The organism is Euzebya rosea, assembly GCF_003073135.1.
Taxonomy (GTDB): Bacteria; Actinomycetota; Nitriliruptoria; order Euzebyales; family Euzebyaceae; genus Euzebya; species Euzebya rosea.
In genome coordinates, this window is the sequence record NZ_PGDQ01000012.1 from 57672 (window position 1) to 115342 (window position 57671).

Below are 57671 nucleotides of genomic sequence, written 5' to 3' on the forward strand. Positions count from 1 at the left end.
CGGTGGACGGGTCGACGCCCCGTCGCTGTGCCTCGAGCGCGACGTCGTGGCTGGTGGCATAGCGGTCCGGCCCCGCCAGTCGGATGACCCGGGACGTGCCCTGCGCGGCCTCGGCGGCGATCGTCTCCGACACCGCGGCCTCGCCCCCGACCAGCAGCACCTCCTCCACGTCCAGCAGGCGTTCGGCGGTCGGGACGGGCATCACGTCGGTCGTGGTCAGCAGCACCGGCACGCCCAGCCCGGCGGCGAGGCCGGCCCCGGTGACGGCGTCGGGCCAGCCGCGGGCCGGGTCGTTGTTGGCCCCCTCCGCCAGCACGACGACGTCGCCGATGCCGATGGTGTCGGCGACCAGCGCGGCCGTCTCGAACCGGCTGTCCCCCGCCAGCCGCTCGACGGCCAGGCCCATCGCGACCAGGTCCTGCTCGACGGTGGCGGGCACGGCCGACGTCCCGCCGAGCACGATGGCCCGCTCGGCACCCAGCCGGGTGATCTCCGCTGCGACGGTCGCTTCCAGCCCGGTCGCGGTGGTCAGCAGCAGCGGGGCGTCGAGGGTCGCGGCCAGCGGTGATCCGGTGAGCGCGTCGGGGTAGGCCGACCCGGTGGCGAGGACCACGGTGTCGGCGCTGGCCCGCCGTTCGGACAGGGCCACGGCGGTCGCGACACGGTCGGCGCCGCCCACACGGCCGAGGGTCGGGGCGGGACGGTCGTCGGGCTGGGCCTCCGCCGATGGGCTGCCGAGCACGTCCCCGCCGGGGTCGGTCGGGAACGGCCCGAGACCCGCCTCGAACGGGTCGAGCCGACGGCCGCAGGTCGCCTGCGCAACCGGGTCGCACTGCTCGAACCGCGTGATGCCGCCGAAGTTGCCGGTCCACACCGACCCGTCGGGGCCGACCTGGGTGGCGGCGTAGAAGGAGTTGTTGGACGGGAAACCGGTGGTCGGGACGGTCAGGACGGCCTCGCCGGTCTCGAAGTCGATGCCCTCGAGGGTCCACACGCCGTCGCGCGACCCGATGCCGTAGATCAGCCCGGTCGCAGCCGACATGCTCGGGATGCCGTTGGGGATGGAGATGTCGGGGTTGCCCCACACCTCCTCGCACGTCCGGGTGGTGGGGTTCCAGTCGATGCGTTGCAGGCCGGTCGGCTGGTTGCCGGGCAGGCCGGACAGCAGCTGGCTGTACGGCGCGAACTGCGGCGGGAACTGCCCGAGCACCGGGTCGAGCTGCTGGTAGTTGTCGACCACGACCACGCTGTTGCCGCGGATCAGCAGCGACTGCTCCGACAGCGACGACTCGGCGTCGGGGTCACCGAAGGTGACGGGGAACTCGCACGCGATCCGCGGGTCGTAGCCCTCGGCGATCGGCTGCCAGCCGTCGGGGATCTCGTCGCGCCACAGCAGGATGACGTGCATCAGGTCGCGGCCGTCGGTGATGGCGACGAAGCGGTCATCGGCGGGGTCGGTACCCATCAGCGACGGGGTCGAGCCGGATCCCACGCCCAGCCGGCCGCCGCCACCGATGCCGGTGCCACCAGCGGCATCGTCGGTCGGGTAGGTCGCCCGCCAGGTGAGGGTGGGGGCCGCACCGTTCGGCGCGTCGACGCGGTACTGGGCGGCGGAGGTGACGACGTAGATGCCGCCCTGCTCGTCGGCGGCGATGGAGTTGGAGACGCTCTCCAGCTGGTCGTCCTCGACGGCCTCGTCGGCGCAGGCGTCACCGTTGAGGGACAGGACCTGCAGCGCCTCGGCGGTCATGCGTGCCGGCTGGCGGGGGACGACGCCGACCACCCCGAGCTCGGTGGCGAAGGCGATGCGACCGTCGGCGGCCATGGTGATGCCGACGAGCTTGTCGGTGTCGCGGCACAGGGCCTCGGGGGGCAGCTCGAAGCGGTGCAGCTGGGCGACTGGGGACATGCGGTCGCCGGGGATGGCGTCGCCGTAGACCTCCAGGGCGGTCTCGCGGCCGACGATCAGGTGGTCGTCGGCATCGATCAGGTTGTAGGCGCCGCTGATCGAGCCGGGGCCGGGCGCCTCGCCGCCTTCCGCGGTCGGGCTGTAGCGGTCGATGAAGCTGTTGGTCTCCGGGTCGAACTTGAAGATCGATCCGTCGAACCCGACCGTCGACCCCCAGGCGACCCGCCGCCCGTCGGCGTACGGGGTGGAGAACTGGATCTGGATGGGGGCGTCGAACAGGAAGTCGTGGAAGACGTCGACCTCCTCGGCGGGCGCGACGGGGCCGGGAAGCGGGGATGACGCCTGGGCGTAGGGGCCCCGATGGGACGCCGACCAGATCGGCTGGGCCAGATGCGGGTTGCAGGGCGGCTCGTTGCCGTCCGGCGCCTCGATGGTCACGCAGTCCCGCGCACTGCCCTGCGCGTCGGCAGGTGGCGCCCCACCGAGCAGTGGCGCGGCCAGGAGCACGGACAGCAACAGGACGACAGGGCGGCTCATGTCGGTCAGGGTGCCGCCGGTCGAACCGGAACATCAAGCGCCAAGTGAGGGATGCGCCACGCACCGTCACGCACGAGGCAGAACCGTCAACGGGTGCACGGCACTGCGGCGACGTCCGTTCGACGTCGCCGCAGTCCCCCTCCTGCCGTGGCGCGCGGGCTACTCGCCGATCACGAGCGTGCCGGTCATCGACTCGTGGCCGGGGACCGCGCAGTAGTAGGGGTAGGTGCCGGCGGGAAGGTCCAGCGGCACCTCGACCGTGCGGCTGGCGGGGACCTCCATGTCCACGCCGGTGTCGGCGATCGTGAAGGTGTGGCGGAACGGGTCGGCGTTGTCGACGACCAGCCGCTGGCCGGATGCGACCGCCAGGTCGTCGCCGTCGACGAACACCGCGGCCTCGGCGGTCAGGACCGCGTCGCCGGGTTCGGCCACGACGGAGGTCCCGACCACGACCGAGGAGACCACCGCGACGACGGCCAGCCCGCCGAGGGTGCCGAGGGCGATCCGTCGGGTGGGTCGGGCACCGGTCCCGGCACCGCGCAGGGCGGCGACGGCGGCGACGATCACCACGATCCGCAGGGGGAGGGAGGTCGCGCCGTGCACGAAGTCGATCGGCGACTCGGGGTGTGCCAGGCCAGCCAGCGCGAACGGGGCACCACCGACGGTCGCGAGGATGCTGATGACGAGGAGGGTGATGCGGCCGGGCTTCGGGCGACGCTGCAGCAGCGCCGTGCCGGCCAGGCCGAGCACACCGAAGGCGAGCAGCGGTGGGATGACGCCGGCGACCAGCTGGATGGCGAGGTCGGCGACGGCGACGACGATCGCCAGGGTGGCGAGGGTCCGGTCCCAGCCGGTGGTCGGGTCGGACGCGGGCGGGTCGAGGTCGATCGTCCGGCCGGTGGTCGGGGTGGTCAGGTCTGCGGTCATGACAGGTCCTCTCGGGGGGGTGCGGGGTCAGGCGGCGACGGTCAGCTCGGCCGCCATGCCCTGGGTGAAGTGGGGTGGGCCGTCCTGGGGCAGGTCGGCGGCGGTTCCGCCGCTCTCGGCGAGCTCGGCGAACGCCTCGGGCGTGGTGCCGACGGGGATGAAGCAGACGAGCAGGTAGCGGCCCGGTTCGTCGAGCACGACCGGTCCTTCGGGGGCGAAGCCGGGCGCGCCGCCGGGTGGGGCGATGAGGACCCCCGCGAACTCGCCCGGGGGTGGGCCGTCGGGGCCGCCCTCGGACAGGATCTCCTGGGCCGAGCGGGTCTCGTCCTCGGCCAGGCGGAAGACGACCGCTTCGTGGGGTTCGGCGTCGGGGGCACCGACGAGCGCCAGCTCGGTGCCGGCGGCGACCTCGGCGGGGACGCCCTCGTAGACGTAGTCGACGGCGGTCAGCGTCAGCACGTCGGCGTCACCGGCGTCACCGGCGTCCGGGGCAGCAGCTGCCTCCTCCGTGGGGGTGGTCGTTGCCGCCGGTGCGGCGTCGGCCGGGTCGGACGCCGTGGCGTCGGATGCCGCGTCGTCGGTTCCGCATCCTGCGAGGAGGAACAGCAGGGTGATCGCGAGGACGAGGGTCGGGGTGTGCGGGTGTCGGGTGGTGTGTGCCATGTCGTCACCCTCGTTCGCCGCGACGGCGGGGCCATCCGCAGCACTACGTAATTCGGGGCTCCGGCGCTACGTACGGTCCGTCGCGGGTCGCCCGACGGTGCCGGTGACCAGCGACGCGGCGCTGGGGAGACCGAGGCGACGCAGCTGGGTCAGGCCGGCCCGCGCGAACCACCCGGCAAGCCGCGAATAGGGCCAGATGCCGCCCTGCGGATGCCGCAGGTGCAGGCCGATCTCGTAGGCGGTGATGGCCTCGTCGACCTGCCCGTCCTCCCGCAGCAGCGGCTCGACCACGGCCACGGTGCCCCCGTCGACGGTGGCGCGGACCGCCCTGCGGAGGATGCGCAGCACGTCGTCGTCGCCGAACAGGTGCAGCACGCCGCTGAGCAGGACCACGTCGACGTCCTCGGGAAGGGGATCGACGAGCAGGTCGCCGGCGAGCAACGTGAACCGGGTGGTGTGGCGGTCGTCGAGTCGCTCGGCCAGCACCTGCAGGACCTCGGGGTGGTCGACCACCGTCACCCGTGCGTCGGGATGCTGCGAGACCAGCAGCTGGCCGACGGGGGACATGCCCCCGCCGATGTCGAGGAGGTGGCACCCGGGCCCACCAACCGAGCGGGCGACCACCCGGTGGGACGGCAACATCCGGTCGGCGAGGACCGGGGTGAGCATGGGGTACAGGTGCGCGGTCGGGGCGGGCGGGCCGCCGTCGACGACTCGGGGCAGCGTGTGCCACCGATGAAGGGTGTAGCGCAGGCCCTGTTCGTCGACGGTCGCGGCGACCCGGCCGTCGGGGAGCCGTGTGACGGCACCGGCGAGCTGCAGCTGGCGGACCAGCACCTCGCAGGGCTTGATGTCCAGGCCTGCGGCGGCGGCCAGGGCGACCACGTCCATGGGGGCTGCTGCCAGCAGGCGGAGCAGTCCCCGGTCCAGCGCGACCCCTGCGGCGGCGACCAGGCCCGCGGCCTCGTCGAGCCGTCGAAGCGTCATCATGGCGCTGCCCTCGCGATGGGTGGCCACCGCCGGGTTGTCGTCGGAACCGGTGCCCTCGAGCGTCCGGTCGTGGGCAGGCTCAGCCATCGAGGACGGTGACGGTGCCGGCTTCACCGTCGATGCGAAGCCGGGCGCCGTCGGCGATCTCGGTGAGGGCGTCGGGGACCCCGCAGACCGCCGGGATGCCCAGCTCGCGGGCGACGATGGCGGCGTGCGACAGCGGACCGCCGTGGGCGGTGACGACGCCGCCGCACCGCTGCAGGACCGCGGTCCACACCGGCCGGGTGTAGGGGCAGACGAGGATCTCGCCCTCCTCGAGCACGACCACGTCCTGGTGATCGGCCACGACCCGGGCGGTCCCCTCGACCACGCCGACGGAGGCCGGTACCCCGTGATGCACCCGGCCCTCGCTGGTCTTGTCGGCGGCGCGCGTTCCCGTGCCGAACATCGCCTCGACGATCCAGGCGATCCGCTCGTTGACGACGCGGAGGGCCCGCGGGGCGAACCGCAGGTCGGGTGGACCGCCCTCGGGTGGGCTGGGCGCACCGATGACCGCCGGCGGGGTCAGGTGGCGGAGGCGCGCGAGGGTCGCTGCCCGGTGACGCGCGGCCTCGGCGACCGGTGCCGGGACGGTCGGCGTGCCCCCGGCGGGACCTGCGGCGGCCACCAGCTCGTCGATCGACAGGCACAGCGCCTGCTCGGCGGCGTCGAGCTGTCCGGTCCCGGCAAGCGCCTCGCCCACGTGCAGCGCAGCGACGCGCAGCGCGCCGATGCCGGCGCAGAGGGTCATGCCCTGCCGGTCGCGTTCGTGGTGCTGTGCCCAGGCGGCGCGGATCCCCTCGTGGGCCCACGCGGGCACGTCGGCGAGCAGCCGGTCCGGTTCGCCGGTCCGGGGATCGGCGTCGGGAACGGGCGTGTCGCCGTCGAGCAGTCCCACCAGCGCCCGGACCAGGACGGCGGGGTGTTCGCCGAGGGTGGGGGCGTCCACGTCGATGCCGACCGACTGGACCCTGGCGACGTGCAGCAGGTCGGTGACCGCCTGCCCGAGGTCGTCCCCGCGGTCGGCCAGCCGGCCGAGCACGTCGGCAGCGCGGTCGTCGGCCTGCGGGTCCTCGCCCACGGCCCGCAGGGCCTCGACGGCAGCCGGGTCGGTCGCGATCCGCCGGGCCAGGTCGCGCACCAGCCTGGCCTGGCGGCCGGTGTCGTTGCCGGCGCGTTGGGGCCCCGAGACGATGCGCTGGGCCTGCGTGCGGGTGAAGCCGCAGCTCTCCAGCGCCCGGCCGGCGGCGCCGACCCGATGGGCATGGACCCGCAGGACCCAGCGGTAGTGCAGCTCGAAGAGCTCGTCGAGCAGCTCGACGATCCGGGTGATGCTCGCGGCGGTGTCATCGGCCAGCCGCGAGGGACCGGCGAGGTCGGCCAGCTCCGTCCCGGCGGCTTCCCAGTCGAACGCCACGATCTCGCGTTCGTGTCGGGTGGGCCCGTCGTCCCTCAGGAACTCGTGGGCGGCGCGGGCGCGGGCACGCAGCTCGGGGTGCACCCGGGTCAGGGCGCCCATGACGATCGCGGGGGGCGGCCCCCCGGTCGCGTCCTCGGGTGCGCCCGCGAAGGTCATGCGGCTGTAGGCGTGGCCCCCGATGCTGCGGTGCTCGAAGGCCGTCATCAGGGCACCGACCTCCGCCAGCCCCTCACCGAACAGCCGGGTGCGGAGCGCCTGCACGCGTGGGGCGAGCAGCGGAGGGGCGGGACTGGAGGAGTACGCGCCCTCGTGGACCCACACGCCCGGCGGGGCCTCCCACACCGGGAAGGAGGTGAGGGGTCGGGCCTGCAGCAGGACCACGTCGTCGTCGCCGTCCGGCACGTGTCGCACGCCGAACTCGACGTCGACCCCGGTGTCGAGCAGGTCCGCGCAACGTCGGGTCAGCGACGCCACCCGGACGGCCCGGGCGTCGGTCAGCACCGGGTCGCCGTCCACGCGGACCGTCCCGTCCGGGGACACCCGGTGGGCGATGCCCGGGTCGAGCCCGTCGGTGACGGCGGCGTGGTGGCCGCTGACGGCGCGGATCACGACGTCCGGCCCGCCGTGCAGCGGGTCGGTGGAGAAGGCCACGCCGCCGGCGGTGAGCTCGACGAAGGGCATGACGACCACCGGGATGGGTCCCGCACCGTGGGCGCCGCGGACCGTCGTGACCGCTCGGCCCAGGTCGTCGGGCACGACCCGCAGGAGGCTCTCGTACCGTCCGGCGGCGGACGTGCCGCCGCCGTCCTCGTCGGGTGAGGAGGACCGGACGGCGTAGCGGTCGGCTGCCAGCGCGGCATGGGCATGGGCGGCCGCAGCGTCGGGCTCGGGATGGTCGGCCGGCACGGCGATCGCCCTCGGGACGGGCAGTCCGGCGGCGGCGAGGTGGGCCAGGTGCAAGGCCTTGCCGCCGAGCCGCTCGCGGTCGTCGGGGGCGGGGATGTGGTCGGTCAGGTCGATGACGTCAGCCATGTCCCGATCGTGCGGCGGCGTGGTCATCGGCGCGTACGCAGTCCTACGTAACCTCGCCGGCCGGGTGGCCGATCCGGTCCGGGTCGAGGCCCCCGTCGCGCACGAGGACCGCCAGGGCGTGGCGCGAGGAGATGCCCAGCCGCTGGTAGACGTGGTCGAGGTGGGTGGTCACGGTCCGCACGCTGATGAACAGCCGCTCGGCGATGTCGGCGTTGGTCAGCCCGTCGGCGACGAGTCCGGCGATCTCCGCCTGGCGGGCGGTCAGCGGGCCGCCGGCGCGACGATGGTTGGACCGACGCACGCCGGCGGCGCGCAGCACGGCGGTGGCGGCGTCGACGTCGAGCCGGTCGTCGAGGGCCGTGGCGATGTCGATGGCGCGGTGGGCGAGCGGGACGGCTGCCGTCGGGTCCAGCGTGGCCAGCAGCTGCGCGGCGGCGCGGGCCACCCATGCCTCGAGCCGTCGCAGGCCGAGGCGAGCAGCCCGGTCGGCCATGTCGAGGCCGCGTGTGGCCAGCGCCGACGGCTCCTTGCCAGCGGCGTTGTCTGCACCGTGGACGTCGAGGTGCAGCGCGGCGAGGTCGGCGAGGATGCCGGGCACGGTGTCGGGTCCGCCCATCCCGCGCAGCCGCGCGACCTCCTCCTCCGCCCGTGTCACCTCCCCCCGACGGATGGCGACGAGGGCCCGGGCCGCCCGGTTGAGCGGGGGCATCACCGAGTGCCCGTGTGCCGGCAGGCCGAGGTCGACGGTGGGGTCGTCGTCGCCACGCCGAGCCGCACAGATGGCCACGAGGTCGTTGAGGCAGGTGTCCCCCGCCTCCCACGGCCGGTTCCATCCCTCGCCGAACGCGGCCTCCACGGCGGCGGCGTCGCCGGTCCAGGCCGCGGGGATGGCGGTGGTGGCTCGGAACCCGCGCATCGTGTCCGCCCGCGACCGGCCGTAGGTGCCGAGGGTGCGCAGGTGCCCCTCGACGGCGTCATCGTCGCCGGCGAGGTGGGTGAGCAGCAGCTGGGCGAGCTCGGCACGCCACCGGACCGCCGGGGCCTGGGCCATCTCCGTGTAGGTGTCGAGCGCCGGCAGGTGACGGTGGATCGCATCCCACGACCCCCGGAACGCCACGACCTGCATCAGGACGGCAGCCGCCCGCACCGGCAGGATCAGCAGGCCCTGGATCAGCTCGTGGTGCTCGCCGTCGCCCACCAGCGTGCTGGCCAGCTCGACGGCCTCGTCGAAGTCGCCACGGTCCTGCGTCGCCATCGCCCGGATCAGGTCCGCAACGCGGGGATCGGTGCCGACGGGGATGTCCGCTGCCACTCCCTGGAGGACGGCCCCCATGCCGAAGCTGAAGGCGAGGTGGGCCTTGCGCCAGGGCACCCCGGCGGCCGCGGCCCTCGACGCGTCGATCGTCGTGGCCCGGTCGAGGCAGTCCATCGACTCCTGGGCCCGTTCCAGGTAGTACAGCACCGTCGCCCGGTGGGCCAGCAGCTCGACGGCGAGGTCCGGGTCCCGGTCGGCGTCCACCATGTCGATGGCGCTGCGGAGTACCGCGTCGGCGGTCTCGTCCTCGTTCAGCCAGCGCCAGACGACGCCGAGCTGGCCGAGGAGGGGCGGCAGGGGGCGGGCGGCCGTGCGGCGAGCGATGTCGACAGCGGCCTGCGCATGCAGGAGGGCTTCGCGGGGTGCGTAGCGACGGAGCGCCACGGTCGTGGCGGCGCCGAGCACGTCGATCGCCCGGCCGGGGTCGCTGCGCCTGCCGGCCAGACGATGATGACGGGCAAGGCGTCCGAGCTCGTGTCCGCCGGTGGCGACGTCCAGGGCCTCGCCCGACCGCTCGAGGACATCCACGAACGCCGCGTGCATGCGAGCCCGCCGACGCTCACCGAGCGCCTCGTAGGCGGCCTCGCCGATCAGCGGGTGGGCGGCCACGACGGTGCCGTTGCGGCCGTCGTCGTCGGCCAGTCCCGCCGCGACGAGCTCGTCGACGGCGTCCTCGACGACGTCGTGTCCGTGGCCGGTGACCTCCGCGAGGAGATCGAGGGTGGTGGGTGCGTCGGCGGCGCCGACCGCGCCGAGCACGTCGCCGGCGGGTTCGGACAGACGGGCCCTGCGGGCGGCCAGCATGTCCGCGATCTCCGCCGGCACTCCCGGTTCGGCTCCCGGGACGAGCGCCAGCCGGCCGTCGAGACCACGCTGCACCAGTCCCTCGTCGCGGAGGTGCCTGGCGAGGGAGGTGATGGCGAGGGTGTTGCCGGCGGCACGGTCCCGGACCAGCGAGGTGAGGGAGGGGGCGGGCGGGGCGTCGAGGTGGCCGGCCAGGATCGCGGCGACCTCGTCCTCGTCGACCGGGCCGAGGCCGAGGTCGACCACCCGGGCCGCGCGGCGCAGGGTCGTCAGGGTGGTCCTGAGCAGCGGGCCGGCGTCGGCGTCGCGGAAGGTGAGGGCGATGGTCAGGGGACCGTCGCCGAGCGACCTCGAGAGGTGGGCCAGCGCGCCGAGGGTGCCGTCGTCGGCCCAGTGGGCGTCGTCGATGACCAACCGGACCGGTGTGCCGTCGAGCCGGCTGACCAGGCGACGCAGCGCGTCCAGGCGGCGGGTCCGCCGGATCCGGTCCCTGCGGTCGTCCGCATCGACGGGTGGTGGCGGCAGGCCGTAGCCGGGGAGCAGCTCGCCGAGGTCGTCCAACCCCTCCAGCAGCTCGTGCTGGTCGGCCGGTGTGCAGCCATCCAGGTGGTGGGTGATGGCGTCCACGATCGGGGCGAACGCCAGCTCGGCGTCCAGCTGGTTGGCACGGCCGTGGAGGGTCAGGCCGTCGTCGTCGAGCCCGTCGAGCGCCTCGTGGAGCAGCCGTGTCTTGCCGATGCCCCCGGGACCGTGGACCAGCACGACACGGCCGGCGTGGCGCAGCCCCTCCCTGGCCAGCTCGAGCTCGCGTTCCCGCCCGACGAACCTCGGCATGATCACGGCAGCCTACCGCCGTGCGGGTCCGCGCCTCTCGGTCGTCACCGATCAGGTGGGGTGTCGCCGTTCGGGTCAGGTGTCGCTGGCCCGTCGACGGCGCTTGTCCTCGTACATCGCCCGGTCGGCTCTTGCGACGGCGCCGGCGAACCCACCGGCGATGGTGTAGGGCGCGTGACCGATGGAGGCGGCGACGTCGACGTCGTGGAACACGGTGCGGATCCGCTCGACGATGGCGTCGGCGTCGGCCATGTTGGTGTCGGTGGCAAGGACCGCGAACTCGTCCCCACCGAGTCGGGCGACGTAGTCGTAGGGCCGCATCAACGACTCGATCACCTGCGCCGCGCTCTGGATGAGGACGTCACCAGCCGCGTGGCCGATCGTGTCGTTGGTCTCCTTCAGGTGGTCGAGGTCGACCAGGATGACCACGGCCGGGTCGCCGAAGCGACGGTACCGACCCTCCTCGGCGTGCAGCGCCCGCTCCCAGCCACGCCGGTTGAGCAGGCCGGTCAGGATGTCGGTGTCGGCGGCCATCTCGGCCCGTTCGCGGCGTCGTTCCTCCTCGGTCCTCGCGAGGTCGCTGGCGAGGATCATGGACAGGAGGTTGGTCAGCAGCTCCAGTAGCGGCCGCTGCTCGACGAGCGCCTGGGGCTGGGCGTCGGGGTCCAGCCCGCAGAGGGTGCCGAACAGCGTGCCGTCGCCGTAGGTGATGGGGATGCCGACGTACGCGCCGATGTCGAGCTGGTCGGCCACCGGGACGCCGTCGTAGGCCGGTTCGGCCGAGACGTCGGCGGCGATGCGTGGTGCGTCACCGGCCACCATCCGCACGCAGAACGATCCGCCCCACGGATGGGATTCGCCGGCTTCGAGGCCGTAGACGTCGTCACGCACCTCCAGGTAGAGCTGGCGTTCGCCGTCGAAGCGGGTGACCGCCCAGTAGCCCAGCGGGACGTGCGCCTTGAGGAAGTCGACCACGATCCGCGATGCCTCGTCGAAGTTCATCAACGTGCTGATGGTCGGAAGCTCTGGGGCCATCACGGGGGAAACGCTCCTGACGATGGGCATGGACCCCCCACGGGTCTTCATCGGCGGTCTGGACGTCGAGCTGAGCGGGCTGGAAACGGATCACGGTGGCGGCGGTTACCGTCCTGTGATGGTAGGTGGGTCGGTGGCCCGAGGGAGCCGCCCCGAACGCTGCGCGACCATCTCGGCGTCCGGTGGCCGGACCGACCGGCTCACGGGCGCAGGGACCACCTCGGGACTGCAGGACGACTGACCGATCCTGCGCCGGTTGTTGCCGTCAGGCAGGAATCGGGTGGGTCGGTGGCCAATAGAGCGGGCAACCCCGCCCTCCGCCGTCAGATTCCCGGGACGTCGGCTTCGCGCGGGCCCACTTCCACGAGGTCACCCACCACGATGTTCACCACCCACTGGCCGCGCAGCAGCCGGATGCTTGCCTTCGCGTTGCTGCTCGTCACGATGCTGACTGCCGGTCGCGCCGTCGCCCAGGACTCCCAGGACTACGGACCGTACTTCGGTGACGGCAACGTCCCGACGCCCTGCGCGGACGACATGACGCCGAAGCTGGCCGACGGCAGCCCCAACCCGCAGTACTGGGAGGCCACGAACTCCACGGCGATCTGCCACCACATGCGGACCGACATGAACGGGCTGGACTCGCCCGAGGTCGACGTGCTGATCATGGTGCCGGCCTCGCCCGCGGCCGAGCGCGACATGCGGATCATGCGGCAGTCCATCGAGATGTGGGAGGCCGGCATCGACTACCTGGCCAACCAGCTGGCGCTGGACTGGCTGGCCCAGGGCATGAACTTCCACGTCACCGTCGACGTCATCGACGTGACGGGCGACGAGGGCGGCGAGTTCACCACCTACCCGGTGGTCGACCCCGAGATCGTCGTCATCGCCTCCAACCCGGTGGGCGGCATCGGCATCGGCATCGACCCGATCGACTTCAACAACGACGTCTTCGGCTTCCCGAACAACGGTGAGGGCCCCTGCCACGGCATCGCCAACCCGTTCGACCACGAGGCGTGGGAGGCCCTTCCCGGCTTCAACAGCCACCACGAGTCGCGCTCCGGCACCTACGTGGAGGACTGCGGCGGCTCGGGCGGCAACATCTGCTTCGCCGTCAACGGTGCGATCGACCCCCAGCCGGGCGGCGTCATGGGCGACTTCTTCTCCCTGTTCGACCTGGTCAGCCACGAGGTCGGCCACTGCCTGACCATCGGCCACGTCGGCGACGGCGCCGAGGGCGACTGGGGAGGGCTGCCGAGCAACGACATCATGGCCTACGACACCGACCCGGTCGGGATGAACAAGTGCGTGTCCACCCTGGACGTCGAGGGCATCGCCACGGTCATGAGCCGGTACCTGGACGTCAACGGCGACGGCGAGGTCACCGAGGCCGACGAGCTGCTGGCCAACGACCAGGTCGGCGACGGCCGTGACCCGTTCCAGGTCCAGCGGCCCGACGAGCACCTGTACGCCTCGGCGTCCGGGGCGCCGACCGACTGCCCCCAGCCCGACCTGGGCCTGATCGCCGGCGAACGGACGGACTGGACGCCCGAGGACTGGCCGGTCGACCCCGAGACCGGTCGCCACGTGGCGCCGGTGTCGCAGTCCGACCAGGGCTGACGCCGGACGTTCGACGCGATGGATCCCCGTGCCGGGTGGCGCGGGGATCCGTTCGATTCGGGGCCTGCCTGAGGGGTCTCGTCAGCGGAGGGCGGCCCTGCGGCGTTGCTTGTCCTCGTACATCGCCCGGTCGGCGGCCGTGACCGCTGCGGTGAACCCGCCGTCGGGGGTGTAGGGGGCGAGGCCGATCGACGCGGGGACATCGACGCGGACGAACGCCGCCCGCATCCGCTCGACCATGTCCTGCGCCTGCGACTCCGTGATGTCGACGGCGAGGACGGCGAACTCGTCGCCACCCAGGCGGGCCACGTAGTCGTAGGGCCGGGTGCAGTCCTCGATGACCTGGGCGGCGCTCTGGATGACGACGTCACCAGCGACGTGGCCGAGCCCGTCGTTGACCTCCTTCAGGTGGTCGAGGTCGACGAGGATCACCACGGCGGGATCGCCCAGCCGGCGGTAGCGCCCCTCCTCCGCTTCCAGCGCCCTCGCCCATCCCCGCCGGTTGAGCAGGCCGGTCATGGGGTCGGTGTCGGCGGCCATCTCGGCACGTCCACGCAAGCGCGCTTCCTCGAGCCTCGCGAGGTCGCTGGCGAGGACCGTCGACAGCATGGTGCCGAGGAGGTCCACCAGCGGCCCGTGCTGGCGCAGCGCCTCGTCGTCCAGGGTGTCGACGTCGTCGCGCACCTCGAGGCGAACCCGCCGGTCGTCAGCGGAGCGGGCGACGGTCCAGCCGTACGGTCCGACGTGCTCGGTGAGGAAGTCCACGACCAGCTGCGATGCCTCGTCGACGTTCATCAACGGGTCGATGCTGGGCAGGCCCGTCGATGACGCCAGGTCGATGATCACGCTCGTGTCGCCGAGCTGTCCGCTCGGAAGATCCGGGGCCATGCAACCTTGGTACCCCGCCTGTCGGGGAATGACGCATCGGACGCTGGGGGTGACCCTGTGTCAGACGACCTTGTTCACACGACTTTGCCCGGACGGGCCTTCTCTGCCTTCTTGTCCCGCTTCGCCTGCTTCTTCTCCTTCGGCGACTTGGCGGCGGCGGTCTTGGTGCTTCTGCTGCCCTTGTCCTTGGCGGCCACGGTGGGCCTCGTTCCTCGCCGGGGTGGGACGGCGAAGGCGAGCGTACTCCCGGCCGGGGTCGACCGGGAGCAGCGCGGATGGAAAGCGGGCTCAGCCCTCGAAGCGCAGGGTGAACAGTCCCTCGTCCAGGGTGGAGACCACGAGCGTGCCGGAATCGAAGAACGGATAGACGTTCCACGCCCCGCTGAAGCCCGGCGCGTCGACGCCGGGGTCGACGTCGAAGTACCCGACCTCCTCCAGCTCACCGTTGCGCAGGCCCTCCTCGGTGTAGCGGAGGACACGCAGCCCCGCGGTGTAGTTGGCCTGGAAGATCAGGTCGTCGACGACGTAGAGGTTGTGGTCGGTGGCGAGGGTGTCGTGGGCGTAGGCCGTCACCTCGGCCCCGTCGAAGACGCCGTCGGCGTTCTTGGCGTCGAGGTCGGTCAGCTCGACCCAGTAGGTCGTGGTGCCGCCGGAGAGGGCGCCGACGCGGGTGTTCAGCTCGTCGAGCTCGTCGCCCCAGATGAGGAAGTCGTGGTTGCGGCTGAGCCAGCCCTGGTGGGCGTAGAAGCCGGTCACGCCGTTGTCGGTGCCGAGCGTCCCCGCGCCGTTCCGGGCGGTGTAGTCGATGGTGTTGACGATGGTCGGCTGGTCGTTGGTGGTGACGTCGACGATGGTGATCTCGTCCTCGTCGAAGGTGAAGCACAGCTCGGCCTGCGTGCCGTTGGAGGAGTCACCGTCGGCGTCGCCGTGGGCGTAGCTGCCGTTGTAGTCGGGGTCGGGGCCGCGGTAGATCGTGCACTGGGCGTCGTGGACGGTCAGGCCGTGGTCGAACCGGCCGGTGAACCGGGGCGCAAGCGGGTCGCTGATGTCGACGATGAACATGCCCCTGCCGTTGTGGGAGTCCACGCCGACCAGGAACGCCGTGTCGGTCTCGGGGTTGATGACGAGGTTGTGGAACCCGTCGAGGGCGTAGGAGGCGGTGCCGCCGGTCCAGGTGGCGTCCGCGGCGATGATCCGCGTGGGGTCGGCCGGCAGCTCGACCAGGGCGTTGAGGTCGACGATCTGCAGCCCGCCGCCGCGCTCGCTGACGATGTAGGCGTGGTCGTTGTTGACCTTGACGTCACGCCAGAGGGCCCCGTCGGGTTCGTCGCGGTCGCCGCCGGCGTTGGGCAGCTGGGCGATCACCGCCGGGCTGGTCGGATCGGTGACGTCCACGAACGCGGTGGTGCGGCCGGTGCCCATGATCGCGATCTCGCGCCCGTCAGCGGACGTCCAGCCCCACGAGTCGTTGCCGAGCGCCCCGCCGAGCTGACCCAGCGGCACCAGCCCGAGCAGGTCGACGTCGTCACAGCCGTACGGGCCGGCCACCCCGGCGGTGCAGGGCACCGCCTCTCCCGCGGGTGCGAGCGCCAGCGCGGCCAGGCCCTCCGCGGAGACGTCGTCGGCCATCATGCGGGCGCCGAGGGCCTTGATGTCGTGCGCGGACCCGGTGGAGTAGTCGGGGACGGCAGCGGACCAGGCAACGGTCCCCAGCAACGCAACGATCAGCAGCAGGTTGGACTTCGACCTCAGGGCGGCTCCTCCAGGTTGTCCGATCGGGATCGGTCGTACTGACGGAGGTTCGGGATCGAGGCGCCGGTTCCTGCCGGACCTCGTGGTCTCCTACGTCTCCCCGGTCGGGGAGGGGCCGGACATGGCCTCGGCGAGGTGGCGGACCGCCAGCGGGTAGCGGTACTCCACCCCCATGTGGCCGGCGTCGAACAGCTCGAAGTGGGTCACCGTCGCACCGGCGGCCTTGCAGGCGGCGGCGAACGCCTGCGCGCCGAGGTCGAGGAACCACTCGTCGCGGCGGCCGGCGTCGATCCAGATGGCCCGCATGGACCGCAGCGCGTCGGCGTGCTCGGGGGCCATCCGCACCGGGTCCCACGCCTGCCAGCGGGCCCACACCTCCTCGTCGAGGAGACCGGTCGCCGGGTCCACCGGATGGTGGACGGTGCCGTCGGGGTCGGTGCTGTAGCAGCACGCCATCGCGTAGGACTCCAGCAGGAACGCGTCGGACCCCTTCGACAGGGCGGGCCGCGAGCGGACGTCGTCGAGGAACGCCTGCCACGACCCGTCGTAGTCGTCGCGGAGGGCCCTCGCGGAGGCGGCCTCGTCGTGCAGGTAGGCAAGCTCGAAGCCGGCGTCGCCGGCGTGGGTGGCGAAGGCACCGAACACGTCGGGGTGGCGCATGGCGGTGACCATGGCCCCGTAGCCACCCGAGGACTTGCCGGCCACCGCGCGGTGGTCCCGGTCGGCGATCGTGTCGTGGGCCTCGTCGACGAACGCGACGACCTCCTCCACCAGATAGGTGCCGTACCGGCCGGTGCCGGGTGAGTCGATGAACTGGCTGCCCCCGACCGACGTCCACGCATCCACGTGGACGACCAGCGCCCGCGGGACGGCGGGGTCGGCGAACAGGGCGTCGAGCCGCTCGAAGTGGGTCGGGCGGAACGGGGCACGGTTGGCCCACATGTCGACCTGTCCGGTGAAGCCCTGCAGCTGGTAGATCACCGGCAGCGGGCCGTCGGCGCCGGGCGGCACGTAGACGACCAGCGGCCTGACGTGCGGGTCGCCCAGCGGGTTGTCCCGAAGGGCGTCGCTGGTGAGGAGGTGGGTCTCGAGGCGTCCGGCCAGCGGGGTGGCCCACGGAGCTCCGGCGGCGGGTGGGATGATCGACACGCGGCGGATCCTAGTTCCCCCGGGTTGGGATGCCGGCGGTGGGTGCGGTTGCATGGACGCCATGGAGATCTGGCACAACCCGAGATGCAGCAAGTCACGGCAGGCACGCAGCCTGCTGGAGGTCGCCGGCGTGGCGTTCTCCGAGCGTCGTTACCTGGACGACCCGCCGGACGAGGCACGGATCCACGAGGTGCTGGCGGCGCTCGGGATCCCCGCCCGCGAGCTGGTCCGCAGGGGAGATGCGAAGAAGCTGGGCCTGGAGCTGGACGGCCTGGACGACGCCGCCATCGTGTCGCTGATGGCGGCGAACCCCTCGATCATCGAACGTCCCGTCGTGGTCACCGAGGACGGTCGGGCCGTCATCGGTCGTCCGCCGGAGCAGGTGGCGACGCTGCTGGAGGACTGAGGCGTTCTTCGGCTGTGGACAACCGGTTCCAGCGTGGTTTGACGTGTGATGATATGACTCATGACTGCACAACCACCACCGCTCCTGTCCCCCGACCGCACACCCCCGATCCGCTCGACCGATGACCTCCTGCTGCACTGGCAACGCCTGATGGGCGAGCTTGGCTTCGGCTCGCGACGGCTGTGGCTGGTGATCCTCGACAGCCACGACCGGGTGCTGCCGACCCTCCCCGTCATCGAGGACATCCCCGTCGCCCCCAACCGACCGCTCGTGGCCACGATGATGGACACCCTGGCCTGGACGCTGGAGGACGATCGGTCCGGGTGGTCGGTCGGTGTCCTGCTGACCCGGCCGGGCGCCTCGGTGCTGACCCGTTCCGATCGGGCGTGGGCAAGGATGCTGGAGGAGGAGGCGGTCGCTCGGTCGATCCGGTTGCGCCAGACGTTCCTCGCCTCCGACACGGCCGTCCGCCCCATCGACGACGCCGACCCCTCGGCTCGGTTCGGCGACCGCTTGGCCTCCTGAATCGCTGGGACCCCGGGCGGGTTTCAGCGCAGGAGCGTGACGGCGTCGCCGGTGTCGGTGACGACGATCGCGCCGGGGATGGCGTGGCGATCCTCGAGGTCATCGGCCTCGACGGACCACAGCGGCTGCCCGTCGACGAGCCGGTTCGCGGTGAGACCGTCGTCGGTGAGGGCGTAGTACAGGCCGTTGGCGTAGGGGCTGCCCGCGCCGCCGCTGTCGGGGAGCGAGGTGACGTCGCTCCCGTCCAGCAGGTCGACCAGCTGGATGTCCGTGTCGCCACCGATGCCGCGCAGCGCCCCGTCGAACGTCCCGGTCAGGTCCACCGGCACGGGGCTTCGCCAGCGCTCCTCGCCGGTGGCGATGTCCAGCGCGACCGTGCCGTCGACGCCGTCGAAGCTGGCCAGCAGCAGGTCGTCGGGGAGCAGGACCATTCGACGGAGGCGGGGTGCGGGGTCCGTCGGGTTGAAGTCCCACTCACGCTGCCCCGTGGTGGAGATCGACCAGACGGTCTCGCCGTCGAAGACCACGACCCGGTCGTCGGTGAAGGCGAAGTCGCCGTCGTCACCGATCGGGCCGACGAACAGGTCGTAGCGGGGGGTCCCGTCGTCGAGGTCGACCATGCGGACCGTGCCATCGGTGAACGCCGCGATCGCGTCGGGGCCCAGGCGGAGGAGCTCACCGCTGAGGAGGGTGGTCAGCTCGCCGGTCTGCGGGTCGAGGTGGTCGATCCGGCCGACGTCGCTGATCAGGACCCTGCCGTCGGCCAGCACGACGGGGAACAGGTCACCGTCGTCGGTGGTCGTGGTCGACCACACCTCCTTGCCGGTCTCGCGGTCCAGCCCGACGACCAGCGCGTCGGCGTCCTCGGTCCGCAGGATGACGACAACTGCCTCGGCGATCACGACGGACGTGGCGACGGGGGTGGTGCCGTCACCGACGAGCGGGCTGGACCACCGGGGTTCGCCCGTGGTGACGTCGAGGGCCTCCAGCCGATCACCCGCGTCCGTGGAGACCGTGACGACGAGGAGGTCCTCGTCGCCGTCGACGCCGACGACCTCGCCGGGGAGCGCGGCCGTCCATGCCGGCGTCGGAGTGCTGCCGACGGGGGCGGGCAGGCGTTCCCGGTCGCCGCTGTCGAACAGCAGGAACCCCTCCTCCCGGGGGACGAACGCTGGCTGGTCGACTGGGGTGGCCGCGTCCGCTGACGCCGGCTCGGACGATGCGAGCTCGGTCGGCCCTGGTTCGGTCGGGCTCGGTTCGGTCGACCCTGGTTCGGCCGCCGTCGGCTCGGTCGTCGCCGCCCCCGTGGCGGCCTCGGCCTGTGTGGCGGTCGCGTCGGGTGCCGGCGACCCCGGCGGGGTGGCCGTGATGGGGGATGTCGCCGTGGCGGCCCCGACCGCCACGTCCGGGTCGGTGTCGGCCCGCAGGAGCAGCAGCGCACCGACGACGCCGAGGGCCGCGACCAAGCCGACCGCCAACAGCCCCCATGCCCAGCCCCTCGTTCGGCCAGGGGGAGGAGGAGGGAGCTGGGGCACGGGCTGCGCGTCGGGTAGTCCGGGCGGCAGCTGACCGGGCAGTCCGAGCTGGTCGGGGCGGAACACGATCGTCTCGCGAGCTCGAGCGGGCGTCCGGTGGTCGTGGCCGCAGGACGCGCACGTGGTCGCCCCCTCGGCCATCGGCCGCTGGCACCCGTCGCAGTTCATCGCCGCTCCGATCCCTCTGGACGCCGAGCCTATCCCTCGTCCCCCTGCCCGCCCGGTGCCGTAAGGCAGTTGACACCGACTGGCCCGCCGGCGGCCCCGCCCCCGCACTGTGTCGCCGAACCGGCCACCCGACGCCGTTGGCCGACACACCGACCCGGCCCGACCCACGCCCCACCCACACCGTGTCGCCGAACCGGCCACCCATCGCCGTTGGCCGACACACCGCGGTGCGTCGCGCTGACGGCCACCGACGGCCCGGCCCCGGATCCGCCGCCCACGCCGACAGCAGGACGGGCGACGGGCGTAGCATCCGACCATGACGCGACGGACCTACGCCACCGACGAGATCGAGGTGGGCTGGGACGCCTCCCTCTGCATCCACACCGCCCGCTGCCTGAAGGCCGCCCCCGAGGTGTTCGACGTCAACCGGCGCCCGTGGATCGTGCCGGACGCGGTGTCGGCCGACGAGGTCATCGCGGCCGTCGCGACGTGTCCGACGGGCGCGCTGACCGTCAGGCGAGTCGGACAGGCCGACCCTGCCGAAGCGTTGCCCGACCAGCCGAGCGTGATGCTCGTCCCCAACGGGCCGCTGATGATCCGCGGCGAGGTCGAGATCGTCCAGCCCGACGGCACGGTCGTGCGACGGTCGAGCCGGGTCACCCTGTGCCGCTGCGGGGCCAGCGAGAACAAGCCGTACTGCGACGCCACCCACCGGCGGATCGGGTTCTCCACCGCCGACGAGGCACCCGAGCCCGAGCCGTTGCCACGTGTGCCCGAGGACGAGCGCCAGTCACCGGCCGACTGCGGCTGACTCGCCGCTGGCCGGCCGGTCCCGCCGGACCGGCCAACCGGGCGAGCCGGGGTGGTCAGTGACGTCCTTGCGAGCATCGTAACCACGATGGCGGCCGCCGGGTGGGGCTGAGCGAACGAAGTTCAGTGCGCTCGTGCCGCGTCGGGCACCGGCCGGTTGTCCTCCCCTCCCCTCGGGTAAGCCCTCTGGCATGTCCCACATCTCCATCATCGGTGGCCACGGCACCGTGGCCATGCACCTGACCCGCATCCTGACCGCACACGACGACAACGAGGTCACCGGGGTGGTCCGCAACCCCGACCACCAGGAAGACCTCGCGAAGGCCGGCGCGAGGATGGCCGTCGTCGACCTCGAGAACGACACCGCAGAGACGCTGGCAGGCGCGATCGCCGGCTCCGACGCCGTGGTGTTCGCTGCCGGTTCGGGCCCGGGCAGCGGCGCGGAGCGGAAGTGGACCGTCGACCGCGACGGCGCCGTCAAGCTCATCGAGGCCTGCGGCATCGCCGACGTGAACCGCTACGTGATGGTCTCCTCCATGGGCACTGACGACCCGCCCGAGGGTGACGAGGTCTTCGCCCAGTACCTACGGGCAAAGGCCGAGGCCGATCAGGCGCTGATGGACAGCGACCTGAGCTGGACGATCGTCCGACCCGGCGGCCTGACCGACGACGACGCCAAGGGTGTCGTCGCCATGGACCGCCACGTCGACCGCGGCGAGATCCCCCGCGCCGACGTCGCCGGCGTCCTGGCCGCCGTCCTTGCCACCCCCGCGATGGCCGGCCACATCGTCGAGGTCGTCAGCGGCGAGACCCCCGTCGCCGACGCCATCACCGCCGTCATCGACAGCTGACCTCCGAGGTGTGTCGTCGAACCGGCCAGAGGTGTGTCGTCGAACCGGCCACATGACGTCGCTCGGCGACACGCCTCAGGTGAGGTGGCCGAGCTGACGGCGGTGGTCGATGTCGACGACGGAGGGGCCCTCCTCGTCGAGCAGGACGACGACCTCCCACTCCTCGACCCCGCTGGCGAAGACCACGACGACGTCGTCCGGCCCCTCCTCCCGGCTTCGGACGACCCAGCCGTCGGCAGGCTCGACGCTCACCACGGGAGCTGAGGAAGCTCCGGCGGGCGGCGGGGTCGGCGGCGCGGTGACCGAGCCGCCGGGGGTGGTGATCAGCCCGCTGGGCGGGCACGGACCCTGCCGGCGGACGGCCAGCTCCCACGAGCCGTCGTCGAGCCGCCCGACCTCCATCTCGCGTTCCTCCGCCCCGTTCGGCCCGGTCCGTTCGAGGACGACCAGCGCGTATCGGTCGGGGCGGACACGGCGGCGCAGGAACGTCGGCTTGGGCGCCTGTGTCCGGACCGTCCAGCCGGGCGCGGGCGACACGTCCTGCAGCAGGACCCCGTCGGCGTCGATGGCGATGCCCACGCTGCCCGCGGCGTCCAGGTCGATCCGTTCGATGTGCGGCACGTCACTCCTCCCCTTCCAGATGGCGAAGCACCGGGCGGAGCAGCGCCGCGAGCACGTCCCGGTCCTCCGCGCTCGGCAGCGCAGCCACGACGTCGTCGCGTTCCTGTTCGAGGAGGGACACGAGGGCGGCGTCGATCCGCCGCCGGCCGGTTCTCGTGAGCTGGACGATGACGCCGCGGCGGTCGTCCGGATCGGGCTTGCGACGCAGCAACCCGGCGGACTCCAGCCGGTCGAGGCGCTTGGTCATGCCGCCCGAGGAGATCATCACGGAGCCCTGCAGGGTCGAGGGGTTGATCCCGGTTCGTCCCTGACGGCGACGCAGGGTCGCGAGCACGTCGAAGTCCGCGACGGTCAGGTCGTGGTCGCGCAGCCGTTCGGTCCTGGCGGCCTCGATCCGGTTGGCCGCCCGGAGCAGCCGACCGGTCACCGCCAGTCCTGAGGTGTCCAGGTCGGGGTGCGTCTCGGCAAGGTGTTCCCGGATGACGTCCAGCGCGTCGCGGGCGTCGTCGTGCATCCGTGTTCTCCCCTCCGATCGAGTCGTCGTCGAGAATTTCCTTCCCAGGAAGGAATGTAGCCGCATCGCGACGAGTTCATGTCTCTTGCTTGGAAGCTACTTCTTCGAGAGAAACTCCTGTGAACGCCCGCATCGTCGACCACTGCAGCTCCACCGGCCACGTCCGCCGGCTCGCGGGGGCGATCGCCGATGGCGCGAGGGAGGTCGTGGCCGATGTCCCCGATCGAGTCGCCGGGATCCTGTCCCAGCTGCGGGCATCGGTCCCCGACGACGTGCTGGTCGGTGCGTGATGCCGACCTCTCCCCCTCGCGGCACCGTCCTGGCGGCCGCGCTCGCACCCATCGGGTGGGGCAGTACGTACCTGGTCACGACCGAGCTGCTGCCACCGGGCCGACCGTTGCTCGTGGCCGCGCTGCGAGCGCTGCCTGCCGGCCTGCTGCTGCTCGCGTGGACCCGAACCCTGCCGTCGGGCTCGTGGTGGTGGCGCGCAGTCGTCCTCGGCACGCTGAACATCGGCGCGTTCTTCGCGCTCCTGTTCGTCGCGGCCTACCGCCTGCCCGGCGGCGTGGCGGCAACCGCCGGAGCGATCCAACCGGTGGTCGTGGCCGGGCTGGCCGCGGTGCTGCTCGGTGAGAGGTTCCGTCGTCGGACCGCTGTCGCCGGTGTCGCCGGAGTGACGGGAGTCGCGCTGCTGGTCCTCGGGCCGGAGGCTGCGCTCGACCCGATCGGCGTCCTCGCCGCGCTGGGAGGGACCCTCTCCATGGCGGTCGGCGTGGTCCTCACGAAGCGGTGGGGCCGACCGGTCGGGCTGCTGGCGGTGACGGGCTGGCAGCTGACGACCGGCGGGCTGGTCCTGCTCCCCCTCGCGCTGGTCGTCGAGGGGACCCCGCCGGCGTACTCCGTAGTGAACCTCGCGGCAACGGCGTGGCTGACGCTGATCGGAACCGGCGCCGCCTACGCGTTGTGGTTTCGCGGCATCGAGCGGCTTCCGGTCAGCTCGTTGACGTTCCTCGGACTGCTCAGCCCGATCGTGGCGACGCTGCTCGGCTGGGTCGTGCTCGACCAGACGCTGACCGCGGTACAGCTGCTCGGCGCGGCGCTCGTGGTCTTCGCGGTCGTCCACCCGCAGCTGGCCGGACGGCACGGGACCTCCCCTCGGGCGGCCCCGGCGACCGCCTCGGCAAGGTCGTGACGCCAGCGCCGTGCACCCCCGATGACGCGTGTCGGGAACGGGGCCGCCCGCCGCAGTTGCCCGACACGCGTCGAGGGCTGGGCGGGCGGGGAGGGGGACGGGCTAGTCGACGGTGAGGACGAGCTTGCCGCGAACGTGGCCGTCCATGTTGGTCCGCAGGGCCTTGGCGGCGTCGGCCAGCGGGAACGTCTGCTGCACCTCGACGGCCAGCACGCCCTTGTCGACCAGCATCGACAGGTGGGCAAGGTCGTCGGCCTGCGGTCGCACGAAGCCGTAGCGCCCACCGGCCTCGGTGATGGCCGTCGGGTCGACGTTGGAGACGCTGCGCGACGGGTCGGCGATCAGCGTCGCCGACGCCTCGATGGCCTCGCTCGTGCCGACGTAGTCAACTGACGCGGTGATGCCGTCCGGGGCGATCTCGCGGACCCGCTCGACCAGGCCGTCGCCGTAGGCCACGGGGATGGCGCCGAGCGAGCGGAGGTACTCGTGGTTGGACTCCGAGGCCGTCCCGATGACGGTGGCGCCGAGGTCGACGGCGATCTGCACGGCGAACGAACCAACGCCACCGGCAGCCGCGTGGACCAGGACGGTGTCACCCTCGCCGACGCCGGCAAGGCGGAGGGACTGCAGCGCGGTCAGCCCGGCAAGCGGCAGCGCGGACGCCGCGGCCATGTCGACGCTGGTCGGCTTGGGGGCGAGGTGGCGCGGGTGGGCGGAGATCCTCTCGGCGTAGGCGCCGTTGGCAGCCATGTGGTCGTGGCGGACGTAGCCGATGACCTCGTCACCCACGGCGTACTCCTGCACGGCCGGACCGACCGCGGAAACGACGCCGGCGACGTCCCAGCCGGGGACGAGGGGCAGGTAGTGCGGGAAGGCGCCCTGCAGGTAGCCCGCCACCAGCTTCCAGTCGACCGGGTTCACGCCGGCGGCCTTCACGTCGATCACGACGGTGTCGGGGCCGGGGGTGGGGTCGTCGAGCTCGGTCCAGGTCAGGACCTCGGGGTCGCCGTATTCGGTCTGTGCCATTGCCTTCATGGCGAAGCGCTCCTTCGCGGAAGTGTCTTCCGCAGTCGTGTCCACTGGTCGGGCGTGCCAACCGAGTCCGGTCACGAAGGATTCCGTAAGGATCAAAACAACTGCACTGGCCGTATCCGGGGTTGCCGTCAGGGACGTAGCCTGCCCACCTGACGAAGAACCCGGCTGACGCGTGTCGGAAGACGGGCCGTCCGTCGTAGTTACCCGACAATCGTCGAGGGCTGGGCGGGCGGCAACTGGTACAGGAAGGCGCCCTGCAGGTAGCCGCGACCAGTTTCCCGTCGACGGGTCACGCCGGCAGCCTGCACGGGGTGTGCTCCTTCAGGTGAGTGTCCGCGCAGTGGTGTCCGCATGGGGCGTCGGTCATCCGGTCGGTCAGGACTCGGCGTGGCGAAGGAGCTCCAGCAGGGTGCGCACGCCGAACCCCGTGGCACCGCCCCCCGGGCCGGTACGCCACGCCGGCCCCACCATGTCCAGGTGCACCCAAGGGATGTCAGGGCCAACGAATCGATGGAGGAACAGCGCTGCGGTGATTGCGCGACCGGTGGCATTACCGGGATGGTTGGACACGTCGGCCACGTCCGAGCCAAGGCGATCGGCGTAGCGATGGTCCAACGGCAGCGTCCACACCGGTTCACCGGCACGGGCGGCTGCGGCCACCAGTGCACCGACCGCTGTTGCGTCGTTTCCGAGGACCCCGCCGATGTCCCCGCCCAGGGCGAGGGTGCAGGCATGGGTCAGGGTGGCAAGGTCGACCAGCAGGTCAGGCTGATCCTCACTGGCTCGAGCGAGCGCGTCGGCCATCACGACCCGTCCCTCGAAGTCGGTGTTGCGGACCTCCACGGTCGTGCCGTTGCGCGTGGTGACGACGTCGCCGACTCGGACTGCGGTCGAAGAGGGCATGTTCTCCGCCAACGGCAGCCAGGCGGACACGCCGACCTCGACGTCGAGGCGGGACACCACCGACATGGCCGCCAGGACCGCCGCTGCTCCGGCCATGTCCAGCTTCATGTCCATGATCCCGTCGGGGTCCTTCAGCGACAGGCCGCCGGAGTCGAAGGTGATGCCCTTGCCGACGAGCGCGACGAACCTGGTGGCGGCGGACGGACGGTGATGCAGCCCGACCATCCGGGGACCGACGTTCGACCCCCTTCCGATCGCCAGCAGGCCACCCATCGACTCGGCCTCCAGCTGCCCGGGTTCGATGACCTCGACGTCCAGCCCTTCGCGCAACGCGATGGCGACAGCCACATCGGCGAGGGTCCGCGGGTCGATCACGTTGGGCGGAGCGTTCGCCAGTCGCCGGGCCAGATCCACCCCGTCGGCCACGAGGACGGCTCGATCCAGGTCCTGCTGGGCGGTGGCCTCGCTGCCCACGAGGCCGTAGCGGCGGTTGCGGCCCGACACATCCCGCAGGCCTTCGGCCACGGCACCGATCGATGACGATCCCCCTACGATCGGGCCGGCGACCGCCGCCATGTCGAGGTCCACGGCCAGGCCAGCCGGCCCGCGGGCCGCAACTTGCGAAGCCACGGTGCGAAGCCGCTCGATGTCCAGACGCTCCACAGGTCCCAGCCCGACGAGTGCCTCGAGGCACCGCCCGTCGGCAGACAGGGTGCTGCACCAGGAACCCGGCGCGGCGGTGAAACCGTCCAACGCGGCCAGCCGAGCCAGCCGGCCACTCATCGACCCCAGCCCCTGTTCGGTGACAGCATGCACCACGAGGTCGGGTGAGCCGATGCTTCCGAGGACGATATCGGCGACCTCGCCAGCCGACGGCCTGAGTAGATCGGTCACAGGACCGGCCGGTGTGCGACGCGATAGATCCGGCCAACCGTGGCGGCGTCCAGTGGCACGCTGAGATGCGGGTTCAGGTATTCGGCGCTGCTGCCGCGGTCGCTGCGCGATGTCCACCGGCCGTAGGCAGCCATGTCGTCCCATGTTGCGGTGACGATGGCCTCCAGACCGTCTTCGGAGACGGCGATCTCGGTGGACAGGCATCCGTCCTGAGCGATGGATGTCTCGAGGATCTCCCTGGAGCGGAACGCCTCGACCAGCTGGTTGGCGTGCCCGGGGCGGACGTCGAGGCGAAGGACTGTTCTGATCACGGGTGGACTCCTGGGTGGGGCTGGGTCAGACAGAGGCGAGGTAGCGACCACCGCTGATGACGGTGCGGCGGGATTCTTCCCACAGCACCGAGGGGTCCTCGATCGGGTCGGCGTCGAGCAACAGGAGGTCAGCGACGGCCCCCACGGCGACTCGGCCCAGGTCAGGACGGCCGAGGAGGGACGCGTTGACCGTGGTGGCCGAGCGGAGCGCTTCCAGGGCACCCTGCACCTCGACCTGCAAGCGGAGTCCGACCAGCTGGTCGTCCTCGAGGTCGCCCATCAGGTCGCTGCCGAACCCGACGGGGACCCCGGCGTCGGTCGCGATCTCGATGGCCTGCTTGCCGTGGTGGAGGACCTCGAGGTTCTTGGCCTTCTGCACGCTGGTGAGCCCCAACGAGTCACCTCGGCGATCCATGGCGTCGTAGGCAGCCAACGTCGGCACGAGCATGGCGTCATGCTGTGCCATCAGCTGGGCGGTCTTCGCGTCCAGCAGGTTGCCGTGCTCGATCGACCGCACGCCGTTCACCACGGAATGCGCGATCGCCTCGGGTGAGTAGGCATGAGCCGCCACGTAGCTACCGCGCCGGGTCGCCTCGTCGCACACCGTCCGGACCTCTTCCGCGGAGTACTGGGGAACCCGCAGCGGGTCGGTCAACGACACCACCCCACCGGAGGTCATGACCTTGATGGCGTGGGCACCGGTGCGGAAGCGTTCCCGCACCGCGACCCGCAGGTTGTCCACGCCGTCGACGACCTCTGTCAACCGGTGGCAGCAGGTGTCGATGGCCAGGTCGCCGGGTCGGGGGTCGCCGTGCCCGCCGGTCTGGGACAGCGCCGGACCGGTGAACAGGTACCGCGGACCAGCGAACAGCCCCTCGTCCAGTGCCCGACGGAGGCCGATGTCGCCACCGGCCACGTCTCGGACGGTGGTGAACCCCCGCCTGAGCGCACCGCCGAGCCGTTGTGCGGCCTTGGCGGTGACGTAGCTCATCGGCGTGGCTTCCATCGCCAGCATGTCCAGGCCGATGCCATAGGCGTGGAAGTGCGCGTCGATCAGGCCGGGCACGACCACCCGACCGTGCCCTTCCACGACAACATCGGGGTCTGGGCCGTCGTGCTCGCCGAGGGCCACCACGCGACCGTCTCGGACATGGACGTCCTGCTCGTGGAACGTTGCGGTGTCGACGTCCAGGACGCGCGCACCGAGGATGGCCAGCGACGGCGAGATGTCGGTCACCGGCCCTTGCGCCCGGCGGACAGCGCCACCGCGAGGACGATCACCAGTCCGGTAGTCAGGTCCTTGTAGAACGGGTTGGCGTTGAGGATGTTGAAGCCGTTCTGGATCAGGGCGAGCAGCATCACCCCGGCCGCGGACCGCCACACCGCCCCCTCGCCGCCATAGATGCTCGTGCCTCCGAGGATCACCGCGGCCACCGCCTCCAGCTCCAGGCCGGCACCAGCCTGGGGCTGCCCGCTGGCGATGCGCGACACCGCGATGGCGCCGGCCACCCCCGACGCCAGGCCGGACAGCGCGAAGGTCAGGACCTTGATACGACCCGTGCGGATGCCCGACAGGCTCGCGGCCTCCTCGTTGCCGCCCACCGCGTAGACGTATCGACCGACCGTGGTGCCGTTCAGCACGTAGGTGAACACCGCCAGCGCGATCACGAGCACGATCACCGCAACGTTGATCGGACCGATGCGACCACGTCCGAGCGAGGCGAACGACGCGTCGGGAACCGAGATCAGGAAGCCGCCGGTGATGAGGATCGCCAGTCCTCCGTAGACAAGCGAGGAGGCGATCGTGGCCAGGAACGAGTGCACCTTCAGACCGGTGATGACCAGCCCGTTGACGGTGCCGAGGGCCAGCCCCACAAGCGGTGCCAGGACCAGGCCGAGCACCGGATCGACGTTGACCGCGACCCAGGCAGCGGTCACCGAGGCGACGCCGAACATTGACCCCGTCGACAGGTCGAAGCCGCCGGCGATGATCACGAGCGTGCCGGCCATCGCGATGATGGCCAGCGGGGTGTTCTGGTTGAGGATGTTCAGCAGGTTCCGGCTGGACAGGAACGCGTCGCTGCCGAGCGACAGGGCGACGAACAGCACGACCAGCAGCACCAGCACGCCGTACTGACGCAGCCAGCGGCCGATCCGCTCCAGCGACAGCCCTCCGGGTGAGATGGCGATTGATGGGTCGGTGGTGCTCATGACGACTTCGCTTTCGTGGAAACGTCGGTATCGGGGGGCGTCCGGGGGTCGGCGGCAGCCGTGCCGAACAGCTTCTTGAGGATTTCGTCGGCGTCGGCGGTCACGGGATCCACCTCGCCAGTGATTCGGCCGTCGACGACCAGGTGGACACGGGCCGACAGCTCCACCACTTCCTCCAGCTCCGAGGAGATCAGCAGGACTGCGGCACCGTTGCGAGCCTCCTCCAGGAGGGCGTCGTAGATGCGGCGCTTGGCACCGACGTCGATGCCACGGGTCGGTTCGTCCAGGATCAGCACACGCGGGGGCCGCAGCGTCCACTTCGCGAACAAGGCCTTCTGCTGGTTGCCGCCGCTGTAGTGCTGCAGCTCGCCATTGACGCGGGCCGGGGTGATGCCGAGCCGTTCGATGGCCGTCCGTGTGGCGGCCCGTTCCCCGCCGCGGCGCACGCTGCCGAAGCGCGCGAAGTGGCCGAGCCGCGGGAGGGTGATGTTCTCGCGCACGTTCTGCGTCATGACAAGGCCCTGGCCGCGACGGTCCTCCGGCAGCATCACGACGCCCGCATCGATGGCGGCACGAGGGTTGTGCAGCTCCACGAGGGCACCGTCGACCCGGATGGACCCGCGGGAGGCCGGGTCGGCACCGAACAGCAGCCGCGCGATCTCGGTGCGTCCGCTCCCGACGAGCCCGGCGAGGCCGAGCACTTCCCCGCTGCGGATCTGCAGGTCGACCCCCTCGACGATGCCGCCCGACAGGCCCTCGACCTCCAGGACGACGGGTGCCTCGGGAGCCACCGGCACCCGTTGCGGGAAGCTCAGCTCGACGGGCTGGCCCAGCATCCCCTCCACCAAGGAGTCCTTGGTCTCCTCTGCGGTGTCGGCGGTCCGGACGATCCGCCCGTCGCGCATGATCGTGACGCGGTCCGCCCAACGCAGCACCTCGTCGAGGAAGTGGCTGACGTAGATGATGGTGCGACCCTCACGACGCAGCCGATCCATGATCTCGTGCAGGCGGTCGGCTTCGTCCTGGGTCAACGACGAGGTTGGCTCGTCCATGACCACGAGGCGGGCGTCCCGCGCGATCGCGCGGAGGATCTCGACCTTCTGCTGGTCCGCCAGCCGCAGGTCCCGGACGGGGACCCGTGGGTCCAGGCCGAATCCGACGGTGGCGTCCAACACCTCGTACCGCTCGCGCATGCCCGTGGTCAGCGCGCCCGCACGGGATGGTTCCATGCCGAGGAACACGTTGCGCTCCACCGACATGGCCGGGACGAGCGACAGCTCCTGCTGGATGGTGGCGATCCGGTGCTCCAGCGCCGTGGGGGCGTTCCAGCGGCCGACCGTTTCGCCGTCGAGGAGTAGCTGGCCCTCGTCGACGGCATGGATGCCGCCGACAACCTTGCCGAGGGTGGACTTGCCGGCGCCGTTCTCACCGACGAGCGCGTGGATCGTGCCCGGCTCGACCTCGAGGTCGATGTCGGCGAGCGCCTGGGTGGCGCCGAAGCGCTTGTGCACCGCCCGAAGCTCGACACGCGCTCCCCGGGCCACCCCCTCCCGGGAGGAGGTGGCCATCGCGGCACCGTCACCGGCGTCGAGGGTCCCCATGTCGATCAGCCGTCCCACTCGGCCTCGAAGTCCGGGTACTCCTCGAGGGTCTCGGCAGTGATGACCGCTGCGGGGATGGACCCAGCGGTGTTCATGTTGATGACCTGCTCGAAGTCCTCACCGCGAAGCGACGCGATGAGGTTCTCGGCGGCCAGCAGGCCCTCGCTGCGGGGGAAGCTGGTCGCGGTGGCGTCCCACTGGCCCGAACGGATGCCCTCGATGGCGGTCTGCGTGGCGCCACCGCCGGCGATGTACAGGCTGGGGATGTCGAAGCCGGCCTCCTCCAGGGCGATCATCGCTCCCGCGACGTGCTGGTCGGCGTTGGACAGCAGGACCTCGAACTCCGGGTTGGCCTGGATCAGGTCCTGCATGACGGTCAGGGACTGATCGCGGTCGTAGTTGCCCTCACCGGTGGCGACGACCTCGATGTTGTCGTGCTCGGCGAGCACGCCGGTCATCGCTTCGTAGCGGACGTTGTCGAAGGGGAACTGCAGCTGTCCGATGAGGATGACGACGCGGCACGGATCGATGTCAGCACAGTGGTCAACGACACCCTGAGCCAGCTCCTCGGACTGGGGTTCCACCGGCGCGGCGGCGGTGATGATGCCGTCCACCTGCGGTTCGATCGTGCCGAGGTCGGGGCCGATCGGGAACAACGCGGTGGCGACGGCCAGGCCGCTGCTGGTCGCGTCCTCGATGGCGGAGGCGATGCCGACGGTGTCGTTGGGGACCACGACGAAGCCGTCGAAGCGGCCGGAGGCGACGACGTCCTCGATCTGGTTGAACTGGACGTCGGCGCTGAACTCGCCGTCGAAGATCTCCGTGGTTACGCCGCCGGCTTCCTCGGCGGCCTGCTGGATGCCCTCGTAGGTGGCCTGGTTGTAGCCGTTCTGGCTGGAGGAGGCGAAGAAGGCGATGGCGAGGTCCTCGCCCTCACCGGCGGCAGCGTCCTCCTCGGTGCTGTCCGCACCGGCATCGGCGTCGTCGATTGCCGTGTCATCGGGTGCCGTGTCGGTCGACGTGGCGGTGTCGTCGGTCGTTGTGGCCGTGTCCTCGACCGGGTCCGTCGTGCAGGCGGCGGCGACGACGGCCAGCAGCATCAGGGCGGCCAGCAGGAGACGTGGACGGTGGGTGGGCTGACGCATCGGGGTTCCTTCTGTCGGGGTCTGGATGGATGGATGCCGGGTCACGCGTGGGACCGCAGTCGCCGGGTCTCGTCGTCATCGACGACGAAGGTGTCGGGGTCGACGGCCACCGCGTAGTCACGGCGGGCAGCGTCGGCGGAGACGAAGCCATTTCGCACGTCGGTGGCGACTGCCGCCGGGTCACGGTCCTTCGGGTTGCCCCAGCCGCCCCCGCCGCCGGTGTTGTTGACCAGCACGTCCCCGGGGTCGAGGGCGTTGTAGCTGCCGCCCTTCACGACCTCCCGGTCGGTGCCGGGGTTGAGGACTATGTGGTTGTTGTCGCCCTCGAGTCCCTCGCCGATGGCCCACGGCTTGGTCCGGGTCTTGTAGACGATGGCGATTCCGGTTGAGGGGGCCGTGAAGCGGTAGGCCCGCCCGACCCCCACGCCGCCGCGGTGCTGGCCGGCGCCACCGGTGTCGGGGCGGTAGCCGTATGACTCGATGAACATCGGGGACTTGGTCTCCAGGACCTCCACCGGATTGTTCCGGCACCCCGGTTCGGTGAGGTGCATGATCCCGTCCTCGCCATCGCCGCCGGCATGCCCACCGAAACCGACAGCCTCGTTGGTCGCCTCCAGCCAGGCCTCGCCGTTGCGTGGGTTCACCCCCAGGCCCATCATCGAGCACACGTCGCCGCCGGAGCAGGCTGGCACCAGGTCGGGCATGCCCTGGGCGAGGGCCTTGAGGATGACCTCGCCGCCGAGCAGTCCGGTCCACAGGGTGAACGTCGGCATCGGCGGGACGGCGTGGACGACGGACCCGGGGGTCGTGATGATCCGCATCGGGCGGAAATTGCCGGCCACGACGGACGTGTCGGGGGTCGTCAGCGACTTGAAGATCAGGCTGCAGAACGCTTCGGTGCCACCCAGCGGCATGTTGATGGGGCCCTTGACGTCGGTGTCGCTGTTGGTCCAGTCGATGATCATCTCGTCGTCGGTGATGGTGACCTCGACATCGAGCTTGACCATGCGGTCGAGGACGACGCCGTCGGTATCGACGAAGTCGTGGGCCCTCCACGTCCCCTTGGGCAGCTTGGCCAGCGCCAGGCGGGCAAGGCGCTCCCCGTGGTCGTTGATGGCCTCCATGGCGTCGGCGAGGGTCTCGCGGCCGTACTTGGCGGCGAGGTCCTGCGTCCGTCGGACGCCGGTGACACATGCCGAGACCTGTGCCTGGATGTCCCCGATCGTCCGTTCCGGCATCCGGCTGTTGAAGCGGATGAGATTGAACACATCGTCGTTCTGGACCCCGCGGTGGTACAGCTTCGTCGCCGGGAAGAAGATGCCTTCCTGGTACATGTCCGTGGAGTCCAGGACGTAGCCGGCGTCCTTCTGCTTCAGGTCCAGCACGTGGACCCGGCACGAGGCGAAGCCGATCAGTTCGCCCTCGTGGTGGATGGGCGCGAACACCAGGGGGTCCAGCGTGTGCGCCGAGGACCAGTACGGGTAGTTGAGCATCACCACGTCGCCGGGGTGGAGGTTCTCGCGGCCCAGGAACTCCACGGCGTTCTTGATCCCGTGGTCGTTGCCTCGCGTGAAGACGGCGATGCCCGGGGCGTCGGCAACGACATCGCCGTTGGCGTCGTGGATCCCGATGCCGTAGTCGTGGATCTCGTAGACCACGGTGTTGTAGGCGGTGCGGCACAGGTTCCGCGCCATCTCCTGGGCGTTGGCCAACAGGCCGTGGCGGATGATCTCGGTCGTGATGGCGTCGGTCATGACGTGGTCTCCTCGGTGCTGTGGAGGGGGGTGGAGGACACAGCGATGACCAGCTCGCCGTAGTCCCCCACCCGCAGGCTGTCGCCGATGTGCAGGACGGTCGTGGCCGTGTGTTCGGTCACGACGGCAGGTCCCTCGACGGTGTCGCCCGCCAGCAGGGACTCACGGGCGTACAGGGCGTAGGGAACAGCCGGGTTGTCGGCGTCGACGTACACCGCTCTCGTGCCCAGCGACGCAGGTCCGTCGTCGGCACGGCTGGCCATCTTCGGGAGCTCGGGCTTGTCCACGATGCCGACAGCCCTGACCCGCAGGGTCGTCAGCTCGACGGGGTCCTGCATGGTGTGGCCGTACTGGCGCTCGTGCAGCTCGGCGAACTCCTCCTCGATCACCGCGACCGGATCCAGCCCCGTAGCGGGATAGCCGACCGTGACGCTGTGCTCCTGACCGGCGTAGCGGACGTCCACGGTGCGGATCAGGTCGCGGTGGTCCGGACCGAAGCCTTCCTCACCGAGGACGGCGACCGCGTCGGTCTCCATGTCGTCGAAGGCCTGCTCGAGGACCTGCAGCTCGACGCCCTCCAGTGGGGTGACCGAGGTCCGCGCGAAGTCGTGCTGGACGTCGGCCATGAGCATGCCGAGGGCCGAGAAGGCCCCCTGACCGGGCGGGACGACGACGGTCGGGATCTGCAGCTCCCGGGCCACGTCGACGGCGACGAGCCCGCCGCCGCCACCGAAGGCAAGGAGGGCGAAGTCCTTGGGATCCCGTCCCAGCTCGACGGTGATGGCCCTGACGGCCCCCATGATCTTGGTGACCGAGATCTGGACCATGCCACGAGCGAGGGCGGGTACGGACAGGTCGAGCGCCGCAGCGATGGGGGCCAGCGCGTCCGCTGCGAGGTCGCCGTCGAGCTGGAGGGTGCCGCCCAGTGGGGTGTCCCCACCGAGGTAGCCGAGCTCCAGGGCCGCGTCGGTGAAGGTTGGCGCGGTGCCTCCGCGGCCGTAGGAGGCCGGTCCCGGCATGGCACCGGCGCTCTGCGGCCCGACCTGGAGCGCACCCGCGTCGTCCAGCCACCCGATCGAGCCGCCTCCGGCACCGATGGTGTGGATGTACAGCGACGGGGTGTTGATGGGCATTTCCTCGAACTCGGCCCCTTGGTAGCGGACCGGTTCGCCATCCACGACCAGCGACGCGTCGAGGGAGGTGCCCCCCATGTCGATGGTGATCAGGTTCGGTTGACCGAGGCGGTGGGCGAACGCGGCTGCACCGATCACGCCACCGGCGGGTCCGGACAGGATCAGGTTGACCGGCTGCTCGCGGGCGGACGAGGCGGTCATCGCACCGCCACCCGAGCGGGTGACCAAGAAGCGGCCGTCGAAGTCCTCGTCGGCAAGCTCCTGCTCGAGCTGCTGGAGGTACCGACGGACGATCGGCTTGATGTAGGCGTCCAGCACGGCGGTGCTGGTGCGCTCGTACTCCCGGTACTCCCGCGAGAGCTCGTGGGACAGCGTCACCTCGACGTCCGGCGCGATCTCGTTGATGATCCGCTTCATCTCCAGCTCGTGGGCCGGATTGGCGTAGGCATGGAGGAACGCGACCGCGACGGCGTCGTATCCGCGCTCGGCGAGGCTGCGCGCAACACGAGCTGCGTCATCGGTGTCCAGTGGTAGGTGGACCGTGCCGTCGAAGCGGCTTCGTTCGGCCACCTCGAAGGTGTCGTAGCGCTCGAGGAGCCCCTTGGGCTTGCGGTAGGTGATGTCGTAGTTGGTCCGCCGGTCGGTCCGCCCCAGCAGGTAGACGTCCCGGAACCCCCGGGTGCCGACGACCGCGATCCTGGCCCCGGTTCGGGTGAGCAGGGCGTTGAGGCCCAGGGTGGTGCCGTGGTTGAACATGACCACGTCGCGCGGGTCTGCGTCAGCCCGGTCGAACGCGTTCATGACCCCCCTCGTCGGCTCCTCGGGAGTCGTCGGGACCTTCTCGAACCGAAGCTCGCCGGTATCGGGTGTCAAGCGAACGACGTCGGTGAACGTGCCCCCCACGTCGATCGCCAGCCGTGTCGTGTCTGCCATGGACATCCCTTCCTCACAGGTGCGCCGGACCGGTGGGGCCGCGGGTCATTCGGGGGTGGATGACCGACGCTAATCGGCAGCCGGAACGCCACTCCAGCGACATCGGTCGAACATCAGTTGTTCGTATTCCGACGATCGTCGGAGGGCCACCTGCGTGGCATCGCGACCGCACCGCCGGACACGGGCACACGTGCGCGAGCGGGTCGAGGGGCCGCTCAGGCGGGCCAGCGTCCGAGCAGCCGCAGCGCGGCGAAGCCGACCTGGATGGTCATCCGGTCCTCGCCCTCGCGCAGGTCGAACCCGACCTCCGAGACCTTTTCCAACCGGTAGTACAGCGTCGTCCGGTGGATGTGCAGCGCGGTGGCCGCGGCGGCGACCGCACCGCCACCGTCGAGGTACACCTCCAGCGTCGTGGCGACCTCCGGCGCATCCTGCACCAGGCCGACGAGCCGTGGGTCGACGCCGTCGGCCAGGGCCTCACGGGGCAGCTGGATCAGCAAGCGGTACACGCCCAGCCCCTCCCAGCTGGACACCCGACGGGCGCTGGACCCCACGCGCAGGGCGACGGTGGCCGCTTGGCGGGCCCGTCGGTGCGATCGCGGCAGGGCGCTGGGCGACGCCACCGCCGGCCCGACGCCGAGCACGACCGGCATGTCGTCGGTGACGAGATTCACCTGGCCCATCGAGCGTTCGAGCGCCTCGAGGTCGAGTCCACCGGCTGACCCGCCCGTCGCCGGTCGGGTGGCCACGACGGCCACGCCCTCGTCGACGTCGACCAACCGCAGCTGGGACGCCGGGTCGGCCACCCATCGCTGCATGAGGAAGGCACGCCTGGCGGCGCGGACAGCCCAGCCGGGTCCGGCCGCGACCAGGACCTGGGACCTGGCAGGGGCGTCGAAGGCGTGCTTGGCCTCGACGGCCACCAGTCCACGCAGGCGACGGTCGTGATCGTCGTTGAGCAGGTCCTCGATGATGCGGCCCTCGCGCAGCCGCGACAGGCGGTCCAGCCAGAGCGTCTCCGCCAACGACTCGCTGGCCCGCTCGACCGCTGCCCGCTGCCCGTCGTCGATCTCGCCCTCGGGCAGCAGCACCCACACGAAGCCCAGCAACTTCTCGTCGTACCGCAGCGGCACACACAGCCGCGGCAGGACCCCACGATCGTTGCCGGGGACCACGAACGGATCGGTGCGCGACGCCAGGTCGTACCGCCGGAAGTACTCCACTGTCTGCGCGCTGGTGGACTGGTGCATGATCGTGTCGCGCCGCATGCGGTCGGTCTGCCCGTAGTGCGGGCTGTGGACGATCGGCTGCTGGTCGCTGTCCTCGAGCACCACCGGGCGACCGACATCCCTGCTGAGGGCGTTGACGATCTCCTGCACCACTGTGGTGTCCATGGATCCACCCTGCCACATGCGACCAGACCTTCGTCGGTCACCAACCGCCAATCATTCGACGAATGTCGGTACGCCGGTCCCCGTTGGTGTCCTACGGTCCCACCATGACTGACGTGCTCCGCGGGGTCTGGCCCGCCACCACCCTTCCCTTCCGCGACGACCTGACCCTGGACCTCGACCGCTTCGCCGAGCACTGCGCGTGGCTGGTGGAGTCCGGATGCGAGGGCGTCGTCGTCAACGGCTCGCTCGGCGAGTACGAAGCCCTCACCGACGAGGAGCGGGCCGCGGTCGTCGACACGGCCGTCGCCGCCGTCGGTGCCGACCGGGTCATCCCCGGCGCGGCCGGTAAGTCCGCCGGGGAGGCCCGCCGGTGGACCGAGCAGGCCGCCGCCCACGGCTGCCCCGCCGTCATGCTGCTGCCCCCGACCTCCCACGCCCCCACCGACGAGGAGGTCGTCGCCCACTACGCCCACGTGGCCGAGGTCGGCGTGCCGATCATCGCCTACAACAACCCGTGGTCGACCCGCGTGGACCTCGTCGCCACGCTGATGGCGAAGATCGTCGAGGCGGTGCCCGCCGTCGTCGGGCTCAAGGAGTTCTCCATGGACGTCCGCCGGGTGCGCCACCTGGCCGACCTCGTCCCCGACCTGCAGGTCATCTGCGGCTGCGACGACGTGCTGGTCGAGTCCGCGCTCGTCGGCACCCGCGGCTGGATCAGCGGCTTCGTCAACGCCTTCCCCGAGCAGTCCGTCCGCCTGCTGGAGCTGGCCGAGTCCGGCAAGGTCGCCGACGCGCTGGCCCTCTACGACGAGATGCTGCCGATCCTCCGCTGGGACGCCGAACCCCGTTTCGTGCAGGCCATCAAGCTGGGCCAGGAGGAGGCAGGTCGGTACGGCGGCCCGTCGCGCCTGCCCCGCCTGCCCCTGCCGGCCGACGTCGAGCAGCAGGTGCGCGCCGACGCCCGTCGTGCCCTCGCCGCCGGCTAGGACCCCCTCACCATGCGCGCGAAGAAGGTCTTCACCGCCGTCGACACCCACACCGAGGGCATGCCCACCCGCGTGGTCACCTCCGGGTTCGGTGTCCTGCCCGGCGACACCATGGCCGAGCGCAGCCACCACGTCGCCACGACGCTGGACGGCTGGCGCAAGCTGCTGATGTTCGAGCCGCGCGGCCACCAGGCCATGTCCGGCGCGATCCTCTGCCCGCCGACCCGGCCCGACGCCGACCTCGGCGTGGTCTACATCGAGGTCACCGGCTGCCTGCCGATGTGCGGCCACGGCACGATCGGTGCCGTCACCGCCGCGGTGGAGACCGGCCTGGTCGAGGTGACCGAACCGACCACGACCGTGCGGCTGGACACCCCCGCCGGGCTGGTCGTCGCCGAGGCCACCGTCACCGACGGCGCCTGCACGGCGGTCACCCTTCGCAACGTCCCGTCCTTCCTGCTGCTGCGTGACGCGGTGGTGAAGGTGGAGGGGATCGGCGAGCTGACCGTCGACGTGGCCTACGGCGGCAACTTCTACGTGCTCGTGTCCGCCGACGACCTCGACGTGACGCTGCGGCCCGAGCACGCCGCCACGGTGCTGGATGCCGGCATGCGGGTGATGGCGGCCGCCAACGACCAGCTCGACATCGTGCATCCCGAGCGGCCCGACATCGCCGGCACCCACCACGTCCTGGTCACCGCCCCCGGCGACGACGAGGTCGACGGGCGGGGTGCCGTCGTCATCGACCCGGGGTACCTCGACCGTTCGCCCTGCGGCACCGGCACCTCGGCGCGGATGGCGTCGATGCACGCCCGCGGCGACCTGGCGCTGGACACCCCGTTCGAGCACACCTCCATCATCGACTCGCGGTTCACGGGACGGCTGCTGGAGACCACTACGGTCGGGGACCTGCCGGCGGTCGTCCCATCGATCACCGGGCGGGCGTGGGTCACCGGCCTGAACCAGCTGATGCTGGACCCCACCGACCCGTGGTCGGAGGGCTTCCTGCTCGGCTGACCGCCAGCCCGCCCCTCCCTCGGCCCATCCTCCCGCGAGTCCCCTCCCCTCAGGAGACCTGTCATGTCCACCACCCCCATCCAGCCCACCGGCCGGTCGGTGATCGCCGGCCAGCCCGTCGCCGGCGACGGCGAGCCGTTCACCGCCACCGACCCCCGCACGGGTGAGGCGCTGCAGCCCGCCTACACCACGGTCGGCTTCGAGCAGCTGGACGACGCCGTCACCGCGGCCGTCGAGGCGCTGTCGGACCCGATCGACATGGCGGCAATCGCCGAGGGACTCGAGGCTGCCGCCGACGCGTTCGAGGCCGCAGCCGACGAGGTCGTCGCCACCGCCGACGCCGAGACCGCGCTGGGCGAGACCCGCCTGCGCGGCGAGCTGGGCCGCACCGTCGGGCAGCTGCGCATGATGGCGACCGAAGCTCGCACGGGCAGCCGTCGCGACGTGGTGGTCGACCCCGCCGGGGACGGTCCGGCGGCCCCGGCGCTGCACCGCACGACCGTGCCGCTCGGCGTCGTCGCGGTGTTCGCCGCCTCCAACTTCCCGCTGGCCTTCGGGGTCGCCGGGACCGACACCGCTGCAGCGCTCGGCGCCGGCTGCCCGGTCGTCGCCAAGGCCCACCCGGCCCAGCCCGCCACCGCCGAGCTGTGCGGCCGGCTGCTGGCCGAGGGCCTGCGGTCCGCGGGCCTGGCCGACGGGATGATCTCGGTGCTGCACGAGGAGGGGTACGAGGTCGGTCAGGCGCTGGTCACCCACCCCGGTGTCGACGCCGTCGCGTTCACCGGCAGCCTGCGTGGTGGCCGTGCCCTGTTCGACCTGGCCGCCACCCGTCCCCGGCCGATCCCCGTCTACGCCGAGATGGGATCGCTGAACCCGCTGGTCGTCTCCGCCGGGGCGGCCGCCGACGTGCAGGGCATGGTCGAGGGGATCACCGGCAGCTACCTGCTGGGTGAGGGGCAGTTCTGCACCAAGCCCGGGCTGGTCGTCCTGCCCGACGACGACAACGGCCGGTCGGTCCTCGCCGGGCTGCGGACGGCGCTGGCCGACCGCGCGCCCGGCCACCCGCTGCTGCACGGCGGGATCGTCGGCGGCTTCACCGAGGGGCTGGACCGTGCCGCGGCGGTCGACGGGGTCGAGGTCGTCCGCGCCCCCGACACCGACGGCGGCTGCCCCGCGGCGCTGCTGTCCACCGACGCCACCACGTTCGTCGACGAGCCGGTGCTGCACGACGAGGTCTTCGGTCCGGCGACGCTGGTCGTCCTCGCCGGCGACGACGAGCTGGACGAGATCGTCGACGCCCTCGAGCCGGCCCTGACCGCCTCGCTGCACTTCACCCCGGAGGAGTCGTCCTGGGCGCGCAGCATGGCCGACCGGCTGGCCCGCAAGGTCGGCCGGGTCATCGCCAACGGGTACCCCACCGGTGTCCGCGTGAGCCCCGGCCAGCACCACGGCGGCCCGTACCCGGCGACGACGGCCCCGCTGCACACCAGCGTCGGGCTGGCGGCGATCGACCGGTTCCGCCGGCCGGTGACGTTCCAGTCCTTCGCCGACGAGGCGCTCCCCGAATGGGCGCAGTAGCCCGATGACCACCCACGTCGTGGTCATCGGGGCCGGCATCGTCGGCCTCGCGGCGGCCCGCGAGCTGGCCCTGCGCGGCGCCCGGGTGACCGTCGTCGAACGGCATGTCGCCGGGGCGGGGACGTCCAGCCGCGGCGAGGGCAACATCCTCGTCAGCGACAAGGAGATCCCCGCCGAGGCCCGGTTGGCGCTGCGCTCGATCGAGCTGTGGAGGGCGTTCGCCGAAGCGTCGCCCGAGCCGTTCGAGTTCGAGCCGAAGGGCGGCATCATCACCGCCAGCAGCCCGGCCCAGCTGGACCTCCTGGCCGCGCAGGCCGACCGGCAGAAGGCGTTGGGCATCGAGTCGGCGGTGCTGGACCGGGACGCGCTGCGGGCCATGGAGCCGCTGACGGCCCCGTCGCTCGTGGGTGGGATCAGCTTTCCGCAGGACGCCCAGGTCATGCCGATCCATGCGGTCCGGGCGCTGCGTCGTGCGGCGCTGGACCTCGGGGTGGTCGAGCGGGTCGGCACGTCGGTGGTCGGCCTGTCACGGCTGACGGCCGGACCGGCGGTCGAGCTGGCCGACGGGACCCGCATCGACGCCGACGCCGTGGTGCTGGCAGCCGGGCCGTGGTCGGGCGAGCTGGCGACCCGGCTGGGCGGGGTCGCCCCCGTGTTCCCCCGGCGGGGCCTGCTGCTGGTCACCGAGCCGCTGCCCGCCGGGACGGTGCGGCACAAGGTCTACGACGGGCGCTACGTCGAGGCGGTCGCCAGCGACGACGGGGCCGCGCAGGTCGCCCCGGTGATCGAGTCGACCCCCTCGGGGACGGTGCTGATCGGCTCGACCCGGGAGGCGGTCGGCTGGGACACCCAGCAGCGTTGGGACCTGGTCGGCGAGCTCAGCCGCAACGCCGCCGCGCTGTTCCCGTCGTTGGGTCGCGCGCGGATCATCCGGACCTACCAGGGCTTCCGGCCGGCCACCCCCGACCACCTGCCGTTGATCGGCCCGGACGCCCGGGTCGCGGGGCTGTTCCACTGCTCGGGCCACGAGGGCGCCGGGATCGGCCTGGCCATGGGCTCGGCGGAGCTGCTGGCCGACGTCGTCCTGGACGGCCGCACCGACGAGGCGTTCGACCCTCGCCGCCTGACGGAACCCGACCCTCGCCGCCTGACGGAACCCGACCCTCGCCGCCTGACCGACACGGATGCCCGGGAGGCCGATTCGCTGCCCGGCCCGACCCCGTTCGTGCTGTCGTTGTCGTCGTGCTCGGCGGCGCCGTCCCTTCTCGGTACGGACCCCGACGAACCCGGCGGCAGCACGGTGGCCGCGACGATGCTGGCGAACGGCCAGCAGGTCCTGCGTCGCACCCGGTTCGGCGACGATCCCCGCGGCGTGTTCTGCGGCATCGGCCACTGCCACGACTGCGTGATGACCCGCAACGACGGCGTCAGCGTCCGGGCGTGCCTGGAACCCGCTGCTGGACGAGCGGTGGAGGAGGGCCACGCGCTCGCGGAAGGTGAGGGACCCGAGCCGGCGGGGGCGGTCGTGATGGACGTCGACGTGGTCGTGCTGGGGGCGGGGCCGGGTGGGCTGGCGGCTGCGGCGACCGTGCGCGGCAACGGCCTGTCGGTCGGGATCGTGGACCGGTACCGGGCCGCAGGCGGGCAGATCGGCCGGCAGCGTGCCGGCGTCGCGGCCCCGTCCGGGCCGTGGGCCGAGCTGATCGGCGACGGCACCCGTGGTGTGCAGCACCTCACGGCTGCGCAGGTCGTCGCGGTGCAGCAGGTCGCCGGGTCGGCGACCCGCCGGTTCCAGGTCATGGTGGCCGTGGACGACGAGCTGCAGCTTGTCCTGGCCGACCACGTGGTGCTGGCCACCGGGGCGAGGGAGGTCGTGCGGCCGTTCCCCGGCTGGACCCTGCCCGGGGTGGTGACGGCCGGTGCCGCGCAGGCGATGGTCAAGCAGGAGGGCCGCAGCCCCTGGGACCGGATCGTGCTGGCGGGCACCGGCCCGTTGCTGCTGGCCGTCGCCTCGGCCCTGCGGTCCGCCGGCACGGCACCCCTGCTGACGCTGGAGTCCCAGCCGCTGCGCCGCTTGGCCGTCGGCGGACTGCCGGTGGGGCTCGGCCACCCGGGGAAGCTGGCGGACCTCGCCCGGCTGACCGGCGGCCGGCCCCCGCGGTTCGGCTGGCGGGTCGTGGAGGCCGTCGAGGCGGCGTCGGTGGCGTCGGCCGACAGCGGTGCGATCGGGCAGGTCGTGATGCGTGCGCCGTCGGGCCGGACCGCACGGATGGACGTCGACGCGCTGGCCGTGTCCGACGGGCTGCTGCCCGACGTGACCCTGGCGGTGCAGCTCGGGTGTGACCTCGTGACCCGCCCGGGGACGGCGGGGCCGGCCGTCGTGGTCGATGACGACCAGTCAACGTCGGTGCCCGGGGTGTGGGCGGCCGGTGAGCTGACCGGCGTCGGTGGGGCCGACAAGGCCGTCGCCGAGGGACGCCTTGCCGGCGCGGCCATCCTCGCGTCGACCATCGGCCCGGCGGTGCCGTCCGGGCTGCGACGGACGGTTCGCCGGTGGGACGGGTTCCGTGATGCGCTGGCCCGGCTGTACCCGTGGGACGACGACTGGGCCGTGGGGCTGCCCGACGAGGTGCAGGTGTGCCGCTGCGAGGAGGTGCCCGCCGGCCGTGTCCGCCGGGCGATCGCCGACGGCGCCACCACCGCCCGGGCCGTCAAGGGGCTGACCCGCTGCGGGATGGGCCGCTGCCAGGGCGGCGTCTGCGGCCCGCTGGTCTCCAGCATGGTCCGCGCGGCCGGCCACCCCTCCCCCGGCGACCTGGAGTCCCGCCCCGTCGCCCAGCCCGTCCTGGTCGACCAGCTGGCCCGCCTGGTCTCCGACGCCTGACCCGGCGCCCACGCCTCCGTCGACGGATCGAGCACCACCTCCGCTGTCCCCCTCCCCCGGCAAGCCAGTCCGTCCCTCCCCCCTCCACCCCGGCGGATCTTGACCCACCCCGTGACGGAATCCGCCCCACCCAGACTGGCCGCGACCCACGAACCCACGGCCGGGCTGACGGATGTCGACCCGGCCCGCGTGACACATCCACCGGTTGGGTCAAGATCCGTCAGGGGGGTGACTGGAGGGCCGCACCCAGGTCCGGCGTCAGATCCGACGTGGGGTGGGCTGCACACTGTCGTCGAGCTGACACATGGTTAGCCGCCACGCCGACAGAAGAGGACCAGAACCGTCATGTACAGAGCAGTCGCCGCCTTGATCGCCGTCCTGGTGATTGTGCCGATAGCCGCGTTCGCCCAGGACCCCGCGCCGGGGGAAATGTGTGCCACCGATCCTGGAGGAGACGTCACCGACACCGCACTCGACATCGTGTCGGCATGCGTTGCCGTACGTGGATCCGAGACCACCGTCGAGCTGACGTTCGCCTCCGCCGGCTACTCATCCGGGTTCGGGTTCGACGGCGCTCGCGCCTCCCACCACAACGGGGAAGGCAACCGATGGATGTTCTCCAACGGCTGGAACGCCTACAACTTCGGGTCCTGCCACTACTCCTACGGTGACGACGTGACCTTCGAGGTCGACAGCGGGGACAGCGGCACGACGCTGCGCTGGACGGGCCCGACCCTCTGCCTGCCGGAGGGCACCCACGAGCTCACGTGGACCTCCCACGAGAACTGGGACGACACGACGCCCGGCGGCCGTACCGTCGACACGATGGAGGGGCACGTGGTGACGGTCAGCCACGAGGGACTGCAGACCACGGTGACGGCGGAGACCCGCCGCATCTCGGGCCCGTCCCGCTACGAGACGGCCGTCGCGGTCACACAGGACCGCTTCCCGAACGGCAACGACCGTCTGCTCCTGGTCAACGCCAACACCCAGGTCGATGCCCTGCCCGCCGCCACCGGGTTCTCCGGCGTGCCCCTCCTCTACGTCCCGGCAACCGGTGACATCCCGACGGCCGTGCTCGACGAGATCGCCCGGCTGAACCCCCGCGAGATCATAGCCTTGGGCGGCACCGCAGCCGTGGGCGACGACATCCTCGCCCGGGCGCAGTCCGTGACCGAACACTCAGCTGTGGGCGAGTGAGGCCGATCAACGCCGGGCGATGGCCCAGGGGTGGGCGGTGGCGGCACGCTCGTTCGGGCGTGCCGCCGCCGGGTCACGGCAGGGTGACGTCCAGGATCACCGGCAGGTGGTCGGAGATGTCGAGGGTGTCGTCCTGCCGGACCTCGTGGTCGCCCAGACCCAGCAGCGGGCTGAGGAACACGAAGTCGATCGTGCGGTCCGGCGCGCCTATGCCGGGGGCGTTGGGGAAGTGGGTGTACCAGCGGGCGCGATCGGGGCCGTTGGCCTCCTCCAGCGACGGCACGACGGTGTAGCTGTCGGTCAGGACGGCCAGCTCGCTGTCGGGCAGGTAGTAGGCCTGCTCGCCGGCGCCGAGGTCGTCGTACTGCGGACCCGGCGGCAGCAGGTTCAGGTCACCGCCGAACACCCACGGCCGCCCCTGCGCGGTGAGGAAGGCCAGCCGCTCCGACGTCAGCGCGACCTGCTGCTGCATCGTGTCGGTGCCCTGGGCGAAGGCGTCGAAGTGGGTGTTGTAGGCCAGCAACGGCTCACCCCCCTCCACGGGCAGGCTCGCCTCGAGGATCGCCCGCTTGAGGCCGAACTGCTCGGTCACCGGATCGGCCGGGATGATCGGCAGCGCATACCGGACCCCCGAGTCGATGCGGTACCGCGAGACCGTCGACAGCTTCATGCCGACCGACCCGAGGATCCGCGGGTGCGGCACCCATGCCGCCTTCCAGTAGAACGCCGAGGTGTGGCAGGCGTAGTCGGGCGAGACCATGCCCAGCAGCCGCTCGAGCTGGTCCTCACCGTCGGTCCGCGCCGCACCGTCGTCGACCTCCTGCAGCAGGATCACGTCGGGGTCGACCTCACCGATGACCCGGGCCACCTCCTCGAACGTGGCGGTGATCGCCTCGGGCGACGGCCGCTCGTCCGGGCCGGACTCGTCCAGCAGGTCGTAGAAGAAGACGTAGTCCTTGCCCGCCATGTACTGGACGTTCCACGACATGATCGTCACGTCCTGCCCCGGCTGGAGGGTCGGCGCGTCGTCGGCGCACACGACCTCCTCGTCCTGCACGTCGTCGGGGTGGAAGGTGGTCAGCCACACCGTAGCGGCCAGCAGCACGACGAGGACCAGCAGGCCCACGGCGATCCGGATGATCCAGCGCACGAACGATTCCTTCGGCTCGGCAGCCGGGTCAGCGGGTCCCGGCCCCGCCCGACGATAGACCGCCGCCACCCTGACCGGGGGCGACGACCCCCATGTCGTAGGCGTAGATGACCGCCTGGATCCGGTCGCGCAGCCCCAGCTTGGCCAGCACGTTGCCGACGTGGGTCTTGACCGTCGAGGTCTCCACGAACAGCTCCGCCGCCATCTCGGCGTTGGTCAGGCCCCGCGCGAGCAGGCCGAGCACGACCCGCTCCCGCTCGCTCAGCCGGTCCAGCTCAGCGGGCGGCGAGGGTGGCGGGCCACCGGCGGCGAACGCCTCGATCAGCCGACGGGTCACCGCCGGCGCGACGATCCCCTCGCCGGCCGCCACGACGCGGATGGCCTCGACCAGCTGCTCGGGCGAGGCGTGCTTCAGCAGGAACCCACGGGCGCCCGCCCGCAGCGCCTCGAACACCAGCTCGTCGTCGTCGAAGGTGGTCAGCACGAGGACGGGCAGCGGGTCGGCGACGTCGGGACCGGCCAGCTTCCGGGTGGCCTCGACGCCGTCCACCAGCGGCATGCGGACGTCCATCACGGTCACGTCGGGGCGCAGGCCGACGGCCAGCCGCACCGCCTCGGCACCGTCCCGCGCCTCGCCGACCACCTCGATGTCCGGCTCGGTCTGCAGCACCAGCCGCAGGCCGGAGCGGACCAGGTCCTGGTCGTCGACCAGCAGCACACGGATGCTCACCGGACACCTGCCGTGGTGATCGGCAGGGTGGCTCGCACCGAGAAGCCGCCGCCGGGGCGGGGCCCGATGTCGCACGTGCCGCCGAGGGATCGGACACGCTCCTTCATCCCGGTGATGCCGTAGCCACGGCCGTCGTCGGGAGGCGTGTCGCCACGTCCGTCGTCGTTGATCGCCAGCTCCAACGCGTCGGGCGTGAACCGCACGGTCACGTCCACCCGGGCGGGGCCGGCGTGGCGCCCGGCGTTGGTCACCGCTTCCTGCACGATCCGGTAGGCCGACAGCTCCACCGCTGCGGGCAGCTCCCGACGGTCGCCCTCGACGACGAGGGTGACCCGCTGGCCCGCGTCGACCACACCGGCGACCAGCCGTTCGAGGTCGTCCAGCCGGGGCTGGGGGGCCGCGACGTCGTTGCCGTCGCGGAGGCTGCCGACCAGCGCCGGCATGGCGGCCAGCGCCTCGCGGGTGGACCGTTCGATCTGGGCGAACGCCTGCTTGGCCGCCTCGGGGTCGTGGTCGACCAGCCGGCGGCCGGCGCCGGCATGCAGGGACACCACGCCCATGTGGTGGGCCACCACGTCGTGCAGCTCGCGGGCGATCCGCCCACGCTCCTCCGCCACCGCCGCACGGGTCCGTTCCGCCGCCGCCTCCCGTCGCGTCCGGAGCAGGCGCCCCGCCAGGAACACCGCCACGTACAGCGCGACGGTGGTCACCGCGTGGGCGATCGGGTCGCGCTTCTCCCCGGTGCTGAACCCGATGCCCGCCCCGACGACGGACAGGGCGATCGCGACCGGCGGCACCAGCAGCCACGCACGACGCGAGGCGGCGTGGACGCCGACGGCCCAGGCGGCCGCCATCGGCCCCAGCGCCGCACCGGCGATCGGGTGGCGCAGCAGCGCCAGCGCCAGGACGGCCGCGGACGAGGCCATCAGGACCTCCACCGGGCGCGACCGTCGCCACAGCAGCACGCCGCCCTGCAGGAGGACCAGCGCCACGACCCAGGGCGGAAGGTCGTGGATGGGCGGGTCGGCCACCCACCGACCGACGACCAGGCCGACCAGCGCGATGCCGGTGACCCCGGCCGCGACGAGCCTGTCGGAGCGGTCCATGTCGTCACTGTGCCACCGCGCGCGACCGCCCACCTCCCCCTCGTGGGCGAACCCTGCTCCACCCGTCGGAGGAGGCCGGGGCTCGATCGCCCGTCGAGGTTTCCCCCCACGGCTGGAGGGTCGATTCGGCCAGTGGCAGGTGCCCGGAACGCGCGTGGGAACCGACAGTCGTGACACACGAAAAGCCCCCACACCCGAACCCACGAAACGGAGCACCCACGATGACCACCGTCACCGCCGAGGGCCTGACCAAGCGCTACGGCCCCGTCGTCGCCGTCGACGACCTCGGCTTCACCCTGACCTCCGGCGCCGTCACCGGCTTCCTCGGCCCAAACGGCGCCGGCAAGTCCACGACGATGCAGATGATGCTGGGGCTGGCCCACCCGACCAGCGGCCGTGCCACCTTCGATGGCCAGCCCTACGCCGAGCTCGCCGACCCCATGCACCGGGTCGGGGCGATGCTGGAGACCAGCGCGTTCCATCCCGGGCGCAGCGGCCTGGACCACCTTCGCGTCCTGGCCGTCATGGCCGGGGTGTCCCGTCGCCGGGTCACCGACGTCCTCGAGCAGGTCGACCTCTCCGACGCCGCGCACCGCCGGGTCGGCGGGTACTCCCTCGGCATGCGCCAGCGGCTCGGCCTGGCCGCTGCGCTGCTGGGCGACCCCGACGTACTCGTCCTGGACGAGCCGATGAACGGCCTGGACCCCGAGGGCATCCGCTGGCTGCGCGGCCTGCTCCGCGCGCTGGCCGACGAGGGACGGACGGTGATGGTCTCCAGCCACGTCCTGTCGGAGCTCGAGACCGTCGTCGACGACGTCCTGATCATCGCCAACGGCCGGCTCGTCACCCACCAGCCCGCCGACCACACCACCGACCTCGAAACCCTGTTCCTGACCCTCACCACACGGGGCCGGGACGGAGAGGACCGCCATGTCAACGCTCCTGCGCGCTGAGCTCCTCAAGCAGCGCACCACCCGCATGGTCCCCGTCGTCCTCGCGGCGTCGCTGGCCATCGCCGTCCTCGCCCTGACCCAGATCATCGACAACGCCGGCGTCCGTGGGGCCCCGTCGCTCGGGACGCTCGCACACGCCCGGCAGATCATCGGTGTGCCCGTGCTGGCCTCGATCCCGCTGCTGGTCCTCGGCGTCATGTCCGTCACGACCGAGTACCGACACGGCACCGTCACCGCCACGTTCCTCGCCGAACCGATCCGCTGGCGGGTCCTCGTCTCCAAGGTCGTCGTGGCCGCCGGCCTGGCCTTCGCGTGGGCCGTCGTCGCGGTCGTCGTCGTCAACGCCATCGCCATCCCGTGGCTGGCGCGGGAGGGCGTCGACCACCTCGCCATGCTGACCCCGACGCTGTGGACCTCCATCGCGGTGTCGCTGGTCGTCCTGCCGCTGTTCGCAGCGATGGGCGTCGGGATCGGCGCCATCGCACGGTCACAGGTGCCTGCGGTCGTGGTGCCGATCGTGTGGCTGCTGCTGCTCGAGCCCAACCTGATCGCCCCGCGGTTCACGGCGATCGAGCGGTACCTGCCGGGCGTCGCCAGCAGCATCGCCGGCAGCACGCCCCATGCCCCGGCCGCGCCGTTCTGGTTCGGCTTGGTCGTGCTCGTCGCATGGGTGGCCGTGCTGCTCGCCGCCGGCACGGCCATGACCCGGCGGAGGGACCTGTGACCCGCCGGGCCCTGTCGCTGCTGGTCCTGCTGGGCCTCCTCGCCGGGGCGTGCGTTCCGGTCGAGGCCGGCCCCGGGGACCTTGACGAGCTCGTCGACCGGTGGCAGGCGACCAGCGGCGTCGACGCGGTCGTGGTGGCCGTCGGCCGGCCCGGTGAGGAGCCACGGGTCGTCACCGCCGGCTCGGCCGAACCCGACGACCGGTTCCGCATCGGCAGCATCACCAAGACGTTCGTCGCCGCCACCGTGATGCGTCTGGCGGAGGAGGAGGTCCTGTCCCTCGACGACCCGCTCGGGCGATGGGTCGCCGAACCCGCTCGCTTCGGCGACGTGACCCTGCGGCAGCTGCTCGGCCACACGAGCGGTGTCCCCGAGTACACCGCGAGCGGCGACTTCTTCGAGCAGCTCGACCGGCCGTGGACCCCCGAGGAGATGGTCGCCTCCATCGACCGTCAGGCCCCCGACTTCCCGCCCGGTGCCGGCTGGCGGTACTCCAACACCAACTACGTCCTGCTGGGCCAGGTCGTCGAGGCGGCGACCGGCGAACCCTACGGTGCGGCCGTCCGCGACCTCGTGCTGGACCCGGCAGGGTTGTCGACCGACATCGGGACCGACCTGGAGGTGACGCTTCCGGGGTGGTACGACATCGACCACGACGGCCTCGACGACGACGTCAGCACCGATCCGTACCTGCCGACCCTGCCGTGGTCGTCCGGGGAGATGGTGTCGACGGCCGGGGAGCTGGCCCGGTTCGCCACGGTGCTCCTGACCGGCGAGCTGCTGGAGGACGAGTCGTTGGCCGCGATGCTGGCGGAGGACCCGTTCGGACAGCGGTACGGGCTCGGGCTGCAGTGGAGCACCCCCGACGGTGTCACCGACGTCGTCGGCCACGGCGGCGGGGTCATCGGCTACGTCTCGGTGATGTGGTGGGTGCCCAGCCTCGACCGGTCGATCGTGGTGCTCCTCAACGCGTCGGGCCGGGCCGACCCGACGGACCTGGCCGAGCTGGTCCTGCGACGCTTGGTCGACGAGTCGGAGGAGGTCGGTCCCGGGGAGCGGTGAGGCCGGTCCGGAGGGCTGCAGCCGACGAGGACGATGTGCAAGGATGCGCATCGTCCTCATCCCGTGCGGGGGGATGGAAGGAACGGCGTCGATGTCCTCAGCGGCAGTTCCCGAGCTGGCCCTCGTGTCCGCACCTCGACATGGCGTCAGCGGCCTGGTGAAGGACGACGTGCCGACGTCGCCCGGCCTGTACGCGTGGTGGCCGCGGGACGGCCCCGACCGTCCCGTGTACGTGGGTCGGGCGTTGGGGGCGAAGGGGCTGCGCGGCCGCATCTGGAGCCAGCACCTGCGGCCGGCTGCCAAGGAGTCGGCCTTCCGGAAGGGCGTGGCCCGTGCCCACGTGCTCGCGCCGGGCGCCCCGACGGTCGCGTGGATCACCGAGCGGTACGTCGTGTCGTGGGTGACCCTGGAGCAGCTGGGGATCGACGCCGACCGGGCCAAGCGGCTGGAGACAACCCTCATCACGGTCTGGCGGCCCCGGTACAACCAGCACGTCGGCCGGCGGGTCGTGGAGGCCCCTCCTCCCTCGGTTCGGTAGGGTCGTCGGTCAGGGTTGACGGGGTGGGCGAGGCAGTCTGGGCTCGTGACGACGAGACGAGGAGTGCGAGGGGTGGACGTGCAGGGACGGCTGGGGTGGGGGCTGGCGAGCCTGGCCCTGCTGGCCGTCCTGACCGGCGGCTGCACCTCGACTGCGGAAGGGGAGCCCTCGTCGCCGACCCCGGCGGCCTCGGGCGACCCCGCGGGGCCGGAGGACACAGTGCCGTCCGAGGACACCGCGGTCGACGTGGTGCCGTCCGTGTCCGACACGCCCCAACCGTCGGATGAAGGGGCGCTGCTGTACGTCGTCGACGAGAAGGACGGCGATTCGTTCGTCGCCAGCGACGGGGTGGAGTACCGGGTCGGGATGGTCAACGCGCCCGAACGATCCGAGTGCGGCGGGGCCGAGGCATCCCGTCGGGCCCACGAGCTGATGGCGTCCGGCTTCACGGCCGAGGCCTACGCCACCGACGACTACGGCCGGCAGGTCGCCCGTGTCCACACCTCGACGGGTGACCTCGGCGTCCTCATGGCCCGCGAGGGGCTGGTCGACGACCGTTACCTCGAGCAGTTCCGCCACCAGCACCCCGCCTACGCCGCGGAGCTGGACACCGCCTTCGCGGAGGCCCGCTCGGCCGCCGCCGGCCTGTGGCAGACGTGCTGGGCACCACCGGCGGAGCGCCGAGGCGGTGTGGTCGAACCGGCCACAGGACACACCGGCCGGACGGGACAGTGGGCCTGCCACCCGGCCTACCGCGAGTGCCTGCCCGACGGCCCCGACCTGGACTGTCGCGAGGTCGGCCACACCGTCGAGCTGCTCGGCAACGACGATCCCTTCCGCCTCGACGGCAACTCCACGACCGCGACCGACGGCTGGGGCTGTGACACCTACCCGGCGTGGTCCCCGACCGAGCGCTACCCCTACTACGAGGGCTGAGCGCTCGGCCGGTCGACTGCCGCGGTCAGAAGCCGCCGCGCTGCCAGGGTCCCCAGATCGCGAACGTCAGGCCGCTGCCTGCCTGGATGTTGACGTAGAGGGTGTGCCAGTCGGGTCCGAACGTCGCGCCGGCGAACTCGTCGTCGGTCCGGCCGGCGATGTTGTTCCTGGCGAAGTCGAAGATCCGTCCGTCGCGTGTCAGGCCGCGCAGGAAGTTGCCGTCGTCGCCGTCCTCGCACAGGACCAACGTGTTGGACCGGCTGGTCGCGATGTTGTCGGGGAAGTCCAGCACGTCCCTCGAGGGTGACTCATAGACCAGCCGGAGGGTCTCCGTCGGGGCGTGGTACGCCCAGACCTGTCCCCGGCCCCGGCCGAAGCCCGACGGGTCGCTGGTGCCCGGGGGCATGGCACCGCCCTGGGTCGAGGTGAACCAGACCGTGCCCCCGCGGGTTGCGGCGCCCTCCAGTCGCGAGAAGATCGCCGCGCCTGCGTCCCGGCCCTGCTGGCCGACCGCCTGTATGGCCTCGTTGTTGGTCGTGCCCGGCGCGAAGGTGGGATCGGGGTCCGGGATGTCGACCCACTCGACGTCGTAGGTGCTGCCGACGGCGGGCGCCGGGCCCGACTCACCGGCGAGGTCGATGTTGGGCTGTCCCACCACGGCCAGCATCTGCAGCCGGCCACCGTCGACCAAGCGACGCGTCCGCATCGGGTTGGTGGGGGGCAGGTACCGGTAGAAGCCCGACGGGAACCCGAAGTTGTCCTCGGTCATGTACAGGCCCTTGGTGCCGGGATCCCAGACGGCCGACTCGTGGGCGAACCGTCCGGCGCTGCGGATCGGTTCGTTGGCCGCCGCCGGGTCGGCGGGCAGCTGGGCCGGCACGTCGAAGACGTAGCCGTGCTTGGCCTGCAGCAGGCTGTTGTCCGCGCCGGTGAAGTCGTTGCCGACGTCCGGACCGTTGACGGTCTCCTCGCACGACAGCCAGCTGCCCCATGGCATCGCCCCACCCGAGCAGTTCATCTGGGTGCCGTTGAGGCTCACCGCGCTGTCGGTGACGTTGCCGAACCGGTCGACCTCGATGGTGGTGGTGCCGCCGCCGGCTGCCGGGTCGTACGCGGTACCCGGATCGCCGAAGGCGCCGACGGGGCCGTTGACCTCGTGGTTGCGGACCAGCAACGTCCGGCCTCCCCGCACCCGGAAGGCGGCCATGCCGTCGTGGCGCCCGGGGATGGTGGTCCCGTCCCCGAGCGTGCCGCCCGTCACGTCGAAGGAGCGGTACTCGAACCCCTCCGGCAGCAGCAGGCGCACCGTGTCGTCCCGCAGGTCGGCGACGGGTCCCAGCGGCCCGTAGTCGAGCGGTCGGCCGCGTCGCGCCTGTGGCTGGGCCCACGCCGTGAACCCCTGGAAGGGTCCACCTGCCATCGCTGCAGCGGCCAGTGCGGTCCCGCGAAGCACGGCTCGCCGGTTGATCCCTCGATCCATGACATTCTCCCCTTTGTCTCGGCTCTGTAGGACGAACCCTAACGACGGCCGACGCGCGGGTACACCGTTGCGGCGCCAGTCCACGACAACGGTCCCAATGGTTCTGCTGCACGGCCCGTCCGGTACCCTCCGTCACGCTTGACGGAGGGGTTGGGGCACGGTTGGTCGCCTCACGACGAGGCGAGAGGCACGAAGGTGGACACGGAACTGACCGCGGTCGTACGCGACCGGCTGACCGGTGCGGGGCTGGACCCGGGGGTGACGGCGATGGTGGTCGCCGCGTGCACCGGCACCCCGCTGGAGGAGGCCGCCACGGCGGCATGGCCCGATGGCCCCACCGCCGACGCGTCCACGACGGCCGGGACCTCGGGGGTCTTCCTCGACGGCATCACCGTCCAGGGGTTCCGGGGCATCGGCGAGACGCGTCGGCTGGACCTGCCGTCGGGGCCGGGACTGACCCTGGTGGTCGGTCGGAACGGGTCGGGCAAGTCCTCCTTCGCCGAGGGCCTCGAGATGTGCCTGACCGGCGAGTCCCATCGCTGGGCAGGCCGCAGCAAGGCGTGGAAGGAGACGTGGCGGAACCTCCACGACGGCGACGTCGCCCGCGTCGACGTCGAGCTGGTCGGGCTCGACGACACCCCGCGCACACTCACCCACAGCTGGCCCGACGAAGGGGACGTCGACACCGGACGGTCGGTCCTCGACGACGGCCGGTCGATCGAGCAGCTGGGCTGGTCGACCCCGCTGGCGCAGTACCGACCGCTCCTGTCGTTCAACGAGCTCGGCGGCATGTTCGACGGCCGTCCGGCGGACCTCTACGACGCCATCGCCGACATCCTCGGCGTGCAACCCCTCCGCGATGCCGTGGAGGTGCTGCGCCAGGCTCGGCTGGCCGACGCCAAGCCGATCAAGGCCGTGAAGGAGCGTCGCAAGGCGTTGGTGGAGGAGCTGCGGTCGTCCGCCGACCCCCGCGCCGAGCAGGTCCTGGCGGCGATCGACGGTCGTACCTGGGACCTGCAGGCGGCGACCGAGGCCATGGCGGAGGACAGCACCGAGCCCACGTCGGACTTGTCCCGCCTGCGTGCCCTGGCAACCCTCACCGGCCCGCACCCCGTCGACGCGACCGCTGCGGCCACGGCCCTGCGTGACGCCCACGCGGCCCACGCCGCCGCCACCGCCACCGACGCCGGACGGGCCGACCGGATCGCCGCGCTGCTCCGCCAGGCCGTCACCCACGTCGACCACGACGGGCCGTTGCCCTGTCCCCTGTGCAGCTCGGGCACCACGCTGGACGCGGGCTGGGCGGCCGAGGCCAGGACCAGGGCCGACGAGCTTGCCGAGCAGGCGCAGGCCGTCCGCCGGGCCGACGCCGACCTGGCCGCCGCCCGCCGCACCGCGACCGCGCTGCTGTCCCCTCCCCCGGACTCGTTGGCCACCGCGCCGTTCGTGGGGCTGGACGCCACCGACGCGACGACCGCTTGGGCAGCAGTGCACGAGGGTGGTGTTGCAGCCGGCGACGACCCGCTGGCGCTCGCCGACCACCTGGAGTCCGCCGTCCCCGTCGTCCACGAGGCCGTCACCGCGCTGAACGCCCTGGCCGCGTCGACCCTGGACGCCAAGCAGGACGACTGGCGACCGCTGGCGAACGCCGTGACCCGCTGGGTCGACGACGCCCATGCGGCGCTGGCGGCGGAGACCCGCGCGACGAAGGCCAAGCTGGCCGAGACGTGGCTGGCCGACTGCGCCAGCGAGATCGAGCGGGCCCGGTTCGAGCCGATCCGCGACGCCGTGCAGGGCTACTGGGACCGGCTGCGACTGCAGTCCAACGTCAGCCTGAAGAACCTCCACCTGCAGCGGTCGGGCGCGCGACGGTCGCTGGAGCTCGACGTCGCGGTGGACGACCGGGACGCCTCGGCCCTGGGGGTGATGAGCCAGGGCGAGCTGCACGCGCTGGCGCTGGCGGTGTTCCTGCCCCGGGCCACGCTGGACGCGAGCCCCTTCAGGTTCCTCGTGCTCGACGACCCCGTGCAGGCGATGGACCCCTCGAAGGTGGAGGGGCTGGCGCAGGTGCTGGCGGAGGTGGCCCGGACCCGGCAGGTGATCGTGCTGACCCACGACACCCGGCTGCCCGACGCCGTCCGGCAGCTGCAGATCGAGGCGACGGTGGTGGAGGTGCAGCGGCGCGCCAGGTCGGTGGTCGACCTGAAGGTGGTCGACGATCCGGTGGGTCGGCACCTCGACGACGCCCACGCCATCGCCCGGACCGCTGACCTCAAGCCGGCGGTCCGGGCACGCCTGGTCGCCCAGATGGGACGTGGTGCGCTGGAGGCGTTGTCGGTGGAGGTCGTGCGCCGGCGGCGGCTCGGCCGGGGCGAGGACCATCACGACGTCGACCGCCTGCTGGCCGACGCCTCGACCCACGACCTGCTGACCCTCGCGCTGTTCGACGACACGGGGCAGGGCGATCAGCTGTTCCCCACCCTCAACCGCTGGGGGCGGTCGTTCGCCGACGTGCTCAACGACTGCAAGAAGGGCACTCACGTCGGCGAACGACGGATCGGCGACGACCGGGAGTTCGTGCGACAGCTGCGGAACCTGGTCGAGCGGATCCGACGGGAGGCCCGGTGATCGGCGGGCCCGGCGCCATCGACGCGCCACCGACGCCCGACGAGCTGCTGATGCAGGGCCGACTGCTGGCCTCGCGCGGCATCGGCAACCTCGGCTCGACCGCCAGCCGGGGTGCGGCGCTCCTGGGCCGCGCGGCGCTGGAGGAGGCGCTGTTCGGCCTGTACCCCGAGCTGCGACAGCTGAGCGGTCGGGCGATGTTCCTCGTCCTGCCCAACGTGTTCCCCAAGGAGCCGGCCCGCCGTGCCGCGTTCGCGTGGGGCCGGCTGTCGGCGGCCAGCCACCACCACGCCTACGAGATGCCCCCGACCGCCGAGGAGCTGGACCTCGTGCTCGACACCGTGCACGACGTGCTCGAGGCCGTCGAGCGGGTCAGGGAACGTCGCCGGCAGCGGGCGTCGGCGACACGCGCGGCCGGCGGGTAGGTCGGCTCAGAACGCGCTTGGTGCGTGGTCGCCGCCCATGTGCCGAGTCAGGGTCTTCGTCGTGTCCAGCAGCAGCTCGATGGCCTGCTCCCGCACACCCTGGAATCGCTCCTTCGGCCCGCAGACGCTGATGACGGCGATGGGCTCACCGCGGTGGTCCATCACCGGCGCTGCCACGCTGGACGCACCGCTCTGCCGCTCGCCGTCCGATGATGCGTAGCCGCGCTCGCGGGTCAGCGCCAGGTCTCGCCGGAGCGCATCGGGGTCGGTGATGGTGTGCTCTGTCAGCTCGTCCAGCTGGTTCTGGGCGATGTAGGCCTCCTGGTCCTCGAGGCTGAGGAACGCGAGGAACGCCTTGGACGAACCACCGGCGTGCAGCGGGAACCGCCGACCCAGCGCCACCGTCATCTTCACCTCCCGCTCCGGGGTGATCTGGTCGACGTACAACCGCTCCCAGCGGTAGCGCCGTGAGATCGTCGCCGTCTCGTTGGTCTGCTCCGACAGGGCCTTCATGTGGGGGAGCGCCAGGCCACGGATGTCCAGCCGATCGACGTAGGCCTCCCCCAGCGCCAGGACCGCCGGCCCGAGGCGATATCGACGGGTCTCCTCGTCGGTCTCGATGAACCCCTTGGCCGCAAGCGTGTTGAGCACCCGGTGGATCACCGCCTTGGACAACCCAAGCTCGTTGGCGATCTCGGTCACCCCGAGGTCCTGTCGGTCCACCCTCGTGAACAGCGTCAGCACGTCCGTCGCGCGCTCGACGGTCGCGATCAGCCGCTTCGGCTCTGCATCGGCCACCCGTGTGCTCCTTGTCCCACGTTCCTTGACTGGAACGAGACTCTACCGCGTTCCACGGGGAGGAACGTCCACCACCCGACCCGTTGACTTGTCCTCCAGAGTGGAATAGTGTTCCTAGCAGTGGAACAAGACACGACGCCGCCAGAGCGCCGGGGTCCCCTCGACGGGATCACGGTGCTCGACTGCTCGACGATCCTGGCAGGCCCGCTCACGTGCCAGATCCTCGGCGACTACGGCGCCGAGGTGATCAAGGTCGAACACCCCTCCCGACCAGACGGCATGCGTGGCCACGGGCGCGCCGTCGACGGCCATGGGTTGTGGTGGAAGGAAGTCGGCCGCAACAAGCGCACCATCGGGCTGTACCTCGGCGACGACGACGGGGCCCAGATCCTGCGCGACCTGATCGCCACCGCTGACGTGCTGGTGGAGAACTTCCGTCCCGGCACGCTGGAGCGCTGGGGTCTCGGCTGGGAGGCGCTGTCGGCGGTCAACCCGGGGCTGATCGTCCTGCGGGTCACCGGATTCGGCCAGGACGGGCCCTACGCGACGCGGCCGGCCTTCGGCACCCTGGTCGAGGCGATGAGCGGGTTCGCGTTCATGACCGGCCAGCCCGACGGCCCACCGACGTTG

49 protein-coding genes (2 of these 49 cut by a window edge) are annotated in these 57671 nt (G+C 71.9%); 20 read left to right on the forward strand and 29 right to left on the reverse strand.

Annotated features, from left to right (window positions below):
- The 7 genes from CUC05_RS16245 to CUC05_RS16275 form a co-directional block, all read right to left on the reverse strand.
- On the reverse strand, window positions 1-2446 hold the 5' portion of the coding sequence (locus CUC05_RS16245; RefSeq protein WP_108667178.1) for a cell wall-binding repeat-containing protein. Its footprint begins 230 nt before the window's first position; only the first 2446 of its 2676 coding nucleotides appear in the window; it begins with the start codon at window positions 2444-2446; the stop codon falls past the left edge of the window.
- 159 nt (window positions 2447-2605) lie between these two features.
- Window positions 2606-3373 (reverse strand): cupredoxin domain-containing protein, encoded by a 768-nt coding sequence (locus CUC05_RS16250; protein ID WP_108667179.1) that lies wholly within the window; start codon window positions 3371-3373, stop codon window positions 2606-2608.
- 27 nt (window positions 3374-3400) lie between these two features.
- The gene (locus CUC05_RS16255) at window positions 3401-4036 is read right to left on the reverse strand and encodes a hypothetical protein (protein ID WP_108667180.1); all 636 of its coding nucleotides are present in this window, start codon (window positions 4034-4036) and stop codon (window positions 3401-3403) included.
- A gap of 66 nt (window positions 4037-4102) precedes the next feature.
- Window positions 4103-5113, reverse strand: a complete 1011-nt coding sequence (locus tag CUC05_RS16260) for a methyltransferase (protein ID WP_108667181.1) — start codon at window positions 5111-5113, stop codon at window positions 4103-4105.
- Window positions 5106-7517 carry a PEP-utilizing enzyme gene (locus CUC05_RS16265; protein ID WP_157965657.1) on the reverse strand — a complete coding sequence of 804 codons (2412 nt, stop codon included), beginning with the start codon at window positions 7515-7517 and terminating at the stop codon, window positions 5106-5108. Before CUC05_RS16265 ends, CUC05_RS16260 begins: the two co-directional genes overlap by 8 nt.
- Window positions 7518-7560: 43 nt before the next feature.
- A complete protein-coding gene (locus CUC05_RS16270; protein WP_157965658.1) occupies window positions 7561-10470 on the reverse strand; it encodes an ATP-binding protein in 2910 nt (969 codons plus the stop codon).
- A gap of 75 nt (window positions 10471-10545) precedes the next feature.
- Window positions 10546-11505: a sensor domain-containing diguanylate cyclase gene (locus tag CUC05_RS16275; RefSeq protein WP_108667184.1), complete on the reverse strand. Its 960-nt coding sequence runs from the start codon at window positions 11503-11505 to the stop codon at window positions 10546-10548.
- Between the two features lie 381 nt (window positions 11506-11886).
- On the opposite strand from CUC05_RS16275, the gene CUC05_RS16285 reads away from it, so the two are divergent.
- Window positions 11887-13125, forward strand: a complete 1239-nt coding sequence (locus CUC05_RS16285; RefSeq protein WP_108667186.1) for a hypothetical protein — start codon at window positions 11887-11889, stop codon at window positions 13123-13125.
- A gap of 81 nt (window positions 13126-13206) precedes the next feature.
- Here the strand turns inward: CUC05_RS16285 and CUC05_RS16290 are convergent, their stop codons facing one another.
- The 4 genes from CUC05_RS16290 to CUC05_RS16300 form a co-directional block, all read right to left on the reverse strand.
- Window positions 13207-14013, reverse strand: a complete 807-nt coding sequence (locus tag CUC05_RS16290) for a GGDEF domain-containing protein (protein WP_108667187.1) — start codon at window positions 14011-14013, stop codon at window positions 13207-13209.
- A gap of 74 nt (window positions 14014-14087) precedes the next feature.
- Entirely contained in the window at window positions 14088-14210 is a 123-nt protein-coding gene (locus CUC05_RS25920; protein WP_276308912.1) for a hypothetical protein, read from the reverse strand.
- 91 nt (window positions 14211-14301) lie between these two features.
- Window positions 14302-15729, reverse strand: a complete 1428-nt coding sequence (locus CUC05_RS16295; RefSeq protein WP_108667188.1) for a choice-of-anchor B family protein — start codon at window positions 15727-15729, stop codon at window positions 14302-14304.
- 126 nt (window positions 15730-15855) lie between these two features.
- The gene (locus tag CUC05_RS16300; protein WP_205712378.1) at window positions 15856-16914 is read right to left on the reverse strand and encodes an alpha/beta hydrolase; all 1059 of its coding nucleotides are present in this window, start codon (window positions 16912-16914) and stop codon (window positions 15856-15858) included.
- A gap of 52 nt (window positions 16915-16966) precedes the next feature.
- Between CUC05_RS16300 and CUC05_RS16305 the strand changes: the two genes are divergently transcribed.
- A complete protein-coding gene (locus tag CUC05_RS16305) occupies window positions 16967-17320 on the forward strand; it encodes an arsenate reductase family protein (RefSeq protein ID WP_108667190.1) in 354 nt (117 codons plus the stop codon).
- A gap of 60 nt (window positions 17321-17380) precedes the next feature.
- Window positions 17381-17845 (forward strand): hypothetical protein, encoded by a 465-nt coding sequence (locus tag CUC05_RS16310; protein ID WP_108667191.1) that lies wholly within the window; start codon window positions 17381-17383, stop codon window positions 17843-17845.
- 23 nt (window positions 17846-17868) lie between these two features.
- Here the strand turns inward: CUC05_RS16310 and CUC05_RS16315 are convergent, their stop codons facing one another.
- A complete protein-coding gene (locus CUC05_RS16315; RefSeq protein WP_170128039.1) occupies window positions 17869-19548 on the reverse strand; it encodes an outer membrane protein assembly factor BamB family protein in 1680 nt (559 codons plus the stop codon).
- Window positions 19549-19864: 316 nt separating this feature from the next.
- Here CUC05_RS16315 and CUC05_RS16320 point away from each other — a divergent pair, with 316 nt between their 5' ends.
- Window positions 19865-20359 carry a (4Fe-4S)-binding protein gene (locus tag CUC05_RS16320; RefSeq protein ID WP_108667193.1) on the forward strand — a complete coding sequence of 165 codons (495 nt, stop codon included), beginning with the start codon at window positions 19865-19867 and terminating at the stop codon, window positions 20357-20359.
- 190 nt (window positions 20360-20549) lie between these two features.
- On the forward strand, window positions 20550-21209 hold the full coding sequence (locus tag CUC05_RS16325; RefSeq protein WP_108667194.1) for an SDR family oxidoreductase: 660 nt from the start codon (window positions 20550-20552) through the stop codon (window positions 21207-21209).
- Between the two features lie 75 nt (window positions 21210-21284).
- Here the strand turns inward: CUC05_RS16325 and CUC05_RS16330 are convergent, their stop codons facing one another.
- Together CUC05_RS16330 and CUC05_RS16335 are read right to left on the reverse strand one after the other, a co-directional pair.
- Window positions 21285-21830, reverse strand: coding sequence for a hypothetical protein (locus tag CUC05_RS16330; protein ID WP_108667195.1), 546 nt, complete (start codon window positions 21828-21830; stop codon window positions 21285-21287).
- Between the two features lies 1 nt (window position 21831).
- The gene (locus CUC05_RS16335; protein WP_108667196.1) at window positions 21832-22344 is read right to left on the reverse strand and encodes a MarR family winged helix-turn-helix transcriptional regulator; all 513 of its coding nucleotides are present in this window, start codon (window positions 22342-22344) and stop codon (window positions 21832-21834) included.
- Window positions 22345-22463: 119 nt separating this feature from the next.
- Between CUC05_RS16335 and CUC05_RS24800 the strand changes: the two genes are divergently transcribed.
- Window positions 22464-22634 (forward strand): hypothetical protein, encoded by a 171-nt coding sequence (locus CUC05_RS24800; RefSeq protein ID WP_157965659.1) that lies wholly within the window; start codon window positions 22464-22466, stop codon window positions 22632-22634.
- Window positions 22634-23536 carry an EamA family transporter gene (locus tag CUC05_RS16340; RefSeq protein ID WP_108667197.1) on the forward strand — a complete coding sequence of 301 codons (903 nt, stop codon included), beginning with the start codon at window positions 22634-22636 and terminating at the stop codon, window positions 23534-23536. Before CUC05_RS24800 ends, CUC05_RS16340 begins: the two co-directional genes overlap by 1 nt.
- Before the next feature lie 102 nt (window positions 23537-23638).
- On the opposite strand, the gene CUC05_RS16345 is transcribed toward CUC05_RS16340, so the two are convergent.
- The 10 genes from CUC05_RS16345 to CUC05_RS16390 form a co-directional block, all read right to left on the reverse strand.
- Window positions 23639-24571, reverse strand: a complete 933-nt coding sequence (locus CUC05_RS16345) for an NADP-dependent oxidoreductase (protein ID WP_108667198.1) — start codon at window positions 24569-24571, stop codon at window positions 23639-23641.
- A 375-nt stretch (window positions 24572-24946) separates the two neighbouring features.
- Entirely contained in the window at window positions 24947-26104 is a 1158-nt protein-coding gene (locus tag CUC05_RS16350) for a M17 family metallopeptidase (protein ID WP_157965660.1), read from the reverse strand.
- Window positions 26105-26364: 260 nt separating this feature from the next.
- A complete protein-coding gene (locus CUC05_RS16355; RefSeq protein WP_157965661.1) occupies window positions 26365-26679 on the reverse strand; it encodes an antibiotic biosynthesis monooxygenase family protein in 315 nt (104 codons plus the stop codon).
- 25 nt (window positions 26680-26704) lie between these two features.
- Window positions 26705-27916: a metal-dependent hydrolase family protein gene (locus tag CUC05_RS16360; protein WP_205712379.1), complete on the reverse strand. Its 1212-nt coding sequence runs from the start codon at window positions 27914-27916 to the stop codon at window positions 26705-26707.
- On the reverse strand, window positions 27913-28890 hold the full coding sequence (locus CUC05_RS16365; RefSeq protein ID WP_170128040.1) for an ABC transporter permease: 978 nt from the start codon (window positions 28888-28890) through the stop codon (window positions 27913-27915). Before CUC05_RS16365 ends, CUC05_RS16360 begins: the two co-directional genes overlap by 4 nt.
- Window positions 28887-30491, reverse strand: a complete 1605-nt coding sequence (locus CUC05_RS16370; RefSeq protein ID WP_157965662.1) for a sugar ABC transporter ATP-binding protein — start codon at window positions 30489-30491, stop codon at window positions 28887-28889. The genes CUC05_RS16365 and CUC05_RS16370 overlap by 4 nt, the downstream gene beginning before the upstream one ends.
- 5 nt (window positions 30492-30496) lie before the next feature.
- A complete protein-coding gene (locus CUC05_RS16375; protein WP_108667201.1) occupies window positions 30497-31636 on the reverse strand; it encodes a sugar ABC transporter substrate-binding protein in 1140 nt (379 codons plus the stop codon).
- Window positions 31637-31677: 41 nt separating this feature from the next.
- Window positions 31678-33390, reverse strand: coding sequence for a hydantoinase B/oxoprolinase family protein (locus CUC05_RS16380; protein WP_108667202.1), 1713 nt, complete (start codon window positions 33388-33390; stop codon window positions 31678-31680).
- Window positions 33387-35456, reverse strand: a complete 2070-nt coding sequence (locus CUC05_RS16385) for a hydantoinase/oxoprolinase family protein (protein WP_108667297.1) — start codon at window positions 35454-35456, stop codon at window positions 33387-33389. Before CUC05_RS16385 ends, CUC05_RS16380 begins: the two co-directional genes overlap by 4 nt.
- 215 nt (window positions 35457-35671) lie before the next feature.
- Window positions 35672-36850: a PucR family transcriptional regulator gene (locus tag CUC05_RS16390; protein ID WP_108667203.1), complete on the reverse strand. Its 1179-nt coding sequence runs from the start codon at window positions 36848-36850 to the stop codon at window positions 35672-35674.
- Between the two features lie 104 nt (window positions 36851-36954).
- Here CUC05_RS16390 and CUC05_RS16395 point away from each other — a divergent pair, with 104 nt between their 5' ends.
- The 5 genes from CUC05_RS16395 to CUC05_RS16415 all read left to right on the forward strand — a co-directional run bounded on the left by CUC05_RS16395 (window position 36955) and on the right by CUC05_RS16415 (window position 44515).
- Window positions 36955-37836 (forward strand): dihydrodipicolinate synthase family protein, encoded by an 882-nt coding sequence (locus CUC05_RS16395; protein WP_108667298.1) that lies wholly within the window; start codon window positions 36955-36957, stop codon window positions 37834-37836.
- 12 nt (window positions 37837-37848) lie between these two features.
- Window positions 37849-38853 (forward strand): proline racemase family protein, encoded by a 1005-nt coding sequence (locus tag CUC05_RS16400; protein WP_108667204.1) that lies wholly within the window; start codon window positions 37849-37851, stop codon window positions 38851-38853.
- A gap of 63 nt (window positions 38854-38916) precedes the next feature.
- The gene (locus tag CUC05_RS16405; RefSeq protein WP_108667205.1) at window positions 38917-40431 is read left to right on the forward strand and encodes an aldehyde dehydrogenase family protein; all 1515 of its coding nucleotides are present in this window, start codon (window positions 38917-38919) and stop codon (window positions 40429-40431) included.
- A gap of 4 nt (window positions 40432-40435) precedes the next feature.
- Window positions 40436-43315: an FAD-dependent oxidoreductase gene (locus CUC05_RS16410; protein ID WP_108667206.1), complete on the forward strand. Its 2880-nt coding sequence runs from the start codon at window positions 40436-40438 to the stop codon at window positions 43313-43315.
- Between the two features lie 345 nt (window positions 43316-43660).
- On the forward strand, window positions 43661-44515 hold the full coding sequence (locus CUC05_RS16415; protein WP_157965663.1) for a cell wall-binding repeat-containing protein: 855 nt from the start codon (window positions 43661-43663) through the stop codon (window positions 44513-44515).
- 73 nt (window positions 44516-44588) lie between these two features.
- Here the strand turns inward: CUC05_RS16415 and CUC05_RS16420 are convergent, their stop codons facing one another.
- Genes CUC05_RS16420 through CUC05_RS16430 form a run of 3 tightly spaced genes read right to left on the reverse strand, consistent with a single transcriptional unit; the run spans window position 44589 to window position 47501 of the window.
- Window positions 44589-45665 carry an endonuclease/exonuclease/phosphatase family protein gene (locus CUC05_RS16420; RefSeq protein ID WP_108667299.1) on the reverse strand — a complete coding sequence of 359 codons (1077 nt, stop codon included), beginning with the start codon at window positions 45663-45665 and terminating at the stop codon, window positions 44589-44591.
- Between the two features lie 28 nt (window positions 45666-45693).
- Complete coding sequence (locus CUC05_RS16425) at window positions 45694-46395, reverse strand: response regulator (protein ID WP_108667208.1); 702 nt, start codon at window positions 46393-46395, stop codon at window positions 45694-45696.
- Window positions 46392-47501 carry a sensor histidine kinase gene (locus tag CUC05_RS16430; protein ID WP_108667209.1) on the reverse strand — a complete coding sequence of 370 codons (1110 nt, stop codon included), beginning with the start codon at window positions 47499-47501 and terminating at the stop codon, window positions 46392-46394. Before CUC05_RS16430 ends, CUC05_RS16425 begins: the two co-directional genes overlap by 4 nt.
- Before the next feature lie 221 nt (window positions 47502-47722).
- Between CUC05_RS16430 and CUC05_RS16435 the strand changes: the two genes are divergently transcribed.
- From CUC05_RS16435 to CUC05_RS16455, 5 genes are all read left to right on the forward strand, one after another.
- Window positions 47723-48454 (forward strand): ABC transporter ATP-binding protein, encoded by a 732-nt coding sequence (locus CUC05_RS16435; RefSeq protein WP_108667210.1) that lies wholly within the window; start codon window positions 47723-47725, stop codon window positions 48452-48454.
- The gene (locus CUC05_RS16440; RefSeq protein WP_108667211.1) at window positions 48432-49178 is read left to right on the forward strand and encodes an ABC transporter permease; all 747 of its coding nucleotides are present in this window, start codon (window positions 48432-48434) and stop codon (window positions 49176-49178) included. Before CUC05_RS16435 ends, CUC05_RS16440 begins: the two co-directional genes overlap by 23 nt.
- On the forward strand, window positions 49175-50239 hold the full coding sequence (locus CUC05_RS16445; RefSeq protein ID WP_157965664.1) for a serine hydrolase domain-containing protein: 1065 nt from the start codon (window positions 49175-49177) through the stop codon (window positions 50237-50239). The genes CUC05_RS16440 and CUC05_RS16445 overlap by 4 nt, the downstream gene beginning before the upstream one ends.
- Window positions 50240-50330: 91 nt before the next feature.
- Window positions 50331-50777: a GIY-YIG nuclease family protein gene (locus tag CUC05_RS16450; RefSeq protein ID WP_157965665.1), complete on the forward strand. Its 447-nt coding sequence runs from the start codon at window positions 50331-50333 to the stop codon at window positions 50775-50777.
- A 72-nt stretch (window positions 50778-50849) separates the two neighbouring features.
- Window positions 50850-51713: a thermonuclease family protein gene (locus CUC05_RS16455; protein ID WP_108667214.1), complete on the forward strand. Its 864-nt coding sequence runs from the start codon at window positions 50850-50852 to the stop codon at window positions 51711-51713.
- A 25-nt stretch (window positions 51714-51738) separates the two neighbouring features.
- Here the strand turns inward: CUC05_RS16455 and CUC05_RS16460 are convergent, their stop codons facing one another.
- Window positions 51739-53193, reverse strand: coding sequence for a PhoX family protein (locus CUC05_RS16460; protein ID WP_108667215.1), 1455 nt, complete (start codon window positions 53191-53193; stop codon window positions 51739-51741).
- Between the two features lie 195 nt (window positions 53194-53388).
- On the opposite strand from CUC05_RS16460, the gene CUC05_RS16465 reads away from it, so the two are divergent.
- The gene (locus CUC05_RS16465; RefSeq protein WP_114476326.1) at window positions 53389-55821 is read left to right on the forward strand and encodes an AAA family ATPase; all 2433 of its coding nucleotides are present in this window, start codon (window positions 53389-53391) and stop codon (window positions 55819-55821) included.
- The gene (locus CUC05_RS16470) at window positions 55818-56243 is read left to right on the forward strand and encodes a hypothetical protein (protein ID WP_108667216.1); all 426 of its coding nucleotides are present in this window, start codon (window positions 55818-55820) and stop codon (window positions 56241-56243) included. The genes CUC05_RS16465 and CUC05_RS16470 overlap by 4 nt, the downstream gene beginning before the upstream one ends.
- A gap of 6 nt (window positions 56244-56249) precedes the next feature.
- On the opposite strand, the gene CUC05_RS16475 is transcribed toward CUC05_RS16470, so the two are convergent.
- Window positions 56250-57041: an IclR family transcriptional regulator gene (locus tag CUC05_RS16475; RefSeq protein ID WP_108667217.1), complete on the reverse strand. Its 792-nt coding sequence runs from the start codon at window positions 57039-57041 to the stop codon at window positions 56250-56252.
- 120 nt (window positions 57042-57161) lie between these two features.
- On the opposite strand from CUC05_RS16475, the gene CUC05_RS16480 reads away from it, so the two are divergent.
- Window positions 57162-57671: the 5' end (the start) of a CaiB/BaiF CoA transferase family protein gene (locus CUC05_RS16480; RefSeq protein WP_205712380.1), read on the forward strand. It continues 714 nt past the right edge of the window; the window shows 510 of its 1224 coding nt (coding positions 1-510); its start codon is at window positions 57162-57164; the stop codon falls past the right edge of the window.

Excerpts from the sequence above, each read along its gene's own strand:
- CUC05_RS16250 (WP_108667179.1), bottom strand. The coding sequence starts at position 3,373 with ATGACCGCAGACCTGACCACCCCGACCACCGGCCGGACGATCGACCTC.
- CUC05_RS16255 (WP_108667180.1), bottom strand. The coding sequence starts at position 4,036 with ATGGCACACACCACCCGACACCCGCACACCCCGACCCTCGTCCTCGCG.
- CUC05_RS16260 (WP_108667181.1), bottom strand. The coding sequence starts at position 5,113 with ATGGCTGAGCCTGCCCACGACCGGACGCTCGAGGGCACCGGTTCCGAC.
- CUC05_RS16265 (WP_157965657.1), bottom strand. The coding sequence starts at position 7,517 with ATGGCTGACGTCATCGACCTGACCGACCACATCCCCGCCCCCGACGAC.
- CUC05_RS16270 (WP_157965658.1), bottom strand. The coding sequence starts at position 10,470 with ATGCCGAGGTTCGTCGGGCGGGAACGCGAGCTCGAGCTGGCCAGGGAG.
- CUC05_RS16275 (WP_108667184.1), bottom strand. The coding sequence starts at position 11,505 with ATGGCCCCAGAGCTTCCGACCATCAGCACGTTGATGAACTTCGACGAG.
- CUC05_RS16285 (WP_108667186.1), top strand. The coding sequence starts at position 11,887 with ATGTTCACCACCCACTGGCCGCGCAGCAGCCGGATGCTTGCCTTCGCG.
- CUC05_RS16290 (WP_108667187.1), bottom strand. The coding sequence starts at position 14,013 with ATGGCCCCGGATCTTCCGAGCGGACAGCTCGGCGACACGAGCGTGATC.
- CUC05_RS16305 (WP_108667190.1), top strand. The coding sequence starts at position 16,967 with ATGGACGCCATGGAGATCTGGCACAACCCGAGATGCAGCAAGTCACGG.
- CUC05_RS16310 (WP_108667191.1), top strand. The coding sequence starts at position 17,381 with ATGACTGCACAACCACCACCGCTCCTGTCCCCCGACCGCACACCCCCG.
- CUC05_RS16315 (WP_170128039.1), bottom strand. The coding sequence starts at position 19,548 with ATGAACTGCGACGGGTGCCAGCGGCCGATGGCCGAGGGGGCGACCACG.
- CUC05_RS16320 (WP_108667193.1), top strand. The coding sequence starts at position 19,865 with ATGACGCGACGGACCTACGCCACCGACGAGATCGAGGTGGGCTGGGAC.
- CUC05_RS16325 (WP_108667194.1), top strand. The coding sequence starts at position 20,550 with ATGTCCCACATCTCCATCATCGGTGGCCACGGCACCGTGGCCATGCAC.
- CUC05_RS16335 (WP_108667196.1), bottom strand. The coding sequence starts at position 22,344 with ATGCACGACGACGCCCGCGACGCGCTGGACGTCATCCGGGAACACCTT.
- CUC05_RS16340 (WP_108667197.1), top strand. The coding sequence starts at position 22,634 with ATGCCGACCTCTCCCCCTCGCGGCACCGTCCTGGCGGCCGCGCTCGCA.
- CUC05_RS16345 (WP_108667198.1), bottom strand. The coding sequence starts at position 24,571 with ATGAAGGCAATGGCACAGACCGAATACGGCGACCCCGAGGTCCTGACC.
- CUC05_RS16365 (WP_170128040.1), bottom strand. The coding sequence starts at position 28,890 with ATGAGCACCACCGACCCATCAATCGCCATCTCACCCGGAGGGCTGTCG.
- CUC05_RS16370 (WP_157965662.1), bottom strand. The coding sequence starts at position 30,491 with ATGGGGACCCTCGACGCCGGTGACGGTGCCGCGATGGCCACCTCCTCC.
- CUC05_RS16375 (WP_108667201.1), bottom strand. The coding sequence starts at position 31,636 with ATGCGTCAGCCCACCCACCGTCCACGTCTCCTGCTGGCCGCCCTGATG.
- CUC05_RS16380 (WP_108667202.1), bottom strand. The coding sequence starts at position 33,390 with ATGACCGACGCCATCACGACCGAGATCATCCGCCACGGCCTGTTGGCC.
- CUC05_RS16385 (WP_108667297.1), bottom strand. The coding sequence starts at position 35,456 with ATGGCAGACACGACACGGCTGGCGATCGACGTGGGGGGCACGTTCACC.
- CUC05_RS16390 (WP_108667203.1), bottom strand. The coding sequence starts at position 36,850 with ATGGACACCACAGTGGTGCAGGAGATCGTCAACGCCCTCAGCAGGGAT.
- CUC05_RS16395 (WP_108667298.1), top strand. The coding sequence starts at position 36,955 with ATGACTGACGTGCTCCGCGGGGTCTGGCCCGCCACCACCCTTCCCTTC.
- CUC05_RS16400 (WP_108667204.1), top strand. The coding sequence starts at position 37,849 with ATGCGCGCGAAGAAGGTCTTCACCGCCGTCGACACCCACACCGAGGGC.
- CUC05_RS16405 (WP_108667205.1), top strand. The coding sequence starts at position 38,917 with ATGTCCACCACCCCCATCCAGCCCACCGGCCGGTCGGTGATCGCCGGC.
- CUC05_RS16410 (WP_108667206.1), top strand. The coding sequence starts at position 40,436 with ATGACCACCCACGTCGTGGTCATCGGGGCCGGCATCGTCGGCCTCGCG.
- CUC05_RS16415 (WP_157965663.1), top strand. The coding sequence starts at position 43,661 with ATGTACAGAGCAGTCGCCGCCTTGATCGCCGTCCTGGTGATTGTGCCG.
- CUC05_RS16430 (WP_108667209.1), bottom strand. The coding sequence starts at position 47,501 with ATGGACCGCTCCGACAGGCTCGTCGCGGCCGGGGTCACCGGCATCGCG.
- CUC05_RS16435 (WP_108667210.1), top strand. The coding sequence starts at position 47,723 with ATGACCACCGTCACCGCCGAGGGCCTGACCAAGCGCTACGGCCCCGTC.
- CUC05_RS16440 (WP_108667211.1), top strand. The coding sequence starts at position 48,432 with ATGTCAACGCTCCTGCGCGCTGAGCTCCTCAAGCAGCGCACCACCCGC.
- CUC05_RS16450 (WP_157965665.1), top strand. The coding sequence starts at position 50,331 with ATGTCCTCAGCGGCAGTTCCCGAGCTGGCCCTCGTGTCCGCACCTCGA.
- CUC05_RS16460 (WP_108667215.1), bottom strand. The coding sequence starts at position 53,193 with ATGGATCGAGGGATCAACCGGCGAGCCGTGCTTCGCGGGACCGCACTG.